We start from the raw sequence: 54,590 nt of genomic DNA on the forward strand, positions 1-54,590 counted from the left end.
ATCACCGGATTACTTTACACTATATGCCTATTTATCAGTGCAACCGCTGCAGATATTAAACAACTAAATACCTGTCGAAAATGGTATCAAAAAAATCTTGGGGAATTAAGCCACCCAAGCCAAGCGATTGATTATTTGCTGGAAGAGGATTTAGCTAACTATCAAAACCATCGTTTAAGCAACAGCTTAAGTCATCTACTTGGTAACCCGAATGCATTAGCGCCATTATTTTGCTTATTACTGGCAATTATTAAAAACGCCACAGACGAACAGGTAAATCATCTAAGGGGTGATACCGAACTGTTAAAACAGCTCAATAGCGCAATTAGTGCGCATCAACACTGGTTAGCTGAGCAATGCCAGCACTTAGTTAATTGGCTTAGCGATGACACACCATTACCCAATACTGGTTTATTACAGCACTTTACCCGCGTCCCACAATGGCAGCGTTGGCTTAATGATATTAGCCAAATTGATACGCCCACTGCGCAGCAACGAATTATATGGCAACTGGATTTAACCCATTTAGATTTACCGCTCATACAAGCCAAAGTACAGCAACTCAATGCCAAAGGCGAATGGACCAAAGGTCGTAAAGTAAACGCCCAAGAACTTGCTTATAGCCAGTATCAAGATGCATTAACCAGCGTCGATCATAACTTAGTACAAGTGCTCAACAACCATGCCGGTTTTGGTTATCACGAGATACACGCAACGGCTGCGGTATTACAAGCATTAATAGGGTTTAAAGGGCTTGAAGATCACAATGGACAGCCACTTACGCTGATCAAAGGCGAGTTTGTCATTGAAATTGCACAAGACAGCAATGATTGCTATAGCCTTGTAATGCAACCGAGTATCAGCGATCCGGACTGTGACTTTTTACTTATCCACAGCCATGCAAATTGTTACCAAGTATTCGCCATTGATGACAAACAGCTAAAATTACTGCAATTATTTGAGCAACAACCCAATAATTTAACCGAAGAAAAACTGCCACAACTGAATGCCGCATTACAAGTACTGGCAAACGAGCATCATATTAGTAGCCAACGTACCGAGTTTTCCCATATCAACAACGTACGCCAAGGCTTATGTGAATTTGCCGCAGTGATCGCTCTTACCCAATTAGGTATCAATATTAATTTTTATGCCATGCCAAATGGCGTAGATGGCCCTTGGGTTGAACCCGGTATTGGTGCTTTAACACTCGCACATACTGATGATGATCAAACCGACAGCATTGTAATTAAACGTGATTTAAAAGCAGAGCAAAAAGCATTTAGAAAATTACTGAAAAATATGGCCGGATTATTTGCTGATCGGCAATCACCGCAACATAATCAAATTCAACAGCAGTTTTATTTACCTGAAGATATTAGCCAAGCAATTGAGTTACTTGAAGCTGCGCAAAAAGCACAGTCTCTGGTATTAAGTTGGGACGAAACGAGCCAAGGCATGAGAGTTGCCAAAAGCCAGCACCTTTCTCTTAACTTAAATGATGATAACGATTGGTTAAGCGTCAGTGGTAAAATCTCACTCCCTAGCGGCCAAATATACGAATTACAAACTCTGCTTAAAGCCCCGCGCCGTGGCAGCATTTTAGAGTTTTCGGAAGGCAATTCATTATTATTGGATCAGCGTTTAACTAACTTATTAAATCGCTTAGAAGGGATGCAAAATATTGATAAGCACAACCCAAGTGATGAACTACGGATTGCCAACGCGCGTGCATTGCCTTTACACCAAAGCATTGCCGACTTAGGTGATGTCACATTTGGTGACAGCTGGAAAACGCGTTTAGCTAAATTTGAGCAAACTATCGACCCTACCTTACCTGCACATTTAGTCCATATTTTACGAGACTATCAAGTAGTCGGGGTAAAATGGCTAATGCAACTGGCCAACTGGGGACTCAATGCTTGTTTAGCCGATGACATGGGGCTGGGTAAAACCTTACAAACCTTAACCGTGTTACAAATGCGCAGTAGTTTAGGTGCCAGTGTAGTGGTTGCGCCAAAATCTGTGTGTCATAACTGGCAAGTTGAAACCGAGCGATTCGCGCCGGCTTTGCATGTAAAAATCATTGAAAACGCCACTGCATGCGCTGATATTCTCACAACGGCTGGTAAACACGATTTAGTGATCGTCAGTTATGGTTTACTGCCACTAATTGGTGAACAACTGGCGCAATTTTCTTTTGCTAATATTGTCTTTGACGAAGCACAAGCAATTAAAAACCCCTTGAGTTTAAGAGCTAAAGCCGCATTTGCACTCAATGGTCAATTTAAAATTGCCCTGTCAGGCACGCCAATCGAAAACCATTTAGGTGAACTGTGGAGCTTGTTTAACTTTTTAATGCCAGGCTTTTTACATACCCTGCCAGTATTTAAAAAGCGCTTTGGTAACGCCGATAAAAACCAACAACAAGCCGATACCCTGAAAACCCTCATTGCTCCATTTATCCTGCGTCGAACCAAACAAACGGTATTGACCGAGTTACCAGAAAAAACCGAAATAAACTTAACCTTCGCATTAAGTGAAAAAGAGCAAGCACTGTACGAAGCAACTCGTTTAAACGCACTTGAACAAGCAAATCAGGAAGACAGCCAATACATTACTATCTTGGCGTCATTAACTAAATTACGCCGCGCTTGTATTGCCCCGCAGTTGTTACTGGAAAATAGTAAGTTGCCATCGAGTAAACTCGACACTGCAGAAGCGATTATTGAAGAATTACTAGAAAACAACCACCAAGCGCTGATCTTCAGCCAATTTGTCGATGTGTTAAAACTGGTTGAAAAGCGCTTACAAAAACGCGGCATCGATTATTGTTATCTTGACGGCAGCATGAGTACTAACAAACGCAAACAACAAGTTGATAAATTTCAAGCAGGTCATGCACCACTGTTTTTGATCAGCTTAAAAGCAGGCGGCACGGGGCTTAATTTAACCGCTGCTGATTATGTACTGCATCTCGATCCGTGGTGGAATCCTGCGGTTGAACAACAAGCATCAGATCGTGCGCATCGCCTAGGGCAAACACGCCCCGTTACTGTGTACCGACTGATAGCACAAAATACCATTGAAGAAAAAATCCTGCAATTGCACGAACATAAACAAGCACTCGCAGATAAAGTACTCGCCGGCAGTGGTGATGCTGGGCAAATGTCTAAAGATCAACTACTGGCGCTGTTAAGTAACAGCGAAATGTAGCTCAGACCTGTTTATCTTTCGAGATTATTACAGCAGCCCATGTGGTTTTTAGGCAGGTCTATGTAGCGCGGTTATTCTTGGTGTGCCAAAGTAACCGCAAAGGCACTGGCATCTTCTAATGTCGAAAGCATCGCTGGAGTAGGCAAACAGATATCCTGAACAAAATGCAGTACGTGGGGCTGTGGCTCACCAAAAAGAATATCCAGCGCTAAGCGGTCTTTACCGTATAAACCACGGTGGATCATATTTGCCGAGAAAATTAATAAATCCCCTGCTTGCATTTCTATCACATGGCCGGTGGCTAAATCATCGCTGGTGTTGTTGTGATCAATAGCCAACCGAGTTGCCAGCTCATCAGGGGTATCCCAACGTCGATGGGTACCTGGTACTAACTCAATACCTGGCTCATCCTCAAGCGCAACCCGACAATGTATCACTTCAGGACCCGATAGCGCAGCTTGCTGCTCCGCCAAGCTTAAATGGTATTGCATATCACGATGCCAATAATTTTCTTGCTCAGGATTAACCGGATTAAAAAACAACTGGGTATTCATAAAGGCCGCTGATTCAAGTATCGAATCAACTTGAGCCATTAACTTATGGCTGGCAATAAACTTAAATAATACTAAGCGCTGGGCCTCATCTAAATAGGTATTTGCAGTTAAATAGGCACTATTAACCGCCTTGGTTTGATAAAACTGTTGATTATCTGCGATCCATTGCTGATGAAAACAATTGATCACTTCGCGCTCATGCACAAGTTCACGTTCAGTGTAAAAACCTTTTACATGAAAAAAACCATGCTGCTCAAATTGGGTATTGATCATCAAACTAATCATCCTCACATTGCAAAATTGCTTGAATAGTTTGCGCCAACTGAGGCACCACATCACGCTCAAACCAAGGGTTTTTAGTTAGCCAAATATTATTACGCGGACTCGGGTGCGGCAATGGCAAAACATCTGGCCAATACTCACGCCATGATTTTACTAACTCAGTGAGGGGTAAATGTTTTGTGTGTGGTAAATGGTACGCTTGGGCATATTTACCCAGCACTATGGTTAACTTAATATTGGGCAGTGCCGCTAAAAGCTGGGAACGCCATGCAGGTGCGCATTCTTTACGCGGCGCTAAATCGCCTGACTTACCTTTACCTGGATAACAAAAGCCCATCGGCAAAATAGCAACCTTAGTTGCATCATAAAAATCGCATGGCTTAAGCCCTAACCACTCGCGCAGCCGCTTACCACTGGCATCATCAAATGGAATGCCACTTTGGTGTACTTTAAGCCCCGGCGCTTGCCCTGCAATTAAAATACGCGCACTGGGATTAAATTGCAGCACCGGACGTGCCCCAAGCGCCAGCTCAGATTCACAGATCACGCATTGACTAACTTGCTTTAACAAGGTGCTAGCCATCATCACTGCTTTGCCCTATTCGCCACAGCACACCACTTGGATCATAAATAACAAAATCAATCATTTGCCACGCTTGCAAGCTTGGCTCAGTAATTTTTATATTATATTTTTGCGCCAACCCCGCACTTGTTAATTTATCATGCCATGCTGTCACATCTGCAACTAATAAGTGCATCATAAAATTTTTAGCGTGCTCTGGATTATAAAAATTTTGCAGTAAAAAACTACAGTCTCCGTGGTAAAAGTACGCCATATCTGGGGTTTCCCACGCGACTTGAAAGCCCATATGCTGATAAAACGCACAACTAAGCGCAAAATCTTTTGCTGGTACAAATGCTTTAATTTCTTCGCAACTCAAATCTGTCATTCAATTTCTTTCCTTGAGTTAGTAAAATTATGATCTGTTTTTGCGTTCAATTATGTTCTGACCACACTGCAAATTCATTGCCACTGGGCTCGGTAAAATGGAATCGGCGGCCCCCTGGAAAATCAAAAATTGGTTTTATAATACTCCCGCCATGTTGCTCTACTTTAGCCTGTGTTTGCGCAATATCCTCGCTATAAAATACTAATAAAGCTGCGCCATGTTGCGTTAATGAGCTAAGTGGTGCTTGATAAAAACCGCCATCAAGCCCAGCTGTATCAGCACTAAATGACGTATATTCGGGGCCATAATCAATAAACTGCCAATCAAAAACCGCACTAAAAAATGCCTTAGTGACGATTAAATCTGCTGCGGCAAATTCAACATAATTAAGTTTTTTGTGTGCTGACATAGTACTCCCTAAAAAATTAATGTAACGGCTTATAGCCTTCCAATCACTAAGCATACAAGCAGTTGAAAAATTTGCGAACTTTTCAATTAAAACAGCAAATGATAAAAGCAGATCATCATTTTACTAAGTAAATATACTGAGTATTATTGCGCTGTCGTCGCGACAAACAACAAAGAAAATACGAATCACTATCTTTTCTGTATCTAGAATATATAATACCCCCTTTATTCGCCCCCATTTGGGACTTTGAGGGATCATCATGCACGCTCAATCTATCAAAAACAGCCAAACACTCTCTATAAGATCTAAATTAAGCCAAGCTTATCAAGCCCATGCTTACTGTTTTGCTGTTATCTCACGCTTTTTTGCCGCCATTGTTGGTGGTTATACCTTTACTGCCGTGTTTACCGCGTTACTGAGTATTATTTTACCGCTGAAAAAATCAGATGCTGTACTGCTTAGTATCAGCCTGACTATTTTAGTGTACAGCTGCGTGTTTATTTGGGCGTTTGCAGTTAAGTCATTACCTAAAATATGGATCACTATTTTACTAACTACTTCAGGGTGTGCTCTGATCTTATCATTACTAAAGGGTTGGCTATGAAAGAGAGTTTTTTCCGCTCCATGACCTGGATGCATACTTGGGTTGGATTATTAGTATGCTGGCTACTCTATTTAATATTTTTTGCCGGCACGGTGAGTTTTTTTCGGGACGAAATAACGCTATGGAATCAACCAGCACTGCACAATGTACAAGCGCCTGAACAGCGTGTAGCGCAACAGCGTAGCCAAATTATCAGTGGTATTAATTACCTACAAAATGCAGGCCCGGAGTCTACGCGTTGGGGAATTTACTTGCCCACAGAGCGAAAACCGCAGCTTAACTATGCTTATGAAAAGCCTCGTCCTGAAGGGAAGCGTTTTGGTGGTTGGCAAGAGCACAATATCAACCCACAAACAGGCGACGAAATAGCACAAACAAGAGACACCAGAGGTGGTAACTTTTTTTATCGACTGCATTTTGACCTACATTACATTGATGTACGCACAGCCCGTTGGATTGTCTGCTTTGCGAGCTTATTTATGTTGGTAGCGCTGATATCTGGGGTGGTGATCCACAAACGTATTTTTAAAGATATGTTTAGCTTTCGTGCCAATAAAGGCAGCCGCAGTTGGTTAGATGGTCATAATGTATCGTCAGTATTGGCGTTACCTTTTCATATTATGATCACCTATACAGGCCTAATCACGCTAATATTTATGTTATTCCCCTATCCAGCAATGACCGCATACGAAGATGGTATTCGTGGTTTATTTAACGATGTGTCACCCACTAATGTGCGCACCAAAACTAGCCCAGATAGCGCCCCATTAATAGCCATCGATACTATTTTAGATCAAGTTTATACTAACTGGCCTGATGCTGACTTAACACAAATATCAATTCGTGATCCAAATAAAGCCTCAGCCACAATTACAGTCCGTGCAGATACCGCTAGCCTAGTTCGCGACCAAACACCCACCTTATTATTTAACGGTGTAGATGGCAGCTTAATAGCTAAAACTGCTGCCCAATTAACCAATACAGAAGTGTTCTATGACTCGCTAACAGCCCTACACACAGGCCGTTTAGCTAACCCATTATTACGCTGGTTATACTTTTTATGCGGCGTAGCTGGCTGTGTAATGATAGCAACTGGCTGTATTATGTGGGCTAAGCGTATTCGCGAACGCATGAAAAAAGACCAACCCGCTACAATTGGCTTAAAGTTGGTAGAAGGGTTAAACCTTGCCACATTAATGGGCTTACCACTTGCAACCTGCGCATTTTTTATTGCCAACCGGTTACTGCCTATGACAACCCCTGAGCGCGCAGATAAAGAAATACTTGCATTTTTTGTGACTTGGCTAGCTGTTGCTTTGTTTGCGCTATTTAAACGCGCAAGACCGCAGTGGATTTTACTCGCGTGGATCAACGGTATCGCCTGTATCAGCGTGCCTGTTATTAATGCTCTTACCACCAATGGCAATCTAATAAGCTACTTGCTAAACGGCCAATGGGCGTTGTTTAGTTTTGATTTAATGTGCTTAGTATTTGCAGCCTTATTTGTAATTCAGGCCAAAAAAATACCAACTCACACTCCGGCGAAAACACCCCAACAACGGGCGCGCCGTTCAGCAAAAACCAAGTTACAGGAGCAATCATAATGCATGAATTACTGCAATTGAGCCTATGTTTACTGGCATTTAATTGTTTTGCTTTGGCTAAATTTAATCATTACCGTGATGTATTTAAAACCCGCCCTAGCGACAAACTCAGTAAACAGTTTTTGATCGCTGCTTGGATCAGTATTTTACTAAGCTTAGTACTGAGTGTTGTACAACATAACGGCTACGGCGCTTTACTATTTTGTGGTTATATGGCGCTAAGTGTCTTAATATTAATGATTTTTTATAGCTTCAAAGCATCTTGGGTAAAAATAATGAGTGCTTTAAATATCACCGTTGTAATGCTCAGTGGGCTGTTTTTAACTGTTTTTTAAGCTTAGTTAGTAAAAATATGATCTGAGCAAAAAAAAAGGCAAACTAACTTAGTTTGCCTATATCCAAATGATTTGGTTATAAATAGCAGGGGGATACTCATGTTACAAATAGCTTGATTGAAGCTATTGCCAATCAAGCTATGTGGAACATAATATCCCTCTAATGTGTCATATTTATTACCTAGTAATTACTTTTTAATATAAAAAAATAAAACCTATTACTGTGTAGTCGTAGCAAAGTCAAAGTTACACACGCCGCCCTACATAGCTATTCTCTATCACTGTAAAGGGGATTTACAGTCATGGTGTACTGTTCTGTTTAACCATAATCAGGTTGTCTGTATCAAAGCCTTTTTGCTGCGCAAGCACTTTAAAGTCAGCTAAGCGTTGCTCACTCACTGTGGGGGTACGCGATAATAGCCACAAATAATCGTTATTGTAGCCAGATACGTACGCATATTGGTAATTTTGTTGGTCTAACTTAAATACAATATAAGAGCTGTAAAAAGGACCAAAAAACGATACTTTTAAATGACCAACATCATTGCTATCAACAAATTTCGCAGTACCTTGAGCCTCACTCCATTTGTTTTCCTCGCTATTAAAACCACGGTTTAGCACAGTTACAGAGCCATCATCGTTAATTGTATAATCCGCTGTTATATTATCTAAACCCCGCTCAAAAGAGTGATCTAATCGGGCTATTTCATACCACTTACCTTGGTACTGTTCGATGGAAAAAGGACTCACTGGTGCAACCTTATCGGGCATGCCAGTACAGCCAAGCAGTAAACTACTGACGAACAGAGTAAGAGTGATAAATAATTGATTTTTCATCGTTGATTCCTTGATAGTTAATTAGGCCACCAACGCAGTAAAGCATAAAAAGTTCACTTAATACTAGTTGTTCTAAAAGCCTTAGGTTAGGATCATTTTTTTACTAACTATTAGAAGTTAACAATGAAGATATGGGTTGATGCTGACGCCTGTCCAGTGGTGATCAAAGAAATTTTGTTTCGTGCCGCAGAGCGTACGCAAACTGAAACAATTTTAGTCGCTAATCATGCAATGCGTATTCCGCCTTCAAAATACATTAGCCGGTTGCAGGTCTCATCAGGGTTTGATGTGGCTGATGACGAAATCGTCAAACGTATTGCAGCCAATGATCTAGTGATCACCGGTGATATTCCGCTAGCATCAGAAGTAATCGATAATGGCGGCCAAGCGCTAAATCCTCGCGGCGAACTGTATACCAGTGAAAATATTCGCTCGTTACTAAATGTGCGCGATTTTATGGATACTATGCGTTCAAGTGGCGTTGAAATGAACGGCGGACCGCCACCGCTTAGCCAAAGTGATCGTCAAAACTTTGCTAATAATCTAGACCGCATTCTAGCTAAAAATAAATGAGTAAGGCTGCAAGTAATATAGGCTTTGGTGACCCAGCTTTTACAGTCGCTGTGTATATAGCGAATGTACCAGCGATGCCACAGTATACCAACCTAAGTACAGTGACGTCATGTGTGGATGGACAAATTGCCAGCATCAACCAAGCCTGTGGTAATGGCTGGCGTAAAGTATTTAATGTATATGCTAAAGTGTTATTTGCACTGCCTAGCGAGTATTACCAATTCGCCAAACTCGCCCCGACTTGGCAACACTATCGAGATGAACAACTGCTGCAGCCTAATAGTCAAACAGCCTTACTTTTTAGCCCTCCGGTTTTAAACAACAATAATACCTTGCATATTATTGCCGGACGCACCTATGCTAAAGCATTGCTTCAGCAAGGGCACCTAAAGTGCCAATTACAGTGGTTAGATGAAGAATTTGCTATCGATAAAGTAAACAAGTTGATTGTGTGCCCATACTTTGATTACCGCCAACTAAGCAATATAAAAATAGCGCGACTTAGTCAGCTAGTTGCCCAGTGTTTTGTGGCAGAGTAAGACTTTGTTAACTAACCTTAAGGTAATTTGCATATAATGGACAATTTAACTTTATGAAAATCCTCGTCGTTGACGATATGCCTTTGATGCGCCATGTATTAATAAATATGTTAAGAAAACTAAATTATCACGATATTGTTGAAGCGACTGATGGAATACAAGCATTAAGTTTATTACAAAACCAAGGCTATGATTTAGTTATCACCGACTTGCATATGCCAAAAATGGATGGCAAAACTTTACTCAATCGTATTCGTGATGACCAAGAGTTAGCCGAAATCCCGGTGTTAATGATCACCTGCGAAGACAGCTCCACAGCAATCAAAGAAATTATCGCCGCGAAAGTGTCAGGCTTTATTGTAAAACCTTTTAATTTAAATGTGTTAGATAGCCAGTTAAAGAAAGTTATGAAGTTAGAAAATAGAAATTGAGAAAGTTAGTTAGCCAATCTCAACGCTGTATTACTTTAAACATTGTTTAAGTGCGTCATCATCTTGCTGAAATCTAGATAATAACCAAGCTTGAAAAGCGATTACCTTTGGCCAATTAAAATGCTCCTTAGGGCCCACTAAATAATATTTATAGTGGCAGTTATATTCAAAATTAGGGTAAACTTCTAACTGCCCGAATTTGATATGGGACTCAATTAAACGTCGCCTCACTAACGCAATTCCTTGACCCGCCAACGTCGCTTGGATCACCAAGGCTGCGTTATCGATTTCTAAAAATACCGGCATTGCTGTAGTACTAATGTTTAATTCAGCCGCTAATGTTTGCCAACCACGCTCTGCATCAGGGCAAACATCCATAATTAACTGCTGTTGTAATAATTGCGCCCTTAAAGGTAATTGTGGGGTAAGCAACCCTGGTTTATAAGCCAGTAACAAACTGTCATCAGCGACCAACTCACTGTGTAACTCGGGATATTGCCCTAACCCAAAACGAATGCCTAAATCAACCTGACCAGAGGCAAAATTTGCATGTTGATCGCTAGGATCAATACGTAAATGAATGCCAGGATGGTGACGTTGAAAATCATTAATATGTTGCAATAACCAACCACTGGCAAACGAAGGTAAAACCGATAAATTTAAACTATGTGGATTTGTATCTTGGCTTAACGAATTAATCCCAGATTGAAAATGACTAAACCCTTGCAAGATAGCCGGGAGCAATTGTTCGCCTTGGCGTGTTAGTTCTACAAATCGAGTTTGCCGCTTAAATAACCGACATCCTAAATGAGCTTCTAACAACCTGATTTGTTGGCTCACCGCAGCTTGGCTAACAAATAATTGTTCCGCAGCCAACTTAAAGCTACCCAATTCAGCCGCATGCTTGAAATACCAGAGACTTTTTAATGGGGGTAGAGTCATAGCCATTCACAATTAAGAAAAACTAAAGCATAAGCAATTTTTAATCGTTTGTCAGCTTTTCTACATCAGGCAATACTTATATTACCAACCAAGCAAAATGAAGAGTTAACACAATGAAATATTTAATTATATTAGTTATTACATTAATTAGCTTTAGCAATCAAGCGCAAGCTAACACCACAATAAAACTTGATACCGATGAAGGCTACCCATACATAAACTTAATCAACAAAGCACAAAGAGTCGAATTACGTTATGTTGAAAATGATCATCAAGTGACCTGTAAAGTCAGTGTGCAAACCCTGCATAATCAATATATGGGGAAAGAGCAAACCGTTTCAGCTAAGCAATTTAAAAAGCAACCAATGGCGGCATGCTTAACTCGTATAAAAGCCAAGCAGATACTAAATATGTTATAAGCGATGGGAGCTTTATGTCGTTACTCCCAGCAACATAAAGCGCCTATTTCTCAGATTTCAGCTAAGTTATTTATTTCCACGGCTTTCGCTAATGCACTCTCATAAAATGTAAAAACCTGTTTTGTATAAGCTTGTTGATAATGCTCATCAAGTGCTTGTTGCGATATAAACCGCTCAACCAAAAATAAGCATGTTTGATTATCACCCGTGTATAACTCAAAGCGAATACAGCCCACTTCAGCTAAAGTGGGTGCCACAATCGCTTGTAATTTACGTTTACACTCAGCGAACAACGCTGTCTTTGGGGTAATTTTAGCTACTATATTAATCATAAAATCTCACTACTTTCAAAGAAATGCATTCAATGCATTGAACCGGCAATCATAAAACGTTAGGGTTAAAGCTAAATTTAAATAAGTTGCCCATACTCCGAACAAAAACAACATAAAAAGCCATATCAACTTGATTAATGTAAAATGAATTTTCATAGTTGCGTCTATGCCCTACTACTATATTTTGATAGCAGTCGTTAAAATAGTGACCAAAATGCAAACTAAGATTGAGAAAATAACATGCTAGACGACCTGTATTTATTTACCGAAGTTGCGCGGCGCAAAAGCATGAGCCAAACAGCAACAGCGCTTAATTTAAATTTATCGACCTTATCGCGACGCATTCAAGCATTTGAACAAAAGTTAGGCACGCCACTATTACAGCGCAGTGCAAGAGGAATTTTACTCACCAGCGCGGGGCAGCATATTTATGACTCGCTCGCGAACTCTGTTTTAACACTTTCGAGTCAGGTTGAGCAGGTAATAAGTAAACAAAATATCAACGAAGAATTTTATCTACTATGCCCACAAAACCTGATTGCTGGGCCACTAATGAGCGCAATTAGTGCGTTTCAAACATCACACGCTCAGCTCAATTTGCATATTTATCCAAATAACTTAAACAGTCAGCTTAGCCAACAGCGCTTTAATTTAGCGATACGAATTGGCGAACAACAAGATTCAAGCTTTTATCAAAAGCGGCTCGGCTCAATTGCCACAGCGGTAATTACTAAAAAACAAACGGCACCGCAAAATCGCCTAATTTTGCCCTACACCGATAAACAACTTTCAGCAGCGCTGCTCAGCGAATTAAAGAGCTGTTTTGAGCATATCACCTATTGCTACGACATAACCATTGCACGCCAGCTAGTGCAATCGGGTGTGGGAGCTGGCTTATTGCCGATGAGCGAAATTGCCAGCTTAAACGCCAAGCAACAGTTTGCTTATGTAGCGCAAAACATACCGCTACCCGCTCGCCCAATTTACGCCATGTGGGCGCATACTCGCACGCCATCAGCCACCGCCAATAAGCTGATCACCAATATTCAGCAAGCAATCGCAGAGCAGCCCTGCTTACAAGGTGAAATAGTACCGCTCGGTAATTAATTTGCGCAGCCAAACTCTGCGATTAAAGCGCCGTTGTCAGCGTTGTTTACTTTGCTTCACACCACAACCAGGTTTCACTCATCAGACAACTCATATAAGTCGCACACAAGTTTATTAACTAATTCGCTTTTGAGTGATCGCTACTGTAGTATCATAAATGAGGAATTTATAACCAATGCAGATATTTTTACCATGATCATAAATGCTAAATTACACAATGCGAACAGCTAAACGATTACGCAACATATGCAAAGCCAGTCTGTTACTACTGTTGTGTGTAAGTAACGCCACTAAAGCAGTACCGACAGCGCAAAGTATTGACTCAACGACAATTCAACTTAGCGCAGGTGAATGGCCGCCTTTTCTCAGTGAATCGCTGCCATACCAAGGTGTAGTAGCACATTTAATTCGCGATATATTTGCTGAAGCAGGCATTACCGTTAACTTTACATTTTTACCTTGGTCACGTGCATATCACGATACCGAAAATAACAAATATGCCGCTACTGCGGTATGGATGTTCAGTGACGAAAGAGCAACTGTTTACTTATATAGCGAACCGGTACTCAGTGAACGATTTGTGTTTTTTTATCAAAAGCAGCGCCATTTTGATTGGCAAAATATTGCAGATTTAAAAGGCCTATTGCTCGGTGGTGGGCTTGGCTATAGTTATGGCCCAGAGTTTGATAAAGCCCTTGCCGAAGGCTCTTTTGAAATGTCCCGGGTAGGTAATACCGAGCAAAATTTTCGTCGTTTAGCACTAGGGCGTATCGACGCCTTTGCTGAAGAGCAAAGTGTTGGTTACTTTACCCTCAAACATCAACTACCCGAGCTTGTTAATGTTATTAGCCACCACCCCAAACCCCTGTTAATTAATAAAAGCTTCTTACTATTTCCAAAAAATAGCAGCGAAAGTGAAAAACTACTCAACACCTTTAATCAGTACTTATTACAGTTTAAGCAAAACGGCCGTTACCAAGCTTACTTTAAAGGTTTAGAGCAAGGCGATTATCTTCCCCAAGTCAAACCACAGTAACGAGTTAACCCGTAGTTCATACTTTACGTGACAATAAGCCTAACCTAACCCAGCGTTTACTTAGAGCGACTTGTTTGCACTTAATCTTTAAACCAGCGGTAAGCGCCAAAAACTCCCATAAAGGCAAGGCAACCAACAGCCACTAATTGCCAAACTTTGTAGTTATAGCCTTCATTTTCCAAAGCAACTGTATTCAAACGGGTATCAGCTTTTGACACTGGGGTTAGCGTCATCGAATGTGTAATTGTGGCTATTGCAGTAGTATTTTGTTGAGATAAAACAACCGTTGGCTGTTTAACATTCGCGCTTGCTTTGCTTGGTGCTTGCCACTGGGCTTCAAATTTTGCACGCTGCTCAGCTCGATTTTCACTGCACCAAACAAAGTCAGTTTGTTGCATTTCTTTAGCACGGCAGCGCTCAGGGTATTGGTAAAAGCTACTCCACGCGAGTCGCTTGCTATCACTGTCGTATGTTTTACTATAGACCGTTGAATCATGAACTTTTTTAGTTAATAAATCATTCGCAGATGAGCGAGTATAAGTTCGTGAACCTGAACTGTAGCTCCTCCCATTAGTTGGGCTTATGCAGTGACGACCCAATATTTCAAACAACTCAGTTGAGCGCCTGCGTAAACGCTCACCTTCAGCTGCCTTATATCCTGCCCTCATTCTATCCTGAACTTTTTCTCGCTCGGCTTTAATAGCATCACACCGTGATTGCGAATACTGCTCTGCGGCCAATGTGCTATTGGTTGAAATCACGCAGATAGCCAATAAAATCCTTTTAATCATATATACATCACTGTCGTTAAATTAGGGATAGCGTAGCATTTTTTACGCTAGCAGCAAGACTTTCAATTAGAAGTTTCCGACAACTATTCGCCTATCAAAACGATCGATAACAAAGGCCCGCATTTCACCATAGCTACGCAATTCAACGTCAGGCACATCAAGTCCTGCGCCTCTTGCCAGCAACATAGTAAATAACTCATTTACGGCAATGAAAGGCGCAGCGCCCGTTTCAAACTTAAATATTTTATTAGAGCATAATTCGCCTTCACCAAACCCCAGCCTGCCGTCGATTTCGAGTAAATTAAGCTTATCTTGAACCCCAGCGACAGAGAGCCTCGTTCGCCCGTCCCATAATGTAATAGGCTCGCCCGCTTGCTTAAAACGGTTCAGCTTTTGACTCAATTGGTGATTCGTTACTTCACGAAAAGATGTTTGCTTTACTGCACGGTTACTTGCTCTAAACGATAAAGCACCCGATGTTTCTTCGCCAATCACTTTAATTAAGCCAAGGGTATACTCAAACCACTTCAAGATGCAGAATTCAGCGTTTCACAGGAGCTTAATATCAAGGCGTTACTTTGCAAGAATGGCAGTCCCTTTTAAGAAGTAACAACGCTGAGAGTAAGTGCCTGTGAAACGCCCAGCGGGTTGGTTTAAAAGCAATTTATACTGCGTTATTGATTTTAACAATAGAACCACTATTACTTGCAATCAATGCCTTGCCTAAATCGCTTTTAATTCCAACTGAAACTCGTATCTAGAGGTAGTTTGAGTATGTATTCTTAGAAATAGTCGTACTGCTAATTATTTCCTCAAGGCCTTTCCCCTCAGGCAATAAGTTTTGCAAATAATTACGTACTGCACGAGAGTCAAAATCGCCATTGAGTGGCAAATTTGGTGAAACTGCAAAACCCTCGTTGATCCATTTAGCCTCATAAGTAAATGAAATCTCATTTTCAGAGCCTATTGCCAGCGTTATCTCAGCCACTTTTTGCGATTGACCGATAAACACATCTAAACGATTGGTGTTAGTACCACTGTTCATCACTCACCTCATCATTGCTATGAGCTATATCATCACTGACAAGGCTGAACGACAACCCTAAATACTCCATAACTTTTAGTACATTATGCAGTTGCACAGTTACATCACCTTTTTCTATTTTTATTAGCGTAGGCTTAGAAATAGCAAGCGCTTGTGATACATCCACTAATGTCAGCTTCATACCAGTTCGCTTTGCAGTAATGGCTTTAGCCAGCTGCATGGGTGAAAATGGCTTAGAAAGCTCAGGCATTTCAGTACGCTTAACAACTCTTCCGAGTGTTTTTTTGACGGAGGAATCGCTCATTTATGGTCAACTATAGTTTACTTATACAACCAATTCTAGAATACCTTAAGAAAAAGTCAACGATACTTTACTTTTAGACTAAATAATTAATCAACAAGACCATAAGTAATATACATTTAACTTATGGTGGCTTGTAATTAAATTAAAACCCATAAGTAAATTTTAATTGACTAGTTTATAGCGTAAAACTGGTAAGTTGAAAAACGGGCTACGGATTAATCCTAGAGGCTAGTCACTTCCCTAAAACCTAGCGCCTTTATCTTGCCTGTGATTGTTTTAAAACCAATTTTACCACCGAGCTCACCGAGGCGCGGCGCTACACAGAGAAGATAAAAAGTGCTTCGAGCTACGAATTAACCCTAGCCCCTAGTCACTTCCCTAGAACCTAGCTCCTGTTACTACCGTAGGCGTTAAGCTTGCTGACGCGAAAAACGCAATTTTTGAATAGGTAGATGCGATTTTATATCGCGCTTGGGTTTATAACCGTTGAACCAAAACAAAGGGTTAATGGCAACGTATCCCCATAAACACAGCCATAGAGTCATTACTAACACAAACTTTTCAATTTGCGTTTTTAACACAGCACTTATAATTATTATTCGCCTCACTAAATGAGGCAATAAATTCACTTAATTGCCTCACTGTGTGATTGCGTTACAGCATAACGTGTACTTCGCCCCCCAGCTGCAGTTTTTGCAATAAACCCCAACCTCTGCAAATCAGCTAAATGGCGCGTAGCGGTAGCGCGGCTCACCTTAGCTACTTTTTGATATTGGCTAGCACTTATACCGTGCTCAAACTGACCATCAAGTAATTTATTAAGCACTTTTACTTGTTGTTCATTTAGCTTTGTTTGGTCTTTACTAAGCCAATAGTTACTTTTAAAAACTGTTTGCTCAATATTTTTTAGCGTATGCTGTATTGCTTTATTAAGCGTGCCCAAAAACCAGCAGATCCACTGCGTAATGCAAAGATCGCCGCGTTGGGTCGCTTCAAGTACTTCGTAATAGCTTTTTCTGTCCTTTAAAATAGCCACCGACATCGCATAAAACCGGATTGCCTCGGCATGCTCTTGCGCCAGTGCTAAGTCAGTAATAAGTCGCGTAATACGCCCATTACCATCCTCAAGTGGATGTAAAGTTACAAACCATAAGTGTGCTATAGCTGCGCGAATAAAAGGATCTAGCGTTGTGTCATTATGACTGCTGTTAAACCAATTAAAAAAAACCGATAGCTCACTTTCAATCCGCTCTCTAGGTGGCGCTGTAAAATGTAATACCGGTTTATCTAATCGTCCCGACACCACTTGCATTGGCTCGTTACCACGTAATTGGCCACCTTCTATTTGCGTAAATAAACTCTGTTCACTGGCAAACAATAAACGATGCCAATTAAGTACTCGCTCTAAATCAAGTGGAGTATGGGTATTATTAATTGCATCTAACATCATTTCAGCAAGGTTATCACTTTGCACTGTAGTTGGATAAGGCTGCTCATCAATGTGGAGTTTTTTAGCAAGTGACGAGCGTACAGAAAATGCGTTAAGCTTCTCCCCCTCAATTGCACTTGAATGAATAATATTAGCGAGTAAGGTATCAAGCGCTTGCTGCTTTAATTTAACGTTTTGCAAGCCCATTTGCCCCATTAACAGCCCTTGGTTATAAGTGACTTCACGCAAAAGCGGCGCCAATGCTTGTTGATCCCAACTAAAATCAGGCCAGTTTTGCTGCTGCCATATCCACATTATTATTCACCTCAAGATTAATTAAGACCAGTATATGACAACTATTCGCCTCACACAATGAGGCGAATAGCCAGCTTAATTGCCTCATTGTGTGAGTTAGCGAGATTGTGTAAACATCCTAGCACCTAGTCAATTCCCTACAACCTAGGCCCTTTCCCTTTAACCTAGAGCACCTAGCCGCTAAAACCTAATATCTTTTACAGTCCTAGCACCTATATCTTGTGGGCTGTGATTATTTTAAAACCAGTTTGCACACCAGCAGTACCTAAAATTAACAATCACACTGTCAAAATTAGTAAGTGGTTAGTTTTAAATATAAAAACGGCAATATTAATCACCGTTTTTATTTTTCAATTTAATCTAGATAGTTAATATTCCATTGCTGACCTTCACCATCCCAGTATTCCCACTGCACTATATTTGCGCCATCTTCGGTGCTCATATCAAATACATCAAGGGCCAAGCCGCTCCATGCGCTTCTTAATGCATAATGGCCATTACCAGTATATTGCATTAACCAACGTTGACCTTCGCCACCCCAAAGCTCCCACTGCACAATATTACCCTCATTGTCTTGGCTCCAGTCGTATACATCAATTGACTTGCCGCTAGCTACATTGGTAATACTGTAATAACCGCCACCTACATGAACAATATCCCATTGCTGATTAGTACCGCCCCAATATCCCCATTGCACAATATTATCGCCATCATTTAGCCCAGCATTACTCACCTCTAACGCTTTACCACTGAGTACAGAGGTAATACTTACACGGCCATCGCGCAGACGCGTATCGTTGCCTAAATTAAGGTTGCGAGAAAAGTATGGCCAGCCATCATTGCCAAATTGAATTTTCAGTACATCTAAACGCGCAGGCCAACCCGTAGGAGAATTGCCATCATAATAATGGATTGTCGCTAAATCTTGTTCGCCGTGGCGCAGGTAACCAAAATGGCCTGGGCCGATGTAGATACCTTCTGTTGATAATACGGTACTGCCGCCGTAGTTCCACATATCAACATTGTTCTTATCAAGGAAAGGTCCTGTAGGTGAAGTCGAACGGCCCATAACAATATAATAATCACTCTCTTTACCTTTACAGCAATCTGCTAGGTTAGCAAAAAGATAATAATAACCATTAATGTACTGTACTTGTGCAGCTTCAAACTCATTCCAATCGCCACCACTGCCTACAGCTGGGTAACGTGTATTATTCATAAGCTTACCGTTATCAGGGTTAAGCTGCCTGATAAAAATACCCGCATAGTGAGATCCATAAATCATCCATACTTTGCCCGCAGTGTCGCGATACACACCTGCATCAATCGCATTTACCGCAAACCCAGCAGACGAAACAGGGTCGTCATTAGTCGACACTAACATACCTAAATCTTGCCAATTAGGATTATTAAGTGAATCGGTGACCATAACACCAATAGCTGAGTGCATACCTTGGCTTGCTGAAAAAGCAGAGTAATACAGATAGTATTTACCCTTCATCTCAATTATGTCAGGAGCCCAAAAATTACCATCAAAACCAGGGACTTTACTGTTGATCCAACTTGGGTATGTATTAGGCGCGATAGGTGACGGACCACGCTGCCAGTTAACCATATCGGTAGAATAAAGTGCATTTATGGGTAATCCGCTCGATCCAGTGCCTGTACCAAAAGTCCAGTAAACACCGTCTTCGCGCATTATTGTAGAAGGGTCATGAATATCAGTGGTGCCCTGTAGATTAACAGCAGCACTCGTTACAGTACTTACTAACATAAAGAGCAAGCATGCTAGTAGTGGTTTAAATCTTATAAACATTTAATGAGTCCTTATAAATAGGTTAAACCTTATTGTGTGTAGTTTAATGTTGTAAGCACGAACAAGCCTGTACGTGCCAAGCCTTACTATAGTCAAAACACAGCAAAATGTTAATTTTATATTATAAAACTATTAAATTACCAACAAGACAGAATATAACCGAGTTCGCGACCAAGATTTTATCCATGCACGGCTATTACTATCAGTTGAGTTTTTGGAAAGTGACGGAGGAATTGCCATAACAACAGCATTTAAATTTGTTGCAAGCGCAAACAGAAGTAAATAAGAAAACAAAAGGCTACCGGAAAACCCTAGCAGCTAGTCACTTCCCTAAAACCTAGCGCCTTTTACCACCGTAGGCGTTAGCTTGCTGACGCGAAAAGCGAAGCTTTTAAAATGTAGGTCGTGCCGTAGGCGGGAGTTTATCTTGCGCTTAAATTGTAGGTCGTGCTTTAGCGCGTCAAAGCAATAAATTTCAACCAACGTAAAAATTTATCCCATAGACACGCAGCTTGCTGGCGTTAAAAGCGCAGCCTCATTGTGTGAGTTAGCAAGCTTGTGCAAACATCCTAGCAGCTAGTCACTTCCCTAAAACCTAGAACCTTTCCCTTGTAGGAAACGGCTTCAGCCGTGATTGTTTTTAAATCAAATTAATCAGAGCAGTATTTTTATTAGGTACTTCAATGTTATTCTATGCAAATACATGATTGAAAGGATGCCTCATGATTTTAAAAGATAAAACGCTCGTCACAACCAACTCAGCAAAATTAAAAGCAGGCCAAAAGCAAGAGCTAGACGTGGCCTTTTACTTACGCCGCGCATTTAAAGACCACCCTCAAGTATTTGTGTTTAATGATGTAAAGTTTAAACACAACGGCGAAACCGCACAGATAGATCACCTTATTGTTTACACCTACGGGTTTATTCTTATTGAATCAAAGAGTATTACCGGTGAAGTCGCTATAAACCAACATCAAGAGTGGAGCCGCAGTTACCGTGGGCAATGGCAAGGCATGCCATCACCAATCAAACAAGTTGAGCTACAATTGGCATTACTAAAAAGTTTAGTAAGAGACAATGCTCCTCAACTCCTGCCAAAGATGTTTGGTAAAATACAACAAAACTTTGGTGGCCGTGAATGGCATAGCATCTGTGCAATATCGAGTAATGCCATAATTAATCGAGATAACACGCCAAAAACGCTTGAAGAGCGTCTCGTTAAGTCTGAGTTTATAGCTGATAAGCTTTTAGACATAATGAAGTTACCTGCTTCAACACCAAACGCCCTGCACTTTTTCTCAACTAATGTTCGCCCATGGTTTAGTGAAGAAAGCCTAGTTAGGATCTGTGAGTTTCTTTTAGAGCAAAATTTTGCTCCTTCTACACAGTTAAAACCTGACGCAATAGCAACAAGCCTCAACGAACCAAGCCCGATTTATCAGGATGAATCAGCAGCTATTGCACCAATAACTCAAGAGCAACCAAATATTGCCAATGAAATAAATTTACAGTGTAAGCAGTGCAACAATCAAACCACGCTAAAAGCTCGCTCAGGTCGCTACGGCTATTTTGTTACATGTGCTGAGTGCGATACCAATACACCAATGAAAACGCCTTGCCCGCAATGTACCAGCGCCAATACCAAGGTGAGCAAACGCAAAGAGCTCTACTCATTAGTATGCGGTGATTGTGAAAATACAGCGCTTTTCAAGTTTGATGGTTAATGTCGCGTTGGCGACGGCAACCTAAAAGCGATTTGTCTTTAAATAAACTCTGCTGCAAGTAATTCATCCATTAAGCGGATTACTGTCGGCATCCATGCCCTTCACTTCCTCAAGCTAAAAGTTGATATGGACGTAAACGCCGAGTATGCGCCCAACTTGCATATCTCTGTACGCTCCCAGTTGGGGTATCCTTCTCTCTAGCTTAAAACTACGCTCTTCACCCATAGCGAAGTCACGGCTTTAAGACTCCTCAATTGGGGCTCTTTTCAGGGAAAACAGCAAAAAAAATCGATACAAAATAGTCTCCAACGCTCGCTTTAGTGAGTTCATCAATTTGACTATTATTACTATGCGATTTATCATCATGCAGTACCCATTAAAGTAAAAGGAATTACCATGGCGATAGATATAGTTATTTGTTTTGATCCAGTGACAAAAAAAGCAGTTCAATGCAAAACTGACGAAAAAGATACTTTCTCAAAAGACAATAGCCATATAAAGAATGAAATAATAACTTCTGGAACACCCTATATTTGGCGCAAGGAATACTCAAATTCCTTGGATGCCCCCTCAATTGAACAAAAAAATATAGTCAATCAATTTGCGCTTTTATCTGCACAATCAAGAAGAAATATCGCTGGAATGCTGCGTGATTTTGGCAGCGAAACACTGCTTGCTATTTCTGACTTTCAAGCTCAAGTTATACCCTTTTTAGCAAACAACACACATGGCCTTGTCGGCTCTGGTGCTACATCAGTTCAAGCCCGCAGCTCAAAGTTTGTCGCTTTAGCGTCTAAATATGAAGTAGCTTTAAAAGACATACGAGCTGCACATAAGTCAGGCACACCCAAATACCACATGGTCGCTTTAGAGCAAAAAGCGCTCGCTATATTTAAGGAGCTGCAAGTTAAATATCAAGCTGAGTTACAACGTTTTATGAATACTAACCGTGCCAGTCGAAGAGGCACAGTTTGGTCTAACCCTAATCGTGGTGTTCACATAGCAAAAAGTGCCAGGCACTCCACTAAATTAGATATAAGCAGCACCGCAGAATTTAAAAAAATTAAATACATTGAAAACACAGGCCGTTGGCTTGGTAATGGCATGATCTTACTCGATGGTGTTTTTAGAGCTAATTCAGTTTACAACGATTATAGAAATGGTGACGACTGGCAAAGAAGTTTATCTACTGAGCTAGCAAGTTTTGGGGCTTCAACTTTAGCTGGGATTTATACTGCAACAGCTGCAACAACTGCTTTGTCAACATTTCTTATGCTAACCCCTTATGGTTGGATAGTGGCTGTGGGGGTTGGCCTGCTTCTTGGTTTTGGAGCAAGCTTATATGTTAATGAAAAAGCAAAAAAGATTACTGAGAATTTATATGATAGACAACCTTTAACAAAAGAAGTTTTCTAATGCCCATACTAGAAATACTATTATACAGCACCATTTTTTTCTTTTTTTATCTAATGATAATGGCTGTGTTATTTCCACGTATTTCAATTAAATACATTGATAGTAAAATGATACAAGATGGAATTGACTCTCCAAGTTGGGACAGAGGTATAGGCGCAAGTGCGCCATTTTACGCTATGGCTATTTTTTTTAAAAAAGCACGAATACCAACACCACTATTTAATGGCAGTCATGTTGCAAAGTATGCAAGACCAATAGACAAGTTTTTAGCCTGTTTACATCTTATTTCTACCACTGGGTTTTTGTTAAGTATTTTTTCTATGATGATTCTAGAATTTTTTATTTTATAGATGGAGTTAGCACCTTTTTTAATTTACTTATTCTATATTTTTCTCATTAGTACTTTTGCTTCATCGATATTATTTTCAAGAATTTCGATTAAGTATATTAATAAAAATATGGAGAAAGATGGCGTGGACCCACCTAGTTGGGATAGAGGTATCGGTGCTAGTGCCTCATTCTATATTTTCGCCATGTTTTTTGAACGCTCCCGCATACCCACTCCGATGTTTGATGGGCGTTTTGTAGCCAAACATGCAAGACCTGTTGATAAAATAATTGGTGCAATTCACTCTATTTCAGTGGCAGGCACAGTAGTGTGTCTTTGTATAATTACCTATCTGCAAAATAGCTTGTAGATGGGAGTTTACCTCGCGCTTTGGTTTTTAATTGCAAACTTTTAGTTATGTCGCGTTGGCGACGGCAACCAAGGGGCGCATAGCGCCGTACGCCCCTTGGAACCCCACGGCGCCCCGAGGATCACACTATTTCCTCAATTTAAATTAATGATATGAACGTAAATGCTGTGTATTTGCCGTCCATGGCGAAGTCACAGCTTAACGCGCATCCATGCGCTGTTATTACTCATCATTAATTTAATTTCGGGTGTGATCACGGGGAACTGTCTTAGCAGCGGCATGTTAATCTACCCCCTACTAAACATTATGAATTTCATTCTTCAAATTTATCTCAATCGGCTCAGGGAAAAGTAGCTCTAAGTTTCTTTTATCTATTTTAAATAGCGGCCCTTTTTCTGTAACACGACCAGTTTTACCAGAACGTTTTATCAAATGATCCATTGTAATAACACCTGAGCTGATCAATGGTATGAGCTGACTCAAAACAGGTGCTTTAGTATGAACTATTTTTTCTAGTTGAAAAAATTCCTCGCCACCTTCTTTGAAGCTTTTAGCTTGCACCCAAAAAGTCTCTGAGTGCTTTTCAATTAGCCTTTTTTTCAATAACTTAGCAGGCCAAACAGCGACTAACTCTTCATTTCGATACCATTCTTCAAGCTGATCCTTTTGCTTGTTGAATATAAAATGCAGTCCTTGAGTATTTTGGCGTTGAGTGCTGACTGTGCAGTACAATTTAAAATCATCTTCTCTTTCATAGCCGTATCTATCTAAAATTTTTGCACTAGAGCCTTTAGTAAAATCAACTCCCTTGCAACCACAAGGGCTTAAATTCCAATCAGAAACTTGGGCAAACAAGGTTGTCCGGTTTTTACTTCCTCTACCAGACTTTATTTCTATACCATGATAATCCGGATCTTTTGATGAATTTGCATCAATGCCAAGTAAAGTCTCTAATGTATAACCTATTGCTGTATCACCACTTCGCTGTGCTTTGAATGGCTTTATAGCTAATTCTTTTATCTTATTAAGTAGCTCTGCTGAATAAGAGAACTCTTTGTTTATGTAGTTTGTTATTAATTTATAAATTTGGCTATAGGGGTTCTGTAGTTCAACCTCTAAATCAATTCGACTCAGGTTAATTAGGTGTGGTGAGCCTTGGTATATAATAATGGCAACTTGATCACCTGCAGTGGCAAACTTTGGTAATTGCCTATACCACATCCTTGGATCACCCTGCTTAGTTTTAGGGCGGTAAAAACTTCCAACAATTTCTTTTATTTCATTCTGATTAACTAAGTAGCTAACTTCTTTTCTTATAACACCTTGCTCTTGTTGGAAGTAATAATGAAATTCCTCTAACTCGAAATGATCTCTTACTGATTGAGTTGCATCCAGAATAGATTTATTCAAACCTGTTTGCGTAGGCTCAAAAAGAGAAAACTCTACACCTAACTTGGTCAAAGCAACGGTATTACTTCTCAACAATAATTTTTGGTCTAGTTGTAAGTCACTGGCCCTTTCTTGCTCATAAACTTCATAATCCTTATCTGACATTTCAACTTCATTGTATTCAACAAAATTTGTTGAAATACTTGGTATGGGAATACCTTCTATCTCTTGCTTTTTTAACTCTTTTGAAACTTCAGGCCAAGTAGGATAACCATATTTGCGAGCAACAATATTTAGTGCTTGGGCTTGATTTAAACTGTCATTGTTTTTCTTTAAAAGTTTTGCTTCTTGTTTTAGTCGTTTTTCATTTATCATTTTCGATGGTCCAAATATTTTGGAATTCATCGCAGCTAAAATAAATTTAGGTTAAATGGGTGATGCTAAACGCTTTTCCTATAATCAGGATGGCACTTCCCGTGCCGTAAATATATGTAGTTAAAGTTATTCATTGATTTCAGTCCGAACACTGTAAATCTAGCTGCGAATTCACAACTTTATCTACAGAGAGGACACAAAGGGTCTTTACAGGAAGGAAGGCTACTCTCATAAGCCTTAAATTAACTTATTCTTTTCATACTCTTAAGTCAACATATAAAATAATAAATTCTTACCTGGACTTTTAAGAGCAATTACCGTAAAATTCGATGGTTTTCATTAATTACTTGGTGTGTTTTGAATCATATTGAATTGTTTGCAGGCTGTGGCGGCTTAACATTAGGGCTAGAAAGTGTCGGTTTCAATACCGTACTTGCTAATGAACTATCACCTATGGCAGCAGAAACTTTTGCTTATAATTTTTTTAAAGAAGATTTAGCACAATTAGCTGAAGATAACTTAATGCCACAAAATACACTGTGGTTAAACAGTAATCATAAAGATTTAAAACCTAGATTAAGAGAGAACCCTTTTAACTTTCCTGAGTTCGACAATAAAGATGGGTTCTCTGATTTACCTAATGACTTAAAAAACATTCAAAATAAACTTATAGTTGGCAGTATTGTTGAACTTAATAAACTGTTAAAAGCAAATTCAGAGCTATGCGATGAACTACATAATTCATTCGGTGAAGGTGAGTTAGATCTAGTTTCAGGCGGGCCACCATGCCAAAGTTTCAGTATGGCGGGTATGCGTAAAAAAGATTGCGATAAAAATACTTTACCATGGGAATTTGCAACTTTCGTGTCTCAAGTTCGCCCTAAAATTGCAATGCTCGAAAACGTAACAGGTATCTTACGCGCTTTTAAGGACGAAGAAGGAAACCAATTCCATGCGTGGCATGAAGTTGCAAAAGTATTTGCAACTAAAGGGTACATTCCACTTTGTCTTCATATTAACGCAAGGTTCTCTGGAATAGCTCAAAACAGACCTCGCTTCATCATGATTGCAATACGTGGAGACTATTTTGAAAAGCTTAAGAGTTTAAATGAAACTGAAATAGAATTGTTCAAGCAATCTGTTAGCTTTTATAAAAAGGCTAAAAAGAACATTAGTAGCGTAAAATTTGGTGATTTGCCCTATTTTGACATAACAAAAATAGAGCACTTTAAGCTATTTAAAGATAGCTTTCTTAGCTGCTTAATCGCAGATAATACCGCAACAGTGAAAGATGCACTTGATGATTTAAAGCTAACAAGTCCATCAAAAACATCTACGTATATTAATGAATTAAATACCCACTTTTCAGGTGTCTTAGGTAATGTCACCGAGCTAAAAAATCATGAACTAAGAGCCAACAGTGATATTGTAAAAAGACGTTTTAGAATTTACCAAATATTACAAGATATTGATAAAAAACAAGTAACAAAAGACGTATTTAATATTCTTAAAAATGGTGTAGCAACCTTAAGTAATGAGAGCACAGCTTTATTACTCAATAAAGAGTTTTTAAATCAGCAAAATAAATTGGTTAAATTTAAAAATAAGTCTGCTCTAATCCAGTACCTATTAGAGCACCCAACTAAAAAGCAAACTCAAAAAGCTTTAATTGCAGATTCTCCTGCACCTGCAGCCCTATCAATCCCAGACGACGCCTGCCATTACGACAAGAGCGAACTTCGTGTACTGACCGTAAGGGAAATGGCTCGAATACAATCATTTCCTGACCAATTTGAATTCCGCTCAAAAGTCACAACAGGAGGCCAGATGCGAAAATTCGAAGTTCCGCAGTACACACAAGTTGGTAACGCTGTGCCTCCGCTGTTAGGCAAAAAATTAGGTGCTTGCTTAATAAAGTTAATTGAACGTTTATAGTGCAATGAAGCCTATGCTGCACCTTGAGAGATTTGCCATTGTGTAGGCTTATGTGTACCTCTATAGCTTTGGATAAGTTCACAGTGAATATTACTGTTCATATCATATCCAATTGCTATTACATCACCTTCTTGCGCAATCTCCATAACAGGTGAGCTTTGAAAGTATAATCTAAATTCAGCAGATCTATTTGGATTTCCTTCTCGTGAATCATACCATGTCAAATCCACAATATAAGTACGACTATCGCCCCGAATAGAAAAACTCGCCTTTTTAGTTACTCGTTTAAGGCCAAATATATCCTTTAGCGGAGCTACTCCCTGAAATTCGTGCTGGTTCGAACGTGTTATATCAGCTTCCACCGCTGTTAATGTTTTTATACAGGATTTACTATATATAATCGGCTTTATCGCCATTTTTATTCCTTAATAATTATTGTTATAAGCTACTTGTAATAACTCGGTTCAAAGTCACTCGTAAAAAATAAGAATATAAGCTAAAAGTTCTTGCCAATGTTCATAACTCCAACTCCCCGTGATCACACCCGAAAGGTATAAATTGATGAGTAATCACTTGCATGGATGCAAGTTAAGCCGTGACTTCGCCATGGATGGCGAATACACGGCGCTTACGTTCACATCAATTTTTAACTTGAGGACACAGTGTGATCCTCGGGGCGCCGTGGGGTTCCAAGGGGCGGACGGCGCTTTATCTTGGTAAAGAGCGCCCATTGGTTGCCGCCAGCAATCTGGCATGAACCTCGAATAGAGGGTTGAAAGTCTATTAGAAGCACAACTGAAACTCCTACAACCCTTTAAATATTCTTAGCTATTAACTCAGCTTTCAACAAGCCACCTTTAGTCAGTAGCTTAGGCGCAAAACTTGGGTTACGTTTAGACTTATAGGCATCAAGTATTAACTTGAGGCCATGTGCTTCTAACAATGAGATATTAACTTCGGTATCCATTTCAGCAGACTCTATAAAATCATCTGAGAAGCTGGGGGCAATTATCAATACTTGTGCTACGCGTTTACCCTGATTTTCTGCGCGGGTTACATATGCTTTTACTTGGCGAGACGTTGTAGAGTATTTTGCAAAATCACCATTTTTACAGGTTTTTGCTTCACCAATAATTATGTCGTTATCGCTGAGTGAAATTACGATATCCGCTTTATCTTTAGTGGTGTTTAAGTCTTTTCGGAGATCTTCATCAATATTAAGTTCTAATATTTCAAAAATAGCTTTTGTGACTTCTTCAAACTTAACGCCAATGTCAGCTTCAATTACATCAGCGCCAGCTTCTCTTAGCGCGTTAATATCACGACGTGCTAGTGCGTCGTAATTTTCAATCAACTTATCTGTCGCATTAGCAAAGCTCTCTAAGATAGCAAAGCGCGGGTTACCACGTTTAGATAAGCCCATGCTGTCACGAACTTCTTTTACTTCGTCATTTGAGAGTAAATATAAAATATCATGTGGTGTAATACTCAAAGCTCGAAGCTTTTCAGTGTCAATCACTTCGTTCGCTTCGAGTTCAAACGCTTCTTTTAGCACAGCTTGCATTGTTGGGAAGTGTTCTTCTAATGTTTTTAGAAGCTGTTTAAAACCGCTTGCACTTAGAGAATCAAACTCTTTTTCTGTTGCACCTGATAGCGATGACAATATTAAACCAATACGCTCATCTAAAGTTGTGCCTAGTTTTTCGGTATCAATTTCTAAATCTTGGATCAGTTGTTTTAATCGTTCTTTACGCTGGTTTTGATTATCTTCAACGTTATGAATATCATCAGACAATAGTTTTGCAGCGCTAATACCTGAATGAATAATTGTTTGAATTTTATCAGTTCGGCTTACGCCTCGAATCTTACGGCCATGAGCTTTAAGTGCATTGGAAAGCTCTGCATCAGTACAGGTTCTTAATATCCTTAGAACATATTTATCGGCAAGGTCTTTTCCTTGAATTTCATTCAGTAAGGTAACTATTTCATCAGGAATAAATACCTCTTGGCGCTTTTTACTGATAAATACTAATCCTATATCCCTTAGGCTATTTAAAGCATCTAGCACACCATTCTTAGGAATAACATCAACCAAATGCTCAACAGCAGCACATTCATCTGTAGTGAGATTTAACTCATCTGCAAGCACATTAAGAATACTGCGTTCATCATCGGTAACTTTGGCATCACGGTTATTTTTTTCGTCATTAAAATATGCTTCTTTCATACAAGCGTGATAGATTTTTAGTGCTCGATTTCTTTCTAAAAAACTCTCACTATAGCCTTGATGAATACACTCTTTTAATTCTTTTGAAAGCGTAGATAGCTCAGCCCACTCTTTTTCATAGAGCGACTCAATCCAGCTTATTCTGGCAACTCCGTTGCCGTCACGACTTAAAATATTAACCAATAAGTTAAGCTGAGCAGTACTCATTAGAATCTGTTCTTTTACAGAAATTTTGAAGAACTCGCGGACGGTATTAAATAGCTGAGTTATTTCGCTGCCTGAAGCATTTTTGATTTGGCCGTCAATATTATCGATTGTTTTAGCAAGTGTTTTATTATTTTTAGCTGCATCAGAACAAAGGCGATCGAGGCATGAAATGAACTTAGACTTTTCGACTTGGTTAACAATAGATAAAACTTGGTTGAGTTTCATTTAGTAGAGTCCTTTCTTATTATGTGGTTACTAACGTAACAGTTTATTATTATTACAGCAACAAACGTTCACGTTACATTCAGTCTCGGCTTTACAATAAAAAAATAACCGTAATTCATAAACACCAATCTACCAACACACTCCAACTCCCCCGTGATCACACCCGAAACTGAGTTAATGATGAGTAATTTACAGCATGGATGCTGTAAAAAGCGTAGCTTGGCCATGGATGGCCTATCTACGCTGATTACGTTCACATCATTAACGCTAGTTGAAGATCAAGTGTGATCCTCGGGGCGCCGTGGGGTTCCAAGGGGCGGTCGGCGGCAGCCGCCCTTTGGTTGCCATCGCCAACGCGATAAAACCTCGAATAGAGGTTTTAATCCCTTTTCCCAAAACCATGTAAAAATCACGGCTCAAGCCAATTCCTACACTTTAAAAGCGCGAGGTAAACTCCCACCTACGGCACGACCTACAAATTTAAAAGCTGCGCTTTTCGCGCGAGCAAGCTCTGCGCCTACAAGTTAAAGCGCGACTACAAACTACTCTGCAACCACTTGTTTAAACCGTGCGAAGGTTCGCATACTTTCATCTGCAATCATTACTTCATAATCTGGGTTTTGAGCAATTAGCTCATATTGTCCATTAGATAGTTTATTAACTTTGCGCAGTAAATACTGCCCTTCCCCGCCTATATCATCTCGTTCTATCGCCACTATTTGACCACGTAGCGACCCCGCTTTATCGGGTGTGATAAGCTCAAGCAGCAATAAATCACCATCAAGTATTGGGTGTTTACCGCCATTCATTGAGTTACCCGATGCGTGTGCTAAAAAATGCACTTGTGGGTCGAGCTTCCCCGCGCCAAGTGGCGCATCCATTAATTCCATATCGCTTTCATCCCCTGTTTTAAAATGCCCGCAGGCAATTTTTATATTGGGGAAGTACGGCAGCTTTAATGCGTTATCTTGCTCTTTTGCTGTATCGGCAAGAGCTTTAAACTCTAGCTGAGTCACATTGTCAGCTTGTTGCTCGGTATTTTGTTTAGTTGTTGCTATGTTTACTTTTAGCCGTTGGCTGTATTTAGCTAAGCTGTATTCAACCAGCTCAAACACGGCGTTGTTTAGTAATTCGCATTTTTCTGCGGGTACGTCAAATGTGGCTTTTACTGTGTCGTTTTCTAGCGTAAACCACTGCGTGCCATCTTTATTTTTATTGGTGTAAGCTTTGATTGGGTTTTTACGCCAGTAGCTTTGCCATGTTTGTGAATCAGCGGCAGCTTGCTGCTCTTTGGCTGATAAATCGTGTTGTTTTAAATTTGGATGACGCGCTAATACTTTAGCACTCATGGCTGCAAGCTCTGCAACTGTTGGGGGAATAGCAAAACCATTTAATGCTACATATGCTTCAAGCAAAATAGCTTTAAAGCATTTGGTCATACTGGTTGTTTGTATGCCCTTATGTAAAAAGTCATAGAACGGCGCTAGTTGCTCAGCGCCTTGTTGTGCCTCATCATCAATGTTGTGTGTTTTAGCGATTAACTCAAACCAACTTGTGTAATTGCTGTTTACCTTTTTTATATCCCCATAGTGGTAGTAAAACTCACTTAAGGTAGGTAAATGCCCAAGTTGCTCAGCAAGTTGTGTTATATCTTCAAGGGCGGTGGTGCGCTGCGCCTTAGCAAGTTGTTGCCAAAAGTCGGTGACTTTTAAATCAATATTTATAAAGCAGCCGTTAGCAAGATTTGGCTTTTTAAGCTTTTTTACTACACCACTTGGCGTAGTTTCATGGAGTAGCGCATAAGGCTTATTTAAAAAGCTATGGTGGTTACCAATAAAGTCTAGCACCACTAAATGCGTTTTACCTTCTAGCGTTCGCAAGCCACGCCCTAATTGTTGTAAAAACAGTATTTTAGAATCACTTGGGCGCAGCATTAATATGGTGTCAATGCTGGGTAAGTCAGTGCCTTCGTTAAATAGATCAACGGTAAATAATACTTCAACTTGGCGCTGTTCTAATTGTTTAAGCGCCTCATTACGGCGTACTTTTGATTGGCTGTGTACTGATAGTGCTTTTACACCCGCTTTATTAAACGCATCAGCCATGTAATCGGCATGTTTGGTGGAAATACAAAAGCCTAGCGTACGCTGTTGTTTGTATTGCTGCCACTGTGCAAGCGCATGATCGGCACGTTTTTGTGTCGCAAATTTGTTTTCTAGTGCTGCGGGATCAAATCGACCATTACGCCATGGAATGGCCTGGTAGTTTACGTTTTCGTCCCAAATGCCGTAGTAATGAAACGGCACTAACGTTTTTTGATCTATCCCTTGCGTTAAGTTTCGCTCAAACACTAAATTGTTGTCGCACAATCCTAAAATATCGGCTTGGTCGGTTCGTTCTGGCGTGGCGGTTAAACCAAGTAAAAACTGTGGCTCAAAATAGTTTAATAGCTGACGATAAACACGGGCGCTGGCATGATGAAACTCATCAACAATGATGTAGTCAAACGCCGTTGGCGCAAATTGTTTTAAATGATTACTACGGCCAATGGTTTGAATAGAAGCAAATAAACAGTCAGCGTTTTTGTCGCGGTGTTTACCGTTATAAAATCCCGTTGAAAGCGGCAGTAGTTCAGCAAAAGTACGCTGTGCTTGTACAAGTATTTCTTCACGGTGCGCGACGAATAATACTCGTTTAGCTTTGAATTGTTTAACATCAAACGCGCTTAACCATGTTTTACCCATGCCTGTTGCTAACACTACTAAGCCACGTTTAAAGCCCTCAGCGCGAGTTTGCGCTAGAGCATTGAGCGCTTCAATTTGAGCTGGCCTTGGTGTTTTAGCTTCGCTTTGTTCAATAATTTGTTCCGCTGTATCGGCATGATTTACCGCTACAAACCGCTGTGTTTTGCGCCTAGCAATGTAGTTATTAATCCATTCATGGCTTAAATTGCTGACAAACTCGTGGTTGAAAATATGATTAAAAGCATTCCGAATACTTAAAAATTGCTGCGCTGCTTGGCTTGTTTTTGGCTGCATGTAATCATGTCTAAAATTCCACTCATGACCTTTAGTAAGTGCGCTGGCGCTAATGTTACTTGAGCCAATAAAGGCACAACCAGACGTAATTTCGCTGGTGTCGTTTGTTTTGACAAAAATATACGACTTCATGTGAAAGCTTTGGTTGCTCTGTGTTTGGTAAATACGCACATCGGCACCACGATCCACTAATACCATTAGCTCTCTGAGCGCATTAGGATGAGTAATATCAAGGTAATCGGAGGTTAACAGCTTTAGTGTTGCGCCACTTTGTAAAGCTTCATTGAGTGGGTCAAATAACAAAGCCAAGCCACTGGGTTGGATAAATGACACTGTGATTTCAATCTCTGTGGCATTATTTATTGCATGTACAAGATTAGGTAATAGCGGGTCATCGGCACCCGTAATAAGCTGCTGCTTATTACTTTGCAATTGGTGCTGTTCGTTAAAGCTATTCATTTATTAATTCGCTGCGCGTTAATAATGCGTTGAGCCACACTTCGCTTTCGCGCTCTGGTCGTTGGTCGACCGTTTGCCATTGTTTTAGTATTTTAAGCTCGGTGTGATGAGCAACTAGCGCGGTTAGGCCGTCTTCATTTAAATCGGTAAATTCGCGACCGTTATGTACGCGTTCTGTATCGCCATATTTAAACGACACATACAAAACCCCGTTTGGTTTTAGGGCATTTTGCAGTTTTAAAAACACCTGCGGAAGTTGGTTTTTTGGTACGTGTAATAAACTAGCGCAGCACCAAATACCATCGTATTGGTTGCTGCAATCAAGCTGCTGAAAGGTTTTAACTGCAACGGCTTGTTGTAAGTAACTACTGGCTAACTTTGCAAGCTCTTCGCTTGCGTCAAACGCGCTTACGGTAAAGCCTTGCAGTTTAAAATACGCAGCGTCGCGGGCAGAGCCGCAGCCTGCATCTAAAATATGGCCGTGTTTAGGGATAAGCGGTAAAAACTCAGCGTAAAGCGCCGACATATCAACATTAAGCGTTGAGTCGCTAAAGCTTTGTGCGTTTTGATTGTAGTAACTGAGTGTTTTATTAGACACTAAATCTACCGCTCCGTGGTTAATTAATAGTACTTAATGATTAGAGCGTTAAGCTTTCATTAAGTTTAACTCTAACCTAACATGAAAATGTATTAAAAACATAGAGTTTTCCGATGAGCACCAAGTACATAGCTGCTAATTAGCAAAAATTAAGAATTTTGTATTGGTTATATTTATTGAGCGAAGGTGCTAGGTTCTAGGGAAGTGACTAGGTGCTAGGGTTTGCCCGCCGTCCGTTATCTTCTCTGTGTAGCGCAGCGCCTCGGTGTTCTCGGTGGTAAAATAGCTTTTAAAACAATCACAGATCGAAAAAGCTGCGAGGTTCTAGGGAGTAACAGGCACTAGGTTCTAGGAAAGTGACTAGACTCTAGGCTGTATTCGTTACTCGTCGCTCGAAGCCCGATATTCGCAGCTCGTTGCTCGCAACTCGTTACCTTCTCTGTGTAGCGCAGCGTCTCGGTGGTAAAATTAATTTTAAGTGATTTATTCACCACAGAGATTAAGAGGCCTGCGCTTTAGAGAAAAACATAAAGAGTCTAATGTAGGTCGTGCTTTAGCGCGTCAATTTTCAACATTAGACATTGTCGCCATAAATGACGACCTACAAGGAAGCGCTAAGATTAGCGCGCAGCTCGTTGCTCATTGCCCGAAGTCGGTTTATAGGGTGATATAAGTACGAGGGCTAGATGACAATACAAGTCAAACTAGAGTTAATCTAAACTCTAGTTTGCTTCAATTAAGCTTAAGGTCTACAATTAATAACATTATAAGTATGTAATTGTAGACCTAATGAATAAAGCAGAAAGATTATTAGCAATACTAGCTAGCTCTGTTAAAGCAGGTGGCGGTATTCATACCAGTGCAGAATTGGCTTTTATGATGGCTGAAAAACCCACTCCTGCATTCACTAAGTTTCTGACTGACAATGTTAATAAAGGGCTATTAAGAAGAGTCTGCAATGGTATTTTTGAAAGCACGCTCACACCACCTGACCCCACCACCGCTATTTATAAAATAGTTAAAAAACTACGTGGCGACGTTTTAAATTACATTAGCCTAGAAAGCCAGCTCAGTTACACTGGCGATATTTCGCAAATATTAATGGATAGGTTAACGGTAATAACGAAAGGCCGTAGTGGCACATTTTCAACTCCGTATGGGGTTATTGAGCTGACCCATACAAAAAAACCAATTGATAAATTTGCGAACAACCTATATTTCGATAAAAGCATCAAGATGTACCGAGCAAATACGCTGCAAGCGATTGCGGATCTAAAAGCCTGCAATCGCAACGTACACATGCTGGAGAACTAAATGTTAACAGAATATATACGCCAAATTATAGCTGCAAATCCAGAGTACGCTGGCGTCACGCCTGTGATTGAAAAAGAAATTCTTCATCACGACATTATGGCTGCAATGGTAAAACAAGGTGTTATGCCTTCGCTTACTTTTATTGGTGGCACCTCACTTCGTTTGTGCCATAACAGTTCTAGATTATCTGAGGATTTAGATTTTAATGGTGGGCATGACTTCAAGCCAAGTAGTTTCAGTGGCTTAGAAGTTGAAATCCAAAAATACATACAAAATAAATATGAGGTGCAGGTATGGGTAAATAAACCAGCTGAAGATAATCAAGCTAATACTTCATCTTGGAAAATAAGTATCGAAAAAGGAAGTAATCGTCCTGATCTTCCCCGCCAAAAAATGCATATAGATATTTGCGCTATCCCGTCATTTGATATCGAAAAAAGGCCATTAATAAATCACTATAATATTGTCGCGCCAACAGAAGGTTTGCTGATCCCTGTACAATCATTAACGGAAACGCTTGCAGACAAGTTTATTGCATTAGCCTACCGTGCTAGGCGCATTAAACCGCGCGATGTATGGGATATAGTATGGATAAAACAAAGAGGTGTTGCGGTATCTAAGCAACTGATCAATAAAAAGCTTGTGGCCAGGGGTAAAACCAACGAAGACTTTATTGAGGCACTGACTATTCAATTAGACAAGCTACAGCATGACGATGAAGTTCGTAAAGACTTCAATATTGAAATGAGCCGTTTCATTCCAAATCAAATCAAAGAAAGAACAATCGATAACCCTGATTATTGGCCATATGTACAATCAGAAATTAGTACTATGTCACTCTCAATCCTTAATAATGGTATTAAAAATAATAAGTTTGATATGGGGAGCTAACTTTAAGGCCTACAAAAAAGCACCTTAAAGGTAATATTTTGTAGACCAATATTCACTGTTCATGTGCAAACGATCTTTAAGTAATTTATTCACAAAGAGGCTGTGAGGTTATAGGGAAGTAGCTAGGTGCTAGGCTGTTTGCACAAGCTCGCTGCTCGTAACTCGAAGCCGTTATCTTCTCATTTACCCTCGTTCACTTCTCATTGTGCAAAAAGTTATTAACTGACTGATTCACCACAGAGGTTAAGAGACGCTGCGCTTTAGAGAAAGAATATAAAGACCGCGTCAGCAAGCTCAACGCCTACGGTAGTAAAAGGCGCTAGGTACTAGGATTAGCCCGCAGACCGTTGCTCGAAGCACTTTTTATCTTCTCCGTGCAGCGAAGCGCCTCAGTGCCCTCGGTGGTAAAAGTGGTTTTAAGATAATCACGGCTAAAGCCAGTTCCTACGACAGTAAAAGGAGCTAGGTGCTAGGGTGAGCTCGCAGACCGTCGCTCGAAGCCAGCAGCTTTTGCCTTCCCATTTCCCTCATTCATTCCTCCTTGTGCAAAAAGTTATTAACTGACTGATTCACCACAGAGGTTAAGAGACGCTGCGCTTTAGAGAGTGAATATAAAGACCGCGTCAGCAAGCTCAACGCCTACGGTAGTAAAAGGCGCTAGGGGCCAGGGTTAATTCGCAGCTCGAAGCACTTTTTATCTTCTCTGTGTAGCGAAGTGCCTCAGTGGCCCTCGGTGGTAAAAGTGGTTTTAAGATAATCACGGCTAAAGCCAGTTCCTACGACAATAAAAGGAGCTAGGTGCTAGGGTGAGCCCGCAGACCGTAGCTCGAAGCCAACAGCTTTTGTCCGCTCATTTACCCTCACTCACTTCTTTTTGTGCAAAATGCCTTTAATTGATTTATTCACCACAGAGGTTAAGAGACGCTGCGCTTTAGAGAAAGAATATAAAGACCGCGTCAGCAAGCTTATCGCCTACGGTAGTAAAAGGAGCTAGGTGCTAGAGTGAGCCCGCAGACCGTTGCTCGAAGCACTTTTTATCTTCTCCGTGCAGCGAAGCGCCTCAGTGGTAAAATAGGTTTTTAAACAATCACAGATCGAAAAAGCTGCTAGGTTCTAAGGAAGTGACTAGGTGCTAGGATCATTGCGTCGCCCGTCGCTCGCATCTCGGCACTGATCTTTTTAAATCACCTTGCAGATAAGTTAAATACCGCCAAATAAATCATTATTAGCTTAATGACCGACTATCGAGTCATTAATGTTGCACTTTATTTACTTTTTTCTTAGCCAAAACAAGCTGCCTTCGGTGGCTATCCAAGCTTGTTTGCCAAGTGAATTTAGGTATATACCCACTTCTTCTTTACTGCCTGGGCTATAAAAATGAAACTCCTCAGATTTTAGTTTTTCTTGCCCGGTGAGTATTTTTATAAAATGTTTATTAAGCTGTTTAAGTTGCTTTTTGTATTGCTTAGCTTTGCTAGAGTCACCATGTTTATGAAACTCACTCAAGGCGCGGCTTGCTGTGGCATGGAGCTCTTCGCTGTCGAAGTCGGCTAAAAACGCATCCAGCTTTTGCCACTGGCCTTTAATAATGTAGCAATTCATTAGCCAATGGCGATTAGCTTGATTATCCATGGGGTTTAGTTGCCAAAGCGCTTCAAATTCGTCAATAGCGTATTGTATGTTACCTTGTAATGCGTTGATTTGTGCACGATGCGCTCGTAACATCATATAAGGGCGTGTTTCGTGGATCAGCCAAAAGTGGCCTTGGTTCTGTGCTATGTATTGCTCTGTAATAACACCTTCAAACAGTTCCAGTAACGCTGCTATAGGTTCAAATGCGCTTGGAGTAAAATCGCTAAGGATTGCTTCCATTAATTGATCAATCACTTCGTCGTCGAGCACTTTACCAGCAAAGTCATCGTTGTGGTGTTCACCTGCAAACTCTTCCGCAAATTGTTCGTTAAACGCGGCTTCGTCTTCATCTGTCCAGCTGGGGTCTTCAATAAAACGAACGCTATAAAGCACATCGGCTACAAAATAGCTGTAGTTCTTTTTATAGGCTTGCGCTAGGCCTTGGTTGTCAGCAAATTTTTTAACTGCAACTTGTTCAGAGCTAAATGCACTCAGTACTTCATTTAAACTCGTTAGCAGGTCTTTTTGGTGTTTGTTTAGGCTGCGTTTGTCGATAAATTTAAGTGCTTGTAATGCCCCTTTACAGTAATTAGGCAGTGGCATATTAGCTTTGAGTGAATCGCGGTAGTCGGTTTTCGATAAGCTGCATTTAGTGGGCATTTTAAGGTCTTCGGTCATCACTTTATGCATGCTGTTATTGTAATTTTCCATCAGGCTTTCGAGGTACTTTAACTCAGTGTCTGTTGTAAAATTAATGTCACCTAATAGGTCTGACTGCCATTGGCTGGGCATTATTATGTCGGGCAGTAAGCCTAACCCTAAAAAATAACCTTGGATAAAATAGTAATCTGGTTTTTTATCGCTTAATACAGTTAATTTAATGACATCACTGCGTATTTTGGCGGGCGACATAGCTTGTCCTGCTCTTTATAAGTTGGCTCTAGTGTACCAATTGATTTATGGGTTACAAGATTATGGCGCGAAATTTTCGATAAAAACAACGATAGGAAGTTGATTAAGTTAATAACAAAAAACCCAGAGCGGTACGCTGGGTTTTTTGTTATTCGTTGAACTACCAAGTATTTAGTTATTCAGCAGCACATTCAGACCAATCATAGAATAGGCTTGATTTGTTGGCTGTGCGCCATGTTTCATATACGAAAGTGATTTCAGGAATTTCTTTAATGTTAAAAGAAAAATGAAAACCTTCAGATGCTTCTTCGTTACGAATACACGCAACCACAGGCAATATAGTTTTAAATGCAACTGATTTGCCCTTTGCTATTACTTGCTCATTTTTTAGGTTTTCGAAACGCGGTGTTAAGCTTGCTAACCCACCATTAATATGGCGCACCTGTAAATTTTCAATGGTGTAATCTGCATCAGTGGCGGTTAATGACCAGCTAATATAACCCTCTTCAAGATAAGGTTTAGAGCTGGCACTAAAGTCATTCGCAAAGGGTGGAATATTCTCATACGGTAATGGATACCATAGGCTTTCATTATCTTCGTTGATGCTACGTAAACGTACACCTGTAGCCTCTGTGAGTGGGTCAACGTCAACGACAAAGTCATACTGCGGCGCATCATCAATTAGGTCTGTTGCAGAATAACGGAATGTATATTTACCTGGCTTTGTAAATACTTGCCCACGGGTATTTGGGCAATCTGCTTCACTTGGGTTGCTAGTAAACTCACCGCCTGCTGGTGTACTGACAAGCTCTTCATGAGTGAATACTTCATCGCCATCGGCATCAACGGTTACTGGGCGATGTAATAACGACATGCACGGTAAAATTTGATAGTAGTCTTGGCCAGGATTTAAGCGTCCCCAGCTACGCGCCCATACAACGGAACGGATCTCTGGAGCGGTATTGGTAAATTTAGCTAAACCACTGTCTTGTGCATACGCCTTAGCAAATAAGCCACGGTCATCTTCTACAATTAACTGCGCAGTATAAGATCCCGGCACATCGGTGAGCACTTTTGCACGACGGTATTCTTGGCTTTGTGGTTCAATTACCGGTTCGATAGTCGCATTACTGCCATCAGGCTTATCTGTTAACTGCCAATGAAAGGTCAGTGGATCATCATTAGGGTCGCTACTTGATGCATCAAACACTAATGCATCACCCACCAGCACTGACTTTGATTGTGCATCAACGCCGCCAGTTGCAGGTTGACCGTTAACGTTACCTATTTTAGCTTGCATGCTGGCATCAACTGAAATTTGGTTTTCGCCGTCAGAGACAACCATACGTACTAAATAACTGCCGGTTATATCAAGCTTTTGAATCTTTTTACCCATAGGTTTCCAAGAACCAATATCCACTAGCTCTGCAATACTTCCTTGCGGTTTTTCAATAAGCGTAGCTGCAATAATTTGTAACGGCTCGCCTTCTGGATCATAGCCGGTAAAATTAAATTCAGCTCTTAAGCCTACTTCTTGTTCACCAATACTATTAGATGGGTAATAGCCGGTTGCTAATAATTTACCGATCGGTGGGGCATTGCTAGTCGCGTTAGGATCTTTTTTGACGGTAACTGTAACTTCTTTTTCTTCACTTTTTCGGGTGCCATCAAATACAAATAGTATTAATTTATAACTTGCCACAGCTTGTGGGGTAAAACGCACTACAGCCGTTTTTGTACCTGTAAGCTCTGGTAGTGGTACATTTTCGGGATCCGTTGCTGAGCGTGACGGCCATAGCCAGCGATATTGTAGTGGCTCCCCTTCAGGGTCAATGCTGGCTGATGCATCTAAGATAGCTTCTTCGCCTAGGATAATAGTTATGTCGTCGGCTTTAGCCACTGGTGGCGCATTACCTTCTGAAACGCTTACCACAACTTGTTTTGGTTCACTTGATACGTCGTTATGAGTCACCTCTAACTGCAATGTGTAATCTCCTGCTAAATCAACAAACAGTGTGCTTTGGCTTTGCTCTGCGTTATTTAAATAACCCGCACTGTCGGTGGGCTTTTCCATAAGCGTCCATTGGTATAGTAATGAATCGGTGCCACCTGCTGGGTTTACACTTTGGCTACCATCTAAACCTACGCTATTAGTGCCTAAATTAACACTATGGACTGAGTCAGTAATTGCGACTGGATACGGGCTGGTTGCGCTTAGCGTGATACGCGCGGCTTCGCTATTATTTGCCCCGTCATTAACAATTAAACTCACAACATAATTGCCTGGTAAATCTGCAGTAAAGTCTGTTGTTATGGTATTGGTGTTGGTGATATTAGCAGTACTTGTTGCTGGTCGTTCAATGAGCTGCCATTGATAAATTAAATCTGCTCCCTCTGCACTTGTACTCGCCTCAGCATTCAGCGTGACTTTTACCGCGCCATCCTTTAGTGAGAATGCTGATTCTACTGGCGATTGCAGCTCAACAACCGCTGTTGGTTTTTGCTCTGTTGTTTGTGTACTGTCTTTGTTATCACTACCGCTACCACAGGCTACCATAGTAAGCGAAAGCCCGACTATGGCTATTGCGCCAAATAGTTTTTTCATTCTTTTGTACTCCTTGCTGATAGGTGTTATCAGTTAAAAATTATAAGTTAGGCTCAGCCGTGCAGTTCTTCCTGGTGCAGGTACTAAACCTAAACTTAAAGCGTCGAGGTAATAACGATCTGTAACATTATCGATGGTAAAATCGAGTGTTGTGTCGTCGTTAAATTTATAACTAGCGTAGATGTCTAAAAGGTTATAACTGTGCCAAAGTACCGGTTCATTAAACCCTGTAGGTGCGTTATAGCGAGGAATTGAGTTGCGCTCTCCCATAAATGTGCCACGCAGCCCAGCTTCTAATTGCTGCTCAAATAAACGTAAGCCAAGGTGAGCACTGGCGTGCCAATTTGGCGGGATCATGTTATTGATATAGCTTTCAGGAAGGCCCCAATCATTACAGTAGTAGCGCACATAACTGCCTACATTACATACTTCAATCTGGGTATAATGCGTGCCGCTAATCTCAGCAACCCAGTATTTTGTGTCGTAGCTAAAATTAAGCTCCCATCCATTTAAATCTAGGCTGTCAATATTTCGCATTCGAAAAAAATCATTGAAGCCGCCTTGTTTTTGCTCCCACGCATTGGGTTGCGTACGGGTTAAATAATCATCAACATGATTTTGGAAATAGGCGAGCTTAAAGCCCACTTTATAGTTATCTGTTAGTAATGAGTCGGTTAAATAATTAAGGCCAATTTCTTGGTTTTTAGCATGCTCTGGCTCTAAAGGGATATCTAAAACGGGGCTGACAGACCAACCTGAGGTACTTTCGAATAGGCTTGGCATACGCAAAGCTTCACTGTGGCGAATATAAAACTGCAGTCCTTTATATGCCTGCCACTTTAAAGCAACCAATGGTGCTGTGCCTGAGTGGCTATTTTCATATTGTACTTCTAAGCAACCACCGGCTCCGTCAGACACACAAGCAGGATCGTTGTTAGTAATGGTTACTGGGTTATTATCTTTCGATGAAAAGTGCGTAAAACGCAGTCCCGCTTCGAGTGTCCATGCTGTTAAAAACTGCCAATCAATGGCAGTAAAAGCACTAAATTCTTTACGCCAACCACTGCGAGATCCTGCATAGAAACCTTCGGTTTCAGGGGTGTCGGTATCCATGTTTTCATACTGTGCAGCAACACCATAGCTCAGCGCTAGTTCGCCCGCTGAATAAAACATCATGGTATTACTCACATCAGTTCCAAAGCGCTGATAATCATCGCTGCGAGCAACATTATCGACTATATCTACTGAGCCAACACCAGGGGTATTTAAATGGGTGAGTGCATCGGTATGCCAAAAGTTGGCTTTAAAGTCAGCCCAATCATATTTGATTGGCTGCCAGCGATATCGCACTGTGTAAGTTTGATTAGTGACTTCGCTATCGAGCCATTGCCTTGCTTGACCAAAAGAGCGTATTTGCGATGGCATCATTTCGCCGTAGCTGCTGTTATAGCGTATATAGCTCATTTCAAGGCTTTGGTCGTTGGGCAGCAACACATTGCTTTTTAACAGCCAAGATTCACTAGAAAAATTGGTATTGGGGATGCGTTCATTGGCACGAAACCGCGATGCCCCTTGCATTGACACCGCCGTTTCGGTGTACCAAGCAAGTTTGTCGGGGGCTGCGTAAATTATTTCAGGTGCAGGGCCGTTACTACCTGCATAGTAATTACCTTGCTCGCGCTTAGCATAAGCAGCAATTAGATCGCCCCACTGAAAATGCTTAGCGGCAGCAAAACTGCCTGCATAACTAGCAAACTCAAATAAGCTGGGTCTATCCATGCCCTCCTCAGGAGCAAAGCGCTCTGGCATTATGTACTGCTCAGTACAATAACTCGAAAAGCGACACTGTGAACGATAGGCATTGCGTGGTAAATAATACCCTGCGTATGTACCTGGCTCTGGCGTATTAGCGCTATTACCGATGGCGCTAACACGTAATCTAAACCCGCTGAGCTCACCCTCTTTAACAATATCATCAGCCGACAATGTACTAACGCTCACCAAGCCACCTGTCGCCCCAGTGCCATCAGCACTCATGATAGGGCCTTTACTGATTTTAACAGAGCCAATCAAATCGGGATCAATGTAACTGCGGCTCGATACACCAGAATAGCCGCGATACACGGTGGTTTCTTGACGACTACCATCTATCACTACAGGTACTCGTCCTTGGCCTTGCATGCCACGAATATTAACATCAAGCCCGCCTGAGTTACGGTTTTCGCTGATCAAAACACCGGGTGTACCTTGAAATATATCGCCAACACTGGTTCCTCTAAAGCGTTCAATATCTTGCTGGGTAATTAGGTTTACTGATGCGGCTTCGGTATAGGTTTGATCTTTTAGATCCCTATTGCGACTTTGCACATTAATGGTATTTAGCGTGATCAAATCTTGGGTGGTTTTTTGTTGCACTAGCCATGCGCTATTACTAACAGGTAAAGCTTGTAGATTGGTATTGCTTAACAGCCTTTGTAAGGCTGCCTCTATGGTCATTTCATCGGTTATTGCAGCGACTGAAAAACCACCGACAACACGCTCTTCAAATGATAAAGTCACACCCGCTTGGCGTGAAAATAAAGTCAGTACATCACCAAGCTGGCCTGCGGGAAGATCAAATTTGATCATTTTTAATTGTGATGTTGCAGATACTTGTTCAGCTAAACTTGCTGAAGGGGTAATCACCAACAAACCTGTGACTACGATGAGTAAATTTAACGCTGCGCGGGGCATAAATGGTTTCCTATTTCTTTAATGCATACTTATATGACGCATGAAAATAGTAATCCCGTAACTCTAAATGATAATTATTTTATATTTTTTCCTGATGAACTAAATAAACATAGTTATGAGCGAATTTCGGCCCACCAACGGGTTCTGTAATGCACACTTGCCCGAGCGCTACGAGCGACTGTTTTAAGGATCAGGTGAGTGTCATTTAACTGAAAAACGCCGGAGACAAGGTAGTCATTTAAACTGGGGGCAATTTTTACAAAACCACGGTGATAACGAGATAGTTCAGCTAAAAAAGAATTGATTGACATATTTCGCACTGACAACAGCCCTGCTGTCCAACTACTGTAGTCAAATATATGATTGTCTAACTGTTGCATTGAATTTACGGTAATTTTATATAGCTCGCCAGCCTTGATCGCCTGATTGGTAAATAAGCCGTTTGCTTGCGCGAGCTTAACACTGCCTTGCATAACTTGAACTAAAGCATGATCGGCTTCATTACGCACAAAAAATTGTTTGCTGTCACAAAGTAAAGTTCCGTGCTGTAACGCCACCTGCACAGGCTGCGTATTAGCTGAAGCTATAAATTGCATTTCTCCTCGGGTTAAATGAATGTATCTATTGTGAGCATTAAAATTCAGTTCAACAGTGCTGTTATGATTTAACCAAAGCTGGCTATTATCGGCGAGCGTAAATAATTGCCGTTGATTGGTAGTTGCGTGATCTGCGTTAAGGTATTGCCATGCCCCCTGTTTGTCTGCCAACCAGCTTACACTGGCAAGTCCTAGTGTGGTTCCAGCGATCCTTTTTAGCGCCTGGCGACGACTCATGCTTTGTATATCATGATCGGTTTTTTTTAAGGTCATGTGAGCAATACGACCATTTTTTTTACTCACCCCGGCAAATGCAGCCTCCATGTTTTCTATCCGTTGCCAGGCTAATTCATGCATCGGATCGGCAAGCCGCCATCGCCTATATTCAGCCATATCTGCAGACTGTGCGTTGCCCGACTCTAAACAAATACGCCACGCAATCGCTTGCTGTACGACTTGTTCTGGTAAAGGTGTTTTTTGGGCACACGTATTATTCACAATCGCTTACTCTATATCACAGTATGTAAGGGTGTAGCACTCTAACATCGCTTTCGCCATGTATTTTTCAATAGATGATAGGCTCACCTTGAGTTGCTTTGCGACTTCTTTATAACTGAGCCCGTCGAGTCTAACCATTAAAAATGCTGTTTTTTCGATTGCTCTCAAACCACTCAATAATTTATCTATTTGCTCTAGTAAACTGAGCAGCTGTAGTTGCTCTTCAGGCGAAAAATAGGCTGCTTCTGGCATGCTTCCTAAAAATAATAAATAGTTTTCTTCTAGAACTTTGCGACGAATGTTATCGGTTACTAAGTTTCCGGCAACTTTTGTAAGCCATGCTCGCGGACTTTGTATTTCGTTATACAAAGAGGGCTTATTAAGTAAACGCATAAATGTATCTTGAGCGAGATCTTGTGCATTATCTTTGTTGTAGGTGCGTCGAGCGATCCAGCGAACAAGCCACTCATGGTGTTCTTGGTAGAGCGCATTAAACCCTACTGAGTTAGCGGTAGTGCTAGTCAAAATTTAACTATTCCTGTAGCATATTTACCGCGAGTATAAATGATTTTAATTCCTATTCAAGTTAATTTAGATATTCTGCAAACATTATTAATAAAAAATTTATTATTCTTTTGATGAAAATCGGATCTCGTTCGGCATTAGTTATATAGCCAATAATTTGTCCATCAAAACGATGCGGCATATTGATCTAGTATGTTGGTGTTACATCGCCACATTTACAAATTACGTAAAAATTAGGGAGCAAAATGTTTATAAGAACTATGTTATTTGTGTGTTTAATGGGTGGTGGAACGTCTGCGGTTCACGCACAACAAGCGACGCCATCAACAGCCTCCAAAGTAGAAGTCACAGGTAATGCTGTTACACCAGAGGTGAATACAAATACGCTATCAGCTAAATCTATAACCGTAGGATCTGACCTTGATACAGACACCAGTACCGCGGTTAGTGTTGACGAGGCGGCTTTTGATCAACATGACTTATCGCCAATCGGCATGTACAAGGGCGCTGATGTGGTTGTGAAGGGCGTAATTATCGGGTTACTTTTAGCATCGTTAGTCTCATGGGCTATCTGCATATTCAAATCTGTACAGTTAAATATTGCTAAGCGAAATGCCAAAAAATTGCTTAAACATTTAATTCAAAGTGAAAGTTTTGCAAAGGCCAACCACACTTTATTACTACAACAAAGTGATGTCTTAACACTCCTAAAAGCAACCCAACATGAGTTGCAACTAACTGGCGAAGGACTTACTACTGACGAAGGCTTAAAGGAGCGATTAGTCGCGCGTTTAGAGCGTGTACAAGCAACGCTAAGCGCAAATATGAATCAGGGTACAGGCATATTGGCAACGATAGGCTCTGTTGCACCGTTTGTCGGTTTGTTTGGTACGGTTTGGGGCATTATGAATAGCTTTATTGGTATTGCTAAAACACAAACAACTAATTTAGCCGTAGTCGCCCCTGGTATTGCAGAAGCTTTATTAGCAACGGCTCTGGGGTTAGTTGCAGCGATCCCAGCCGTTATTATGTACAACCATTTTTCTCGTGTAATTGGCAGTTACAAAGCACAGTTAGCCGATATTCTGACCGCGATCATGATACTCGTGAGCCGAGATCTTGACCGAAAACATCCTGATGCAAAACACATAGCCTACCTACTTAACGATGAAGACGCTGCAAATGCAGTATCTAAAGAGCTTTAAAATGGCATTTAGTAGTAACCGTACCGATAGCGATGAATTACAAGAGCAGCATGAGATTAACGTCACTCCGTTTATTGATGTGATGCTGGTGTTGCTAATAATTTTTATGGTGGCGGCCCCATTAGCCACTGTCAGTGTGCCAGTTAAGTTGCCTGCTGTTGCGGCACCAACCCAACCGAAAAGTGATGATCCAACTTACCTTACTCTACAACAAGACCTTACTTTAATACTTGGCGAGGGAGATAAAATAAACCAAAAAAATTTGGCGCAAGCACTAAAACAACATGGTATTGAAACACAGCAGCAAATTTTGATTCGTGCAGATAGCAAAGTTGAATATGGTCAGTTCATGGCATTAATGAATCAATTAACTAAAGCCGGCTACTCACAAGTTGCTTTAGTCGGTCTTGAACATGAAACGGATGTTGCCCAGTGAGTTTATTCGCAGGAAACGATACCAGCGCTTCTCACTTGGTGCGTTGGCATGTTGTAGGCGCTTTTTTTATCGCCGCGATGCTTCATGCCGCCATTGCGGGTTATTTTTTAATGCCGACAGAGCATAACAATATCGTACCCATGCAAGCTTCACCGCAGGTGTTTGAAGTCAATATTGTGGCAGCCCCCAAAGCGGAGCCATCGGCACTTCCTGTCGGACCTGCGCAACAAGAGTCAGCACCAGTAAAGCGGCAGGTAAGCAAGCCGACAACAACAATAGATAAACCCTTGGTAAAGCCATTACTCGAAAGCAAATCTGACTTTACCATTAGCGATAAACAACCTGAGCCAGCACCAAGTAAACCAGTAGAGAAATCTAATCAACAACAAGAGCAAGATCCACAACCGACTCCGCTGCCTGATCACACCAGCATAACAGGAGCCAGTGAACACTTGGTAGAGCAAAGTAGTGCTCCTTTGGCTATTCCAGTGAAAGAGTCAACAGTCGCATCTGGTCCGGTAAAAGGTGCTTTAAGTGAACAGCAAAGTACAGCTAAACAACTATGGCAAAGTGCTATTCAGATCCACCTAGAACGAAAAAAGCGCTATCCACGAATGGCAAAGTTAAGGCGCCAACAAGGTGTTCCTTGGGTGAGTTTTACCATGGACAGAGCAGGTAATATTTTAGATGTCACATTATTTAAAGCAAGCGGAATAGCTGCATTAGATAATGAGGTCATCGAATTAGTTAGACGTGCTGAGCCCTTGCCCGTCCCTCCAGAAGAAGTTACAGGGAACCCAATAAAAATGGCCGTGCCTGTGGCATTTTTTATTCATTAACAGCTACTTGCTGTGCTTATTACGAATTACTGAAATATAAAACTAAGGACATACAATGATTGCAGACCAACATGTTAACAATGAGATTAATACGCCTTCATTAACAACACTATTTAAACTCAATACCACGACTATTCACGATAACCTTGATAAAACGATTATGACTAAGCGACCGTTTGCAAGTTTAGACCGTTATGCTTTATTTTTAGAAGTTCAATATCGATTTCATTTGGCTATTGCCCCTCTTTATAGCGATACTAATTTAAGCCGCTTAGTGAGCGATCTGCCAACACGGCAGCGCCTAAGCCATCTTGAACAAGACTTACGCGATATTAACCTCGATCTGAGTGAAGTAACAAACAGCGTTAACTTAGTGCCGGTTGACTACCCAGCCTCACTGGGTTGGCTTTATGTATCAGAGGGGTCTAATTTAGGCGCTGAGTATTTATTAAAAGCAGCAAAACGTATTGGCTTATCAGAAGAATTTGGTGCCTCGCATTTAGCACCAGCAACAATTGGCCGCGGGCAATCATGGCAAGATTTTACAACGGCTTTAAATACGGTTGAATTAACTAAAGAACAACAGACACTCGCAATTAATGGCGCTCGCGATGCTTTTAGTTTGGTTCGTAGCGCTGTTGATTGTGTATTTGTTTAAGTAAAACGTGAGCTGCAAGTGCATTAAAATTAAGTGATAAAGTATGAAGCGTACAGGTAAGAAAAACTCGATGTTAGTTATTAGTAAATTTAAGCAAGTGACTTATTTATTAAGTGGCTTCGTGTTAACCGTAATGGGGATTGTCGGTGCTTTTTTGCCGATAATGCCAACAACAGTATTTCTTATTGGTGCTGTTTTTTGTTTTAGCCGTTCATCAAAGCGCTTTGAATCTTGGTTAATTAATCACCCTCGCTTTGGTAAAACACTAATCAATTGGCAAGCCCATGGCGCTATTTCTAAGTCGGCAAAAGTAATGGCCAGTTTAGGTATGGCTGTTGGGTATGGATTATTTTACCTAAGCGCGCAACCTTCTTTATTACTGGCAACTGTTGTCGCGCTTTTTATCGGTGGCAGCGCATATTACGTTTTATCTCGCCCCTTACCACCAAAAGACTGCTCGTGATGGTTGCCACTTAATTAGGCGCGAGATTGATAACCTCGTCCCTAAGTAAAAACAGAGGGAGTTAAGGTATCCAGTCAGCGCTAGCTTGTTAGCTACAGCTAAGTAAACAACTCACCTTTAAGCTGGTCCTCAGGCAGTAGCGGTTTAAGTTACCCTGTCACCAGAATATTTACTCAACAATGACCGTATTCTTTACGAGCAAATTGTTTGAGTATCATGCTAAAACTCTGAGTTTTACCAAATATAGCTAGCTCAGGCTCAGTGGAAAAGTAAAAGTGACTGTAATACCTTGCTCTGGCTGACTATGTATTTTTACATCACCCTGAAGAGCTTGGGTGGCAAGGTTATAAACAATCGCCATACCTAAACCGCTGCCGCCATTGCCACGAGTGGTGGTAAAAAAGGGTTCAAACACACTTTGTAATACGTCCTTGCTCATACCGTGGCCGTTATCGCTATAGCGTAATGTGTAAGTGTGTTGCTGGGTATCTAGGTGAACGGCTATATTGATATGATTATCTTCGCGATCTTTAAAGCCATGCACACAGCTGTTACTCACCAAGTTCATAATAATTTGGCTTAAAGCCCCCGACACTGTGATAAGCGTTAATGCTTTGTCGCATTCAATTGTGGTGGTTACTTTGTGGCTGCGGGTTAATGGGGTGAGACTATGTATTGTATTAGCTAAGTAGTCATTTAACTTCACGGTGCTAATATCAAGAGAAGATTGATCGACCGCTGTTTGTTTAAAATTACAGATCAATGCTGCGGCTCTATCAAGATTACTACTGGCAATGATTAAACACTCATTAATGTGCGCTACAAATTTTTGCAAATTGCTTTTTGATAATGTGTTGTCATTTAGCTGTTGAGTTAGCTGTTTAAGATTATCTGTTGCCGAACTATTGGCGGTAACGGCTATACCTATTGGCGTGTTTACTTCATGAGCAACACCTGCCACTAGGTTTCCTAATGCGGCCATTTTTTCCGCTTCAATTAGCTTTCCTTGGGTACCGGTTAACTCTTCCAATGTTTTTTGTAAGGTATTCGTTCGCTCAATCACCCGCTCTTCTAGGCGGTGATTGGCAACTTCTAATTGTTGCTTAACTATACGACTTTCTTGCGCCGACAATGCGCGGCCATAAAGATCAGCAAGTCCACTCAAAAAAGTGCATTCATCATCCTCCCATTGCCTAAAACGGCCAGTATGTTCACAACAAAAAATACCGATCATTTCTCCTTTGAATCGGATCGGTGCATCCAACATTGATTTTATTCCTAAAGGCGTTAAATAATGCTCTGAAAATTCAAAGGTAGCGGGATCAGTATGCGCATTATTAGCAATGATCACGCGCTGAGTATCTAACGCAGAAAAATAAGCCGGATAGTTCTCACGTGATAATATGAGGCTTTGGTTTACATTGTTGTTCGCGCGGTCAAACAGTAACTGACAATGACACTCGGTATTATCTTTATTAAATAACCAGATGCTAGCACGCGTATTATTTAAGCCATCAATAATGGCATTTACAATTAATTGTTCTGCAAGCTCTATATAGCCATCATCTAACGCTGATGAAGTAGACACTTTATAAAGTAATTGCACAAGCTGTTGCCGCATTGAATACACCTTCCCCAAACTATGGTCATCAATTTAGTTTAGTTGATGAAATTAAATCCTACCTCAACAATTATAATGCTTTAAATATTAAGACGTTGTTCAGATATGTTTGGTTATTATAAACACTCACTCCTGTTGATATCCCTGACGACTTTATGTTGTTTAAGCAGTTTTACCAGCTCTTTTTAGAGCTGGTTTTTTTTGCCTGTTTTTAATGGCTTCATTTTCTTCCATTACAGCAATGCAGCGATTACCAAGCACACAGCAGTAAAAACAACCTCGAAAGATCAACCCACCCTAGTTACTAATAGGTAGTCATGTTACAGTTTCAGTAATTTACTTAGCACTTTAATTTATCGACTAGGCAGTAGTATGCGTCATTATTTTGTATCAATTTTACTTCTTTTTGCCACTTTAGTGGCAGCTCAGGCACAGGCACAAGAGTCTCGCGCTGTACCCAACCTGCAACATCAAAAACAGGCACTCAAAAAACTCCAAGAGCCGATGTACAGACCCTTGATGGAACGCTATATTCTTGATGAACTCAAAGCGGTACGCCAAGATCAGCAAAAACTACGTGAAGACGTTACCAAACAAGTCACTCATGCTCAGCTTGATACCGCTGATCGCGCACTGACTTACACCACTGATACAATTAATAATGTATTTTTTATCATCACTGCCACAGCCTCTATTTTGGTACTGGTTGGTTGGAACTCCTTACGTGATGTAAAAAACAAAGTAGAAGATATTGTAAATACCCGTGTCAGCGTGATCACTAATGAATACGAAGCACGGTTGAATACATTTGAAGAGAAGCTACGCGAGCGCTCTGAAGAAATTTTAAGTAACCAACAAAAAATATCTGTTACTAATGAAGTCCACTCTTTATGGATGCGCGCTAATTTAGAAAGCGATATAGCCAATAAGATCGAAATATTTGATGAGATTTTAAAACGTAAACCCGAAGATGTTGAAGCTATCGCTTATAAAGCCGATGCATTACTAGAGCTTAATGAAACAGCTCAGGCGATAGAGTTGTGTAACCAAGCCTTGGATATAGACAGTGACTACGGCTACGCTTATTGGCAACGTGCATGTGCCTATGCGTTGACGCATAAACACGCTGATGCGTTGGCCGATATTAAAATGTCGTTGGAGTATTCACCCAACTTACGTAATGAGCTATTGCATGAAAGTGCATTTGCCAGTTTGCACGACAATAGCAGCTTTAATGCGATTGTATCTGGCGACAATGATTAGCGTTCTAAGAAGCTTTCTATTGCTTGAGTGAGTAGTTCATCGAGTTGCTCCTCAAACTCATCTTTGTTGGTTTTAAAGTGCGCTAGATATGCCTGCGCATGCTGTTCAGATAACAGCCGAGCATTAATACTGTATTCGCGCTCGGCTTTAGTTTTATCAAACCGCGGGGTAAAGTGGTACAAAGCAAAATAAGGGGCGACCAATTGCTGATTAGCATAATCGCAAAAGCGTTCAATTGTTTGCGCACCTGTTGGTCCTAAACAGCCAGGCTCTACACGATAAAGTAACTTTATTTTTTTATCATCACTAATGTCCATACTCGTCGCGGCCCCTTTATTTGCCTATATAATCTGCCTATTAATGCTCTATCTAAAAAAGAGCACTTTAGTTATTTTGCCATTTTCAACTTGATAGCTAGAGATTAACTCTCCGCGCTTATCAACTACATTTGGATCTGTTGAACAGGTTTCTGACAGTTCATGATCGATAACGATATTACCGTGTACAATGCGTTTAATTGGGGACGATTTTATACACTTTAATTTTTTAAACATTATCCCGTAACGGGCAATCAGTTTTTCTTTGCCCTTAAACAGTAACTCATTTGGAAAGGCATAAAACTCTACATTTTCATCATACATACTAATAAATGCGTCGATATTTCTGGCGTTGTACGCCTTAATTAATTGCTCGATAACGGCTAACGATTCGCGTGACTGTTTGGCTTTAACTTGTTGCTTGAGTGTTAGCGCTTCTTTAGCTTGGATCACCGCTTGCTCTGCTTGTGCTACTGCAAGCTGTTTTTCTTGTTGCGTTTTAGGAAGCTCAGCAGGTTTTGCCGCTTCGGTGCCAAGTACCTTACTGGTATCAACTTCAGGCTCGCTTGGTTTGCTGGTGTCTGTTTTAATTGGCTGTGTTGGTTCAACATTTACAGGTTCAGCTGATTGCTCATTTTGCGGGGTTAAAGTGATCACCGCAGGGCTATCTTGTAATTCAACCTCAGTTGATTTAGCTGGGGCTTTACTCTGCACTGACTTTTCTTCACCAGCGCTAGTGTCAGTCGTTTTTACTGCAGCAGGTAATTCAGCTGCTTTTGTTTCAGTTTTAGTCGGTGGTTCAACTACTTCAGCTGCAGTTGCTAATAATTGCCACGCAAGTAACAAACTTACTAAAAAAAATAACGGTTTCATACTGTTCCTGAGTAATTTAAGAAACTCTAAAATAACAAAATTTACCGGATCGCGATAGCTTTTTACCAATACTGCTCAACGGTGATTTGCCCAGGCTCCCGACGACGATTGCGAGTGTAGCCTTGCTCGGTTAATAATGCGCTGGTGTCTTTAACCATTTGTGGATTACCGCAGATCATAAATTGACTATTTTGCGGGCTAACTACACTGTCACAATGCTTAAATAGAGTGCCATCGGCGATTCGATCAGTAATGCGCCCATCTAAGCCGACAATTGCCTGCTCGCGACTCACTACGGGCAAATAACTCAATTGCGGATACTGCTGCTGTAACTGCGCGATTTTTGCTTGATAACTTAAATCTGCATTCAAGCGCACACCATGCACTAAGGTAATATGCTTAAACTGCTGCCACACATCAGGCTGCTCTAAAATAGATAAAAACGGCCCAATTGCAGTGCCGGTACTAAGCATAAACAACTGTTCACTAGCGGGAATTTCATCAATAGTAAAAAATCCACTGGCGCGGCTTTCAATCATCACCGTATCGCCAGGTTTAAGCTTGGCTAATTGTTGTGATAATAAGCCATCGACTACATTAATTAGGTAAAACTCTAAATCGGGAGAGCTTGGTGCATTTACGTAAGAGTAGGCTCGTGCAATACGTTTTTCATCCATCATCATAGAAAGCTTAGTAAACTGCCCTGCTTTAAACGGCTCCACATCGGCATTCACAATTAAACTAAATAACGTATCAGTCCACCAAACAATATCTTTAACACTCGCTTCAACCCAATTAGACACAATTAACACTCCTTAATTATTGCTTTGTATAACAGTGGCAAGAGTGCACAGCATTGTCAATGTTTGCGAGTTTGCTTATCTTTTATAAAGGTACGAGTTTGCATTCACTTATAAGGAGTGCGAGTTTGCGAGTTTGCGAGTTTGCGAGTTTGCGAGTTTGCGAGTTTGCGAGTTTGCGAGTTTGCGAGTTTGCGAGTTTGCGAGTTTGCGAGTTTGCGAGTTTGCGAGTTTGCGAGTTTGCGAGT

Annotated in this window: 50 protein-coding genes (1 of these 50 cut by a window edge); 23 read left to right on the forward strand and 27 right to left on the reverse strand. The window is 40.8% G+C overall.

What is annotated here, in order from left to right; all coding sequences use genetic code 11:
• Positions 1-3,216: the 3' portion of a DEAD/DEAH box helicase gene (locus PSR9079_RS12905; RefSeq protein ID WP_149981964.1), read on the forward strand. Its footprint begins 846 nt before the window's first position; only the last 3,216 of its 4,062 coding nucleotides appear in the window; its start codon lies beyond the left edge, outside the window; the stop codon is at positions 3,214-3,216.
• Positions 3,217-3,287: 71 nt separating this feature from the next.
• Here the strand turns inward: PSR9079_RS12905 and PSR9079_RS12910 are convergent, their stop codons facing one another.
• From PSR9079_RS12910 to PSR9079_RS12925, 4 genes are read right to left on the reverse strand one after another with little or no spacing between them, the layout of a single operon-like run.
• Entirely contained in the window at positions 3,288-4,043 is a 756-nt protein-coding gene (locus PSR9079_RS12910; protein ID WP_145239853.1) for a phytanoyl-CoA dioxygenase family protein, read from the reverse strand.
• Positions 4,044-4,047: 4 nt separating this feature from the next.
• Entirely contained in the window at positions 4,048-4,638 is a 591-nt protein-coding gene (locus PSR9079_RS12915; RefSeq protein ID WP_145239855.1) for a uracil-DNA glycosylase family protein, read from the reverse strand.
• On the reverse strand, positions 4,628-5,002 hold the full coding sequence (locus PSR9079_RS12920; RefSeq protein WP_145239857.1) for a VOC family protein: 375 nt from the start codon (positions 5,000-5,002) through the stop codon (positions 4,628-4,630). The genes PSR9079_RS12915 and PSR9079_RS12920 overlap by 11 nt, the downstream gene beginning before the upstream one ends.
• Positions 5,003-5,048: 46 nt before the next feature.
• Positions 5,049-5,411, reverse strand: a complete 363-nt coding sequence (locus tag PSR9079_RS12925; RefSeq protein ID WP_149981965.1) for a VOC family protein — start codon at positions 5,409-5,411, stop codon at positions 5,049-5,051.
• A gap of 259 nt (positions 5,412-5,670) precedes the next feature.
• On the opposite strand from PSR9079_RS12925, the gene PSR9079_RS12930 reads away from it, so the two are divergent.
• Genes PSR9079_RS12930 through PSR9079_RS12940 form a run of 3 tightly spaced genes read left to right on the forward strand, consistent with a single transcriptional unit; the run spans position 5,671 to position 7,954 of the window.
• A complete protein-coding gene (locus tag PSR9079_RS12930; RefSeq protein ID WP_149981966.1) occupies positions 5,671-6,015 on the forward strand; it encodes a hypothetical protein in 345 nt (114 codons plus the stop codon).
• Complete coding sequence (locus PSR9079_RS12935) at positions 6,012-7,619, forward strand: PepSY-associated TM helix domain-containing protein (protein ID WP_149981967.1); 1,608 nt, start codon at positions 6,012-6,014, stop codon at positions 7,617-7,619. Before PSR9079_RS12930 ends, PSR9079_RS12935 begins: the two co-directional genes overlap by 4 nt.
• Positions 7,619-7,954 carry a DUF3325 domain-containing protein gene (locus PSR9079_RS12940; RefSeq protein ID WP_149981968.1) on the forward strand — a complete coding sequence of 112 codons (336 nt, stop codon included), beginning with the start codon at positions 7,619-7,621 and terminating at the stop codon, positions 7,952-7,954. Before PSR9079_RS12935 ends, PSR9079_RS12940 begins: the two co-directional genes overlap by 1 nt.
• Before the next feature lie 300 nt (positions 7,955-8,254).
• Here the strand turns inward: PSR9079_RS12940 and PSR9079_RS12945 are convergent, their stop codons facing one another.
• A complete protein-coding gene (locus PSR9079_RS12945) occupies positions 8,255-8,791 on the reverse strand; it encodes a lipocalin family protein (protein WP_149981969.1) in 537 nt (178 codons plus the stop codon).
• Positions 8,792-8,914: 123 nt separating this feature from the next.
• Here PSR9079_RS12945 and PSR9079_RS12950 point away from each other — a divergent pair, with 123 nt between their 5' ends.
• From PSR9079_RS12950 to PSR9079_RS12960, 3 genes are read left to right on the forward strand one after another with little or no spacing between them, the layout of a single operon-like run.
• Positions 8,915-9,364, forward strand: coding sequence for a YaiI/YqxD family protein (locus PSR9079_RS12950; RefSeq protein WP_145239874.1), 450 nt, complete (start codon positions 8,915-8,917; stop codon positions 9,362-9,364).
• The gene (locus PSR9079_RS12955) at positions 9,361-9,903 is read left to right on the forward strand and encodes a DUF6942 family protein (protein ID WP_149981970.1); all 543 of its coding nucleotides are present in this window, start codon (positions 9,361-9,363) and stop codon (positions 9,901-9,903) included. The genes PSR9079_RS12950 and PSR9079_RS12955 overlap by 4 nt, the downstream gene beginning before the upstream one ends.
• 53 nt (positions 9,904-9,956) lie before the next feature.
• Entirely contained in the window at positions 9,957-10,334 is a 378-nt protein-coding gene (locus PSR9079_RS12960) for a response regulator (RefSeq protein ID WP_149981971.1), read from the forward strand.
• A gap of 30 nt (positions 10,335-10,364) precedes the next feature.
• Here the strand turns inward: PSR9079_RS12960 and PSR9079_RS12965 are convergent, their stop codons facing one another.
• Entirely contained in the window at positions 10,365-11,276 is a 912-nt protein-coding gene (locus PSR9079_RS12965) for a LysR substrate-binding domain-containing protein (RefSeq protein ID WP_149981972.1), read from the reverse strand.
• 113 nt (positions 11,277-11,389) lie between these two features.
• Here PSR9079_RS12965 and PSR9079_RS12970 point away from each other — a divergent pair, with 113 nt between their 5' ends.
• Positions 11,390-11,695, forward strand: coding sequence for a hypothetical protein (locus PSR9079_RS12970; RefSeq protein ID WP_149981973.1), 306 nt, complete (start codon positions 11,390-11,392; stop codon positions 11,693-11,695).
• A 50-nt stretch (positions 11,696-11,745) separates the two neighbouring features.
• On the opposite strand, the gene PSR9079_RS12975 is transcribed toward PSR9079_RS12970, so the two are convergent.
• Positions 11,746-12,027: a putative quinol monooxygenase gene (locus tag PSR9079_RS12975; RefSeq protein WP_149981974.1), complete on the reverse strand. Its 282-nt coding sequence runs from the start codon at positions 12,025-12,027 to the stop codon at positions 11,746-11,748.
• 240 nt (positions 12,028-12,267) lie between these two features.
• Here PSR9079_RS12975 and PSR9079_RS12980 point away from each other — a divergent pair, with 240 nt between their 5' ends.
• Positions 12,268-13,134, forward strand: a complete 867-nt coding sequence (locus PSR9079_RS12980; RefSeq protein ID WP_149981975.1) for a LysR family transcriptional regulator — start codon at positions 12,268-12,270, stop codon at positions 13,132-13,134.
• 202 nt (positions 13,135-13,336) lie between these two features.
• Positions 13,337-14,170, forward strand: a complete 834-nt coding sequence (locus tag PSR9079_RS12985; protein ID WP_246175561.1) for a substrate-binding periplasmic protein — start codon at positions 13,337-13,339, stop codon at positions 14,168-14,170.
• Between the two features lie 80 nt (positions 14,171-14,250).
• Here PSR9079_RS12985 and PSR9079_RS12990 read toward each other — a convergent pair whose 3' ends face one another.
• From PSR9079_RS12990 to PSR9079_RS13015, 6 genes are all read right to left on the reverse strand, one after another.
• Positions 14,251-14,961, reverse strand: a complete 711-nt coding sequence (locus tag PSR9079_RS12990; RefSeq protein WP_179959186.1) for a hypothetical protein — start codon at positions 14,959-14,961, stop codon at positions 14,251-14,253.
• Between the two features lie 66 nt (positions 14,962-15,027).
• A complete protein-coding gene (locus PSR9079_RS12995; protein WP_246175562.1) occupies positions 15,028-15,492 on the reverse strand; it encodes a HipA domain-containing protein in 465 nt (154 codons plus the stop codon).
• A gap of 226 nt (positions 15,493-15,718) precedes the next feature.
• Positions 15,719-16,006, reverse strand: a complete 288-nt coding sequence (locus PSR9079_RS13000) for a HipA N-terminal domain-containing protein (protein WP_149981976.1) — start codon at positions 16,004-16,006, stop codon at positions 15,719-15,721.
• Positions 15,990-16,310 carry a helix-turn-helix domain-containing protein gene (locus PSR9079_RS13005; protein ID WP_145242858.1) on the reverse strand — a complete coding sequence of 107 codons (321 nt, stop codon included), beginning with the start codon at positions 16,308-16,310 and terminating at the stop codon, positions 15,990-15,992. The genes PSR9079_RS13000 and PSR9079_RS13005 overlap by 17 nt, the downstream gene beginning before the upstream one ends.
• A gap of 625 nt (positions 16,311-16,935) precedes the next feature.
• Positions 16,936-18,054: a Fic family protein gene (locus PSR9079_RS13010; protein WP_149981977.1), complete on the reverse strand. Its 1,119-nt coding sequence runs from the start codon at positions 18,052-18,054 to the stop codon at positions 16,936-16,938.
• 355 nt (positions 18,055-18,409) lie between these two features.
• Positions 18,410-19,870, reverse strand: a complete 1,461-nt coding sequence (locus tag PSR9079_RS13015) for a family 43 glycosylhydrolase (protein WP_149981978.1) — start codon at positions 19,868-19,870, stop codon at positions 18,410-18,412.
• 722 nt (positions 19,871-20,592) lie between these two features.
• On the opposite strand from PSR9079_RS13015, the gene PSR9079_RS13020 reads away from it, so the two are divergent.
• The 4 genes from PSR9079_RS13020 to PSR9079_RS13035 all read left to right on the forward strand — a co-directional run bounded on the left by PSR9079_RS13020 (position 20,593) and on the right by PSR9079_RS13035 (position 23,708).
• Positions 20,593-21,594, forward strand: a complete 1,002-nt coding sequence (locus PSR9079_RS13020; RefSeq protein WP_149981979.1) for a nuclease-related domain-containing protein — start codon at positions 20,593-20,595, stop codon at positions 21,592-21,594.
• A gap of 396 nt (positions 21,595-21,990) precedes the next feature.
• Positions 21,991-23,010, forward strand: coding sequence for a hypothetical protein (locus PSR9079_RS13025; protein ID WP_149981980.1), 1,020 nt, complete (start codon positions 21,991-21,993; stop codon positions 23,008-23,010).
• A complete protein-coding gene (locus PSR9079_RS13030) occupies positions 23,010-23,360 on the forward strand; it encodes a hypothetical protein (RefSeq protein ID WP_064664731.1) in 351 nt (116 codons plus the stop codon). Before PSR9079_RS13025 ends, PSR9079_RS13030 begins: the two co-directional genes overlap by 1 nt.
• Positions 23,361-23,708 (forward strand): hypothetical protein, encoded by a 348-nt coding sequence (locus PSR9079_RS13035; RefSeq protein WP_149981981.1) that lies wholly within the window; start codon positions 23,361-23,363, stop codon positions 23,706-23,708.
• A 297-nt stretch (positions 23,709-24,005) separates the two neighbouring features.
• Here PSR9079_RS13035 and PSR9079_RS13040 read toward each other — a convergent pair whose 3' ends face one another.
• Positions 24,006-25,472: an MvaI/BcnI family restriction endonuclease gene (locus PSR9079_RS13040; protein WP_149981982.1), complete on the reverse strand. Its 1,467-nt coding sequence runs from the start codon at positions 25,470-25,472 to the stop codon at positions 24,006-24,008.
• A 357-nt stretch (positions 25,473-25,829) separates the two neighbouring features.
• On the opposite strand from PSR9079_RS13040, the gene PSR9079_RS13045 reads away from it, so the two are divergent.
• A complete protein-coding gene (locus tag PSR9079_RS13045) occupies positions 25,830-27,407 on the forward strand; it encodes a DNA cytosine methyltransferase (RefSeq protein ID WP_149981983.1) in 1,578 nt (525 codons plus the stop codon).
• An 11-nt stretch (positions 27,408-27,418) separates the two neighbouring features.
• On the opposite strand, the gene PSR9079_RS13050 is transcribed toward PSR9079_RS13045, so the two are convergent.
• The 4 genes from PSR9079_RS13050 to PSR9079_RS13065 all read right to left on the reverse strand — a co-directional run bounded on the left by PSR9079_RS13050 (position 27,419) and on the right by PSR9079_RS13065 (position 34,161).
• Positions 27,419-27,823, reverse strand: a complete 405-nt coding sequence (locus tag PSR9079_RS13050; protein WP_149981984.1) for a type II restriction endonuclease — start codon at positions 27,821-27,823, stop codon at positions 27,419-27,421.
• Between the two features lie 398 nt (positions 27,824-28,221).
• Complete coding sequence (locus PSR9079_RS13055; protein WP_149981985.1) at positions 28,222-30,066, reverse strand: hypothetical protein; 1,845 nt, start codon at positions 30,064-30,066, stop codon at positions 28,222-28,224.
• 542 nt (positions 30,067-30,608) lie between these two features.
• Positions 30,609-33,563, reverse strand: a complete 2,955-nt coding sequence (locus tag PSR9079_RS13060) for a DEAD/DEAH box helicase family protein (protein WP_149981986.1) — start codon at positions 33,561-33,563, stop codon at positions 30,609-30,611.
• Positions 33,556-34,161, reverse strand: coding sequence for a class I SAM-dependent methyltransferase (locus PSR9079_RS13065; RefSeq protein WP_149981987.1), 606 nt, complete (start codon positions 34,159-34,161; stop codon positions 33,556-33,558). Before PSR9079_RS13065 ends, PSR9079_RS13060 begins: the two co-directional genes overlap by 8 nt.
• A gap of 789 nt (positions 34,162-34,950) precedes the next feature.
• On the opposite strand from PSR9079_RS13065, the gene abiEi reads away from it, so the two are divergent.
• Positions 34,951-35,475 carry a type IV toxin-antitoxin system AbiEi family antitoxin gene (gene abiEi / locus PSR9079_RS13070; RefSeq protein WP_149981988.1) on the forward strand — a complete coding sequence of 175 codons (525 nt, stop codon included), beginning with the start codon at positions 34,951-34,953 and terminating at the stop codon, positions 35,473-35,475.
• Positions 35,476-36,366 (forward strand): nucleotidyl transferase AbiEii/AbiGii toxin family protein, encoded by an 891-nt coding sequence (locus PSR9079_RS13075; RefSeq protein WP_149981989.1) that lies wholly within the window; start codon positions 35,476-35,478, stop codon positions 36,364-36,366. It abuts the gene before it with no gap.
• A gap of 1,269 nt (positions 36,367-37,635) precedes the next feature.
• On the opposite strand, the gene PSR9079_RS13080 is transcribed toward PSR9079_RS13075, so the two are convergent.
• The 5 genes from PSR9079_RS13080 to PSR9079_RS13100 all read right to left on the reverse strand — a co-directional run bounded on the left by PSR9079_RS13080 (position 37,636) and on the right by PSR9079_RS13100 (position 45,867).
• Positions 37,636-38,910, reverse strand: coding sequence for a tetratricopeptide repeat protein (locus tag PSR9079_RS13080; protein WP_149981990.1), 1,275 nt, complete (start codon positions 38,908-38,910; stop codon positions 37,636-37,638).
• Between the two features lie 175 nt (positions 38,911-39,085).
• Positions 39,086-41,515: a PKD domain-containing protein gene (locus tag PSR9079_RS13085; protein WP_149981991.1), complete on the reverse strand. Its 2,430-nt coding sequence runs from the start codon at positions 41,513-41,515 to the stop codon at positions 39,086-39,088.
• Between the two features lie 33 nt (positions 41,516-41,548).
• Positions 41,549-44,248, reverse strand: a complete 2,700-nt coding sequence (locus PSR9079_RS13090) for a TonB-dependent receptor (RefSeq protein WP_149981992.1) — start codon at positions 44,246-44,248, stop codon at positions 41,549-41,551.
• Between the two features lie 113 nt (positions 44,249-44,361).
• Positions 44,362-45,342 carry a FecR domain-containing protein gene (locus PSR9079_RS13095; protein ID WP_149981993.1) on the reverse strand — a complete coding sequence of 327 codons (981 nt, stop codon included), beginning with the start codon at positions 45,340-45,342 and terminating at the stop codon, positions 44,362-44,364.
• A gap of 6 nt (positions 45,343-45,348) precedes the next feature.
• Positions 45,349-45,867 (reverse strand): sigma-70 family RNA polymerase sigma factor, encoded by a 519-nt coding sequence (locus tag PSR9079_RS13100; RefSeq protein WP_149981994.1) that lies wholly within the window; start codon positions 45,865-45,867, stop codon positions 45,349-45,351.
• Between the two features lie 245 nt (positions 45,868-46,112).
• On the opposite strand from PSR9079_RS13100, the gene exbB reads away from it, so the two are divergent.
• From exbB to PSR9079_RS13125, 5 genes are read left to right on the forward strand one after another with little or no spacing between them, the layout of a single operon-like run.
• Entirely contained in the window at positions 46,113-47,072 is a 960-nt protein-coding gene (gene exbB, locus PSR9079_RS13105) for a tonB-system energizer ExbB (protein WP_246175565.1), read from the forward strand.
• A 1-nt stretch (position 47,073) separates the two neighbouring features.
• Positions 47,074-47,508 carry a biopolymer transporter ExbD gene (locus PSR9079_RS13110; protein WP_149981995.1) on the forward strand — a complete coding sequence of 145 codons (435 nt, stop codon included), beginning with the start codon at positions 47,074-47,076 and terminating at the stop codon, positions 47,506-47,508.
• Positions 47,505-48,347 carry an energy transducer TonB gene (locus PSR9079_RS13115; RefSeq protein WP_149981996.1) on the forward strand — a complete coding sequence of 281 codons (843 nt, stop codon included), beginning with the start codon at positions 47,505-47,507 and terminating at the stop codon, positions 48,345-48,347. Before PSR9079_RS13110 ends, PSR9079_RS13115 begins: the two co-directional genes overlap by 4 nt.
• Positions 48,348-48,402: 55 nt before the next feature.
• On the forward strand, positions 48,403-49,005 hold the full coding sequence (locus PSR9079_RS13120) for a biliverdin-producing heme oxygenase (protein ID WP_149981997.1): 603 nt from the start codon (positions 48,403-48,405) through the stop codon (positions 49,003-49,005).
• 43 nt (positions 49,006-49,048) lie between these two features.
• The gene (locus tag PSR9079_RS13125) at positions 49,049-49,468 is read left to right on the forward strand and encodes a YbaN family protein (protein ID WP_149981998.1); all 420 of its coding nucleotides are present in this window, start codon (positions 49,049-49,051) and stop codon (positions 49,466-49,468) included.
• Between the two features lie 247 nt (positions 49,469-49,715).
• On the opposite strand, the gene PSR9079_RS13130 is transcribed toward PSR9079_RS13125, so the two are convergent.
• A complete protein-coding gene (locus PSR9079_RS13130) occupies positions 49,716-51,089 on the reverse strand; it encodes a GAF domain-containing sensor histidine kinase (RefSeq protein WP_149981999.1) in 1,374 nt (457 codons plus the stop codon).
• Positions 51,090-51,461: 372 nt separating this feature from the next.
• On the opposite strand from PSR9079_RS13130, the gene PSR9079_RS13135 reads away from it, so the two are divergent.
• Positions 51,462-52,352 carry a tetratricopeptide repeat protein gene (locus PSR9079_RS13135; protein ID WP_149982000.1) on the forward strand — a complete coding sequence of 297 codons (891 nt, stop codon included), beginning with the start codon at positions 51,462-51,464 and terminating at the stop codon, positions 52,350-52,352.
• Here the strand turns inward: PSR9079_RS13135 and PSR9079_RS13140 are convergent.
• The 3 genes from PSR9079_RS13140 to PSR9079_RS13150 form a co-directional block, all read right to left on the reverse strand.
• Positions 52,349-52,669 carry a hypothetical protein gene (locus PSR9079_RS13140; protein ID WP_149982001.1) on the reverse strand — a complete coding sequence of 107 codons (321 nt, stop codon included), beginning with the start codon at positions 52,667-52,669 and terminating at the stop codon, positions 52,349-52,351. The two genes, PSR9079_RS13135 and PSR9079_RS13140, sit on opposite strands and share 4 nt — an antisense overlap.
• Before the next feature lie 48 nt (positions 52,670-52,717).
• A complete protein-coding gene (locus PSR9079_RS13145) occupies positions 52,718-53,542 on the reverse strand; it encodes a nuclear transport factor 2 family protein (protein WP_149982002.1) in 825 nt (274 codons plus the stop codon).
• 62 nt (positions 53,543-53,604) lie between these two features.
• Positions 53,605-54,345 (reverse strand): ferredoxin--NADP reductase, encoded by a 741-nt coding sequence (locus PSR9079_RS13150; RefSeq protein WP_149982003.1) that lies wholly within the window; start codon positions 54,343-54,345, stop codon positions 53,605-53,607.
• Positions 54,346-54,590 lie beyond the last annotated feature (245 nt).

The sequence above is a fragment of the Pseudoalteromonas rhizosphaerae genome (assembly GCF_902498845.1).
In the GTDB taxonomy this organism is placed as follows: Bacteria; Pseudomonadota; Gammaproteobacteria; order Enterobacterales; family Alteromonadaceae; genus Pseudoalteromonas; species Pseudoalteromonas rhizosphaerae.

What these genes read in the sequence shown, in the direction of transcription:
- PSR9079_RS12910 (WP_145239853.1), bottom strand. Translation starts at nt 4,043, where the DNA reads ATGATCAATACCCAATTTGAGCAGCATGGTTTTTTTCATGTAAAAGGT.
- PSR9079_RS12915 (WP_145239855.1), bottom strand. Translation starts at nt 4,638, where the DNA reads ATGATGGCTAGCACCTTGTTAAAGCAAGTTAGTCAATGCGTGATCTGT.
- PSR9079_RS12920 (WP_145239857.1), bottom strand. Translation starts at nt 5,002, where the DNA reads ATGACAGATTTGAGTTGCGAAGAAATTAAAGCATTTGTACCAGCAAAA.
- PSR9079_RS12925 (WP_149981965.1), bottom strand. Translation starts at nt 5,411, where the DNA reads ATGTCAGCACACAAAAAACTTAATTATGTTGAATTTGCCGCAGCAGAT.
- PSR9079_RS12930 (WP_149981966.1), top strand. Translation starts at nt 5,671, where the DNA reads ATGCACGCTCAATCTATCAAAAACAGCCAAACACTCTCTATAAGATCT.
- PSR9079_RS12935 (WP_149981967.1), top strand. Translation starts at nt 6,012, where the DNA reads ATGAAAGAGAGTTTTTTCCGCTCCATGACCTGGATGCATACTTGGGTT.
- PSR9079_RS12940 (WP_149981968.1), top strand. Translation starts at nt 7,619, where the DNA reads ATGCATGAATTACTGCAATTGAGCCTATGTTTACTGGCATTTAATTGT.
- PSR9079_RS12945 (WP_149981969.1), bottom strand. Translation starts at nt 8,791, where the DNA reads ATGAAAAATCAATTATTTATCACTCTTACTCTGTTCGTCAGTAGTTTA.
- PSR9079_RS12950 (WP_145239874.1), top strand. Translation starts at nt 8,915, where the DNA reads ATGAAGATATGGGTTGATGCTGACGCCTGTCCAGTGGTGATCAAAGAA.
- PSR9079_RS12955 (WP_149981970.1), top strand. Translation starts at nt 9,361, where the DNA reads ATGAGTAAGGCTGCAAGTAATATAGGCTTTGGTGACCCAGCTTTTACA.
- PSR9079_RS12960 (WP_149981971.1), top strand. Translation starts at nt 9,957, where the DNA reads ATGAAAATCCTCGTCGTTGACGATATGCCTTTGATGCGCCATGTATTA.
- PSR9079_RS12965 (WP_149981972.1), bottom strand. Translation starts at nt 11,276, where the DNA reads ATGACTCTACCCCCATTAAAAAGTCTCTGGTATTTCAAGCATGCGGCT.
- PSR9079_RS12970 (WP_149981973.1), top strand. Translation starts at nt 11,390, where the DNA reads ATGAAATATTTAATTATATTAGTTATTACATTAATTAGCTTTAGCAAT.
- PSR9079_RS12975 (WP_149981974.1), bottom strand. Translation starts at nt 12,027, where the DNA reads ATGATTAATATAGTAGCTAAAATTACCCCAAAGACAGCGTTGTTCGCT.
- PSR9079_RS12980 (WP_149981975.1), top strand. Translation starts at nt 12,268, where the DNA reads ATGCTAGACGACCTGTATTTATTTACCGAAGTTGCGCGGCGCAAAAGC.
- PSR9079_RS12985 (WP_246175561.1), top strand. Translation starts at nt 13,337, where the DNA reads ATGCTAAATTACACAATGCGAACAGCTAAACGATTACGCAACATATGC.
- PSR9079_RS12990 (WP_179959186.1), bottom strand. Translation starts at nt 14,961, where the DNA reads ATGATTAAAAGGATTTTATTGGCTATCTGCGTGATTTCAACCAATAGC.
- PSR9079_RS13000 (WP_149981976.1), bottom strand. Translation starts at nt 16,006, where the DNA reads ATGAACAGTGGTACTAACACCAATCGTTTAGATGTGTTTATCGGTCAA.
- PSR9079_RS13005 (WP_145242858.1), bottom strand. Translation starts at nt 16,310, where the DNA reads ATGAGCGATTCCTCCGTCAAAAAAACACTCGGAAGAGTTGTTAAGCGT.
- PSR9079_RS13010 (WP_149981977.1), bottom strand. Translation starts at nt 18,054, where the DNA reads ATGTGGATATGGCAGCAGCAAAACTGGCCTGATTTTAGTTGGGATCAA.
- PSR9079_RS13015 (WP_149981978.1), bottom strand. Translation starts at nt 19,870, where the DNA reads ATGTTTATAAGATTTAAACCACTACTAGCATGCTTGCTCTTTATGTTA.
- PSR9079_RS13020 (WP_149981979.1), top strand. Translation starts at nt 20,593, where the DNA reads ATGATTTTAAAAGATAAAACGCTCGTCACAACCAACTCAGCAAAATTA.
- PSR9079_RS13025 (WP_149981980.1), top strand. Translation starts at nt 21,991, where the DNA reads ATGGCGATAGATATAGTTATTTGTTTTGATCCAGTGACAAAAAAAGCA.
- PSR9079_RS13030 (WP_064664731.1), top strand. Translation starts at nt 23,010, where the DNA reads ATGCCCATACTAGAAATACTATTATACAGCACCATTTTTTTCTTTTTT.
- PSR9079_RS13035 (WP_149981981.1), top strand. Translation starts at nt 23,361, where the DNA reads ATGGAGTTAGCACCTTTTTTAATTTACTTATTCTATATTTTTCTCATT.
- PSR9079_RS13040 (WP_149981982.1), bottom strand. Translation starts at nt 25,472, where the DNA reads ATGATAAATGAAAAACGACTAAAACAAGAAGCAAAACTTTTAAAGAAA.
- PSR9079_RS13050 (WP_149981984.1), bottom strand. Translation starts at nt 27,823, where the DNA reads ATGGCGATAAAGCCGATTATATATAGTAAATCCTGTATAAAAACATTA.
- PSR9079_RS13055 (WP_149981985.1), bottom strand. Translation starts at nt 30,066, where the DNA reads ATGAAACTCAACCAAGTTTTATCTATTGTTAACCAAGTCGAAAAGTCT.
- PSR9079_RS13060 (WP_149981986.1), bottom strand. Translation starts at nt 33,563, where the DNA reads ATGAATAGCTTTAACGAACAGCACCAATTGCAAAGTAATAAGCAGCAG.
- abiEi (WP_149981988.1), top strand. Translation starts at nt 34,951, where the DNA reads ATGAATAAAGCAGAAAGATTATTAGCAATACTAGCTAGCTCTGTTAAA.
- PSR9079_RS13075 (WP_149981989.1), top strand. Translation starts at nt 35,476, where the DNA reads ATGTTAACAGAATATATACGCCAAATTATAGCTGCAAATCCAGAGTAC.
- PSR9079_RS13080 (WP_149981990.1), bottom strand. Translation starts at nt 38,910, where the DNA reads ATGTCGCCCGCCAAAATACGCAGTGATGTCATTAAATTAACTGTATTA.
- PSR9079_RS13085 (WP_149981991.1), bottom strand. Translation starts at nt 41,515, where the DNA reads ATGAAAAAACTATTTGGCGCAATAGCCATAGTCGGGCTTTCGCTTACT.
- PSR9079_RS13090 (WP_149981992.1), bottom strand. Translation starts at nt 44,248, where the DNA reads ATGCCCCGCGCAGCGTTAAATTTACTCATCGTAGTCACAGGTTTGTTG.
- exbB (WP_246175565.1), top strand. Translation starts at nt 46,113, where the DNA reads ATGTTTATAAGAACTATGTTATTTGTGTGTTTAATGGGTGGTGGAACG.
- PSR9079_RS13110 (WP_149981995.1), top strand. Translation starts at nt 47,074, where the DNA reads ATGGCATTTAGTAGTAACCGTACCGATAGCGATGAATTACAAGAGCAG.
- PSR9079_RS13120 (WP_149981997.1), top strand. Translation starts at nt 48,403, where the DNA reads ATGATTGCAGACCAACATGTTAACAATGAGATTAATACGCCTTCATTA.
- PSR9079_RS13125 (WP_149981998.1), top strand. Translation starts at nt 49,049, where the DNA reads ATGAAGCGTACAGGTAAGAAAAACTCGATGTTAGTTATTAGTAAATTT.
- PSR9079_RS13130 (WP_149981999.1), bottom strand. Translation starts at nt 51,089, where the DNA reads ATGCGGCAACAGCTTGTGCAATTACTTTATAAAGTGTCTACTTCATCA.
- PSR9079_RS13135 (WP_149982000.1), top strand. Translation starts at nt 51,462, where the DNA reads ATGCGTCATTATTTTGTATCAATTTTACTTCTTTTTGCCACTTTAGTG.
- PSR9079_RS13140 (WP_149982001.1), bottom strand. Translation starts at nt 52,669, where the DNA reads ATGGACATTAGTGATGATAAAAAAATAAAGTTACTTTATCGTGTAGAG.
- PSR9079_RS13145 (WP_149982002.1), bottom strand. Translation starts at nt 53,542, where the DNA reads ATGAAACCGTTATTTTTTTTAGTAAGTTTGTTACTTGCGTGGCAATTA.